The 55,199-nt window shown below is 74.9% G+C and carries 58 protein-coding genes and 1 tRNA gene (2 of these 59 only partly in view); 38 read left to right on the top strand and 21 right to left on the bottom strand.

What is annotated here, in order from left to right; genetic code table 11:
- Both BMY04_RS01345 and BMY04_RS01340 read right to left on the bottom strand, forming a co-directional pair.
- Window positions 1-685: the 5' portion of a glycosyltransferase family 9 protein gene (locus tag BMY04_RS01345; RefSeq protein WP_091177331.1), read on the bottom strand. 248 nt of this gene lie to the left of the window's left edge; only the first 685 of its 933 coding nucleotides appear in the window; it begins with the start codon at window positions 683-685; the stop codon falls past the left edge of the window.
- Window positions 682-1,779 carry a glycosyltransferase family 9 protein gene (locus tag BMY04_RS01340; RefSeq protein WP_198409875.1) on the bottom strand — a complete coding sequence of 366 codons (1,098 nt, stop codon included), beginning with the start codon at window positions 1,777-1,779 and terminating at the stop codon, window positions 682-684. The genes BMY04_RS01345 and BMY04_RS01340 overlap by 4 nt, the downstream gene beginning before the upstream one ends.
- 156 nt (window positions 1,780-1,935) lie before the next feature.
- Here BMY04_RS01340 and BMY04_RS01335 point away from each other — a divergent pair, with 156 nt between their 5' ends.
- The 4 genes from BMY04_RS01335 to BMY04_RS01320 all read left to right on the top strand — a co-directional run bounded on the left by BMY04_RS01335 (window position 1,936) and on the right by BMY04_RS01320 (window position 5,492).
- Window positions 1,936-2,634 carry a DedA family protein gene (locus tag BMY04_RS01335; protein ID WP_091177330.1) on the top strand — a complete coding sequence of 233 codons (699 nt, stop codon included), beginning with the start codon at window positions 1,936-1,938 and terminating at the stop codon, window positions 2,632-2,634.
- Between the two features lie 84 nt (window positions 2,635-2,718).
- Entirely contained in the window at window positions 2,719-3,555 is an 837-nt protein-coding gene (locus BMY04_RS01330; protein WP_091177329.1) for an undecaprenyl-diphosphate phosphatase, read from the top strand.
- 146 nt (window positions 3,556-3,701) lie between these two features.
- Entirely contained in the window at window positions 3,702-5,195 is a 1,494-nt protein-coding gene (gene rfaE2 / locus BMY04_RS01325) for a D-glycero-beta-D-manno-heptose 1-phosphate adenylyltransferase (protein ID WP_091177328.1), read from the top strand.
- Window positions 5,196-5,294: 99 nt separating this feature from the next.
- The gene (locus BMY04_RS01320) at window positions 5,295-5,492 is read left to right on the top strand and encodes a hypothetical protein (RefSeq protein WP_091177327.1); all 198 of its coding nucleotides are present in this window, start codon (window positions 5,295-5,297) and stop codon (window positions 5,490-5,492) included.
- A 22-nt stretch (window positions 5,493-5,514) separates the two neighbouring features.
- Here BMY04_RS01320 and BMY04_RS01315 read toward each other — a convergent pair whose 3' ends face one another.
- Window positions 5,515-6,645 (bottom strand): baeRF2 domain-containing protein, encoded by a 1,131-nt coding sequence (locus BMY04_RS01315; RefSeq protein WP_091177326.1) that lies wholly within the window; start codon window positions 6,643-6,645, stop codon window positions 5,515-5,517.
- 106 nt (window positions 6,646-6,751) lie between these two features.
- Between BMY04_RS01315 and BMY04_RS01310 the strand changes: the two genes are divergently transcribed.
- Window positions 6,752-8,341, top strand: coding sequence for a RecQ family ATP-dependent DNA helicase (locus BMY04_RS01310; protein ID WP_198409874.1), 1,590 nt, complete (start codon window positions 6,752-6,754; stop codon window positions 8,339-8,341).
- A gap of 66 nt (window positions 8,342-8,407) precedes the next feature.
- Here BMY04_RS01310 and BMY04_RS01305 read toward each other — a convergent pair whose 3' ends face one another.
- From BMY04_RS01305 to BMY04_RS01295, 3 genes are all read right to left on the bottom strand, one after another.
- A complete protein-coding gene (locus BMY04_RS01305) occupies window positions 8,408-8,686 on the bottom strand; it encodes a glutaredoxin domain-containing protein (protein ID WP_170853939.1) in 279 nt (92 codons plus the stop codon).
- Window positions 8,687-8,769: 83 nt separating this feature from the next.
- Window positions 8,770-10,203: an aldehyde dehydrogenase family protein gene (locus BMY04_RS01300; protein WP_232506025.1), complete on the bottom strand. Its 1,434-nt coding sequence runs from the start codon at window positions 10,201-10,203 to the stop codon at window positions 8,770-8,772.
- A gap of 329 nt (window positions 10,204-10,532) precedes the next feature.
- Window positions 10,533-11,300, bottom strand: coding sequence for a class I SAM-dependent methyltransferase (locus BMY04_RS01295; protein WP_091177323.1), 768 nt, complete (start codon window positions 11,298-11,300; stop codon window positions 10,533-10,535).
- 475 nt (window positions 11,301-11,775) lie between these two features.
- Between BMY04_RS01295 and ssd the strand changes: the two genes are divergently transcribed.
- From ssd to BMY04_RS01210, 17 genes are all read left to right on the top strand, one after another.
- The gene (ssd, locus tag BMY04_RS01290) at window positions 11,776-12,891 is read left to right on the top strand and encodes a septum site-determining protein Ssd (protein ID WP_170853938.1); all 1,116 of its coding nucleotides are present in this window, start codon (window positions 11,776-11,778) and stop codon (window positions 12,889-12,891) included.
- Window positions 12,888-14,039 (top strand): TadA family conjugal transfer-associated ATPase, encoded by a 1,152-nt coding sequence (locus BMY04_RS01285; RefSeq protein WP_198409873.1) that lies wholly within the window; start codon window positions 12,888-12,890, stop codon window positions 14,037-14,039. Before ssd ends, BMY04_RS01285 begins: the two co-directional genes overlap by 4 nt.
- Entirely contained in the window at window positions 14,036-14,875 is an 840-nt protein-coding gene (locus BMY04_RS01280) for a type II secretion system F family protein (RefSeq protein WP_091177321.1), read from the top strand. Before BMY04_RS01285 ends, BMY04_RS01280 begins: the two co-directional genes overlap by 4 nt.
- Window positions 14,876-14,915: 40 nt before the next feature.
- A complete protein-coding gene (locus tag BMY04_RS01275; RefSeq protein WP_139209700.1) occupies window positions 14,916-15,674 on the top strand; it encodes a type II secretion system F family protein in 759 nt (252 codons plus the stop codon).
- An 803-nt stretch (window positions 15,675-16,477) separates the two neighbouring features.
- The gene (locus tag BMY04_RS01270) at window positions 16,478-16,759 is read left to right on the top strand and encodes a DUF4244 domain-containing protein (RefSeq protein ID WP_091177319.1); all 282 of its coding nucleotides are present in this window, start codon (window positions 16,478-16,480) and stop codon (window positions 16,757-16,759) included.
- Window positions 16,760-16,827: 68 nt separating this feature from the next.
- Window positions 16,828-17,154, top strand: a complete 327-nt coding sequence (locus BMY04_RS01265) for a TadE family type IV pilus minor pilin (RefSeq protein WP_091177318.1) — start codon at window positions 16,828-16,830, stop codon at window positions 17,152-17,154.
- Complete coding sequence (locus BMY04_RS01260) at window positions 17,151-17,540, top strand: Rv3654c family TadE-like protein (RefSeq protein WP_091177317.1); 390 nt, start codon at window positions 17,151-17,153, stop codon at window positions 17,538-17,540. Before BMY04_RS01265 ends, BMY04_RS01260 begins: the two co-directional genes overlap by 4 nt.
- A gap of 350 nt (window positions 17,541-17,890) precedes the next feature.
- Window positions 17,891-20,266, top strand: coding sequence for a sodium-translocating pyrophosphatase (locus tag BMY04_RS01255; protein WP_091177316.1), 2,376 nt, complete (start codon window positions 17,891-17,893; stop codon window positions 20,264-20,266).
- A 104-nt stretch (window positions 20,267-20,370) separates the two neighbouring features.
- On the top strand, window positions 20,371-21,183 hold the full coding sequence (locus BMY04_RS01250) for an AMP-binding protein (protein ID WP_170853937.1): 813 nt from the start codon (window positions 20,371-20,373) through the stop codon (window positions 21,181-21,183).
- Window positions 21,183-22,757 (top strand): DUF7059 domain-containing protein, encoded by a 1,575-nt coding sequence (locus BMY04_RS01245; protein ID WP_091177314.1) that lies wholly within the window; start codon window positions 21,183-21,185, stop codon window positions 22,755-22,757. Before BMY04_RS01250 ends, BMY04_RS01245 begins: the two co-directional genes overlap by 1 nt.
- Before the next feature lie 114 nt (window positions 22,758-22,871).
- Complete coding sequence (topA, locus tag BMY04_RS01240; protein ID WP_091177313.1) at window positions 22,872-25,727, top strand: type I DNA topoisomerase; 2,856 nt, start codon at window positions 22,872-22,874, stop codon at window positions 25,725-25,727.
- On the top strand, window positions 25,727-27,238 hold the full coding sequence (locus BMY04_RS01235; RefSeq protein ID WP_091177312.1) for a CYTH domain-containing protein: 1,512 nt from the start codon (window positions 25,727-25,729) through the stop codon (window positions 27,236-27,238). The genes topA and BMY04_RS01235 overlap by 1 nt, the downstream gene beginning before the upstream one ends.
- A complete protein-coding gene (gene tmk / locus BMY04_RS01230) occupies window positions 27,235-27,876 on the top strand; it encodes a dTMP kinase (RefSeq protein WP_232506024.1) in 642 nt (213 codons plus the stop codon). The genes BMY04_RS01235 and tmk overlap by 4 nt, the downstream gene beginning before the upstream one ends.
- Window positions 27,873-29,060: a DNA polymerase III subunit delta' gene (locus tag BMY04_RS01225; RefSeq protein WP_091177310.1), complete on the top strand. Its 1,188-nt coding sequence runs from the start codon at window positions 27,873-27,875 to the stop codon at window positions 29,058-29,060. The genes tmk and BMY04_RS01225 overlap by 4 nt, the downstream gene beginning before the upstream one ends.
- Window positions 29,061-29,110: 50 nt before the next feature.
- Window positions 29,111-29,521: a BLUF domain-containing protein gene (locus tag BMY04_RS01220; RefSeq protein WP_091177309.1), complete on the top strand. Its 411-nt coding sequence runs from the start codon at window positions 29,111-29,113 to the stop codon at window positions 29,519-29,521.
- A gap of 292 nt (window positions 29,522-29,813) precedes the next feature.
- Window positions 29,814-30,698: a PSP1 domain-containing protein gene (locus tag BMY04_RS01215; RefSeq protein ID WP_091177308.1), complete on the top strand. Its 885-nt coding sequence runs from the start codon at window positions 29,814-29,816 to the stop codon at window positions 30,696-30,698.
- Window positions 30,695-32,302, top strand: coding sequence for an alpha/beta hydrolase (locus BMY04_RS01210; protein WP_091177307.1), 1,608 nt, complete (start codon window positions 30,695-30,697; stop codon window positions 32,300-32,302). Before BMY04_RS01215 ends, BMY04_RS01210 begins: the two co-directional genes overlap by 4 nt.
- Here BMY04_RS01210 and BMY04_RS01205 read toward each other — a convergent pair.
- Window positions 32,299-32,721, bottom strand: coding sequence for a DUF6992 family protein (locus BMY04_RS01205; RefSeq protein ID WP_139209699.1), 423 nt, complete (start codon window positions 32,719-32,721; stop codon window positions 32,299-32,301). The genes BMY04_RS01210 and BMY04_RS01205 overlap by 4 nt on opposite strands.
- A gap of 134 nt (window positions 32,722-32,855) precedes the next feature.
- On the opposite strand from BMY04_RS01205, the gene BMY04_RS01200 reads away from it, so the two are divergent.
- The 3 genes from BMY04_RS01200 (at window position 32,856) to BMY04_RS01190 (ending at window position 34,148) form a co-directional block, all read left to right on the top strand.
- Window positions 32,856-32,931: transfer RNA gene (locus BMY04_RS01200), tRNA-Thr, on the top strand.
- 117 nt (window positions 32,932-33,048) lie between these two features.
- On the top strand, window positions 33,049-33,441 hold the full coding sequence (locus BMY04_RS01195; RefSeq protein ID WP_091177305.1) for an ArsR/SmtB family transcription factor: 393 nt from the start codon (window positions 33,049-33,051) through the stop codon (window positions 33,439-33,441).
- A 65-nt stretch (window positions 33,442-33,506) separates the two neighbouring features.
- Window positions 33,507-34,148: a cation efflux transmembrane domain-containing protein gene (locus BMY04_RS01190; protein ID WP_332452303.1), complete on the top strand. Its 642-nt coding sequence runs from the start codon at window positions 33,507-33,509 to the stop codon at window positions 34,146-34,148.
- A gap of 395 nt (window positions 34,149-34,543) precedes the next feature.
- On the opposite strand, the gene BMY04_RS01185 is transcribed toward BMY04_RS01190, so the two are convergent.
- Window positions 34,544-35,005 carry an NUDIX hydrolase gene (locus BMY04_RS01185; protein ID WP_091177303.1) on the bottom strand — a complete coding sequence of 154 codons (462 nt, stop codon included), beginning with the start codon at window positions 35,003-35,005 and terminating at the stop codon, window positions 34,544-34,546.
- A gap of 161 nt (window positions 35,006-35,166) precedes the next feature.
- Between BMY04_RS01185 and BMY04_RS23655 the strand changes: the two genes are divergently transcribed.
- From BMY04_RS23655 to BMY04_RS01170, 4 genes are all read left to right on the top strand, one after another.
- Window positions 35,167-35,598: a nucleotidyltransferase domain-containing protein gene (locus tag BMY04_RS23655; protein ID WP_408630428.1), complete on the top strand. Its 432-nt coding sequence runs from the start codon at window positions 35,167-35,169 to the stop codon at window positions 35,596-35,598.
- Window positions 35,519-35,860: a hypothetical protein gene (locus tag BMY04_RS01180; RefSeq protein WP_139209698.1), complete on the top strand. Its 342-nt coding sequence runs from the start codon at window positions 35,519-35,521 to the stop codon at window positions 35,858-35,860. The genes BMY04_RS23655 and BMY04_RS01180 overlap by 80 nt, the downstream gene beginning before the upstream one ends.
- A complete protein-coding gene (locus BMY04_RS01175; protein WP_091177301.1) occupies window positions 35,857-36,240 on the top strand; it encodes a pyridoxamine 5'-phosphate oxidase family protein in 384 nt (127 codons plus the stop codon). The genes BMY04_RS01180 and BMY04_RS01175 overlap by 4 nt, the downstream gene beginning before the upstream one ends.
- Before the next feature lie 183 nt (window positions 36,241-36,423).
- Window positions 36,424-36,714 (top strand): hypothetical protein, encoded by a 291-nt coding sequence (locus tag BMY04_RS01170; protein ID WP_091177300.1) that lies wholly within the window; start codon window positions 36,424-36,426, stop codon window positions 36,712-36,714.
- 277 nt (window positions 36,715-36,991) lie between these two features.
- Here BMY04_RS01170 and BMY04_RS23490 read toward each other — a convergent pair whose 3' ends face one another.
- Together BMY04_RS23490 and BMY04_RS23650 are read right to left on the bottom strand one after the other, a co-directional pair.
- Window positions 36,992-37,117: a hypothetical protein gene (locus tag BMY04_RS23490; protein ID WP_269766179.1), complete on the bottom strand. Its 126-nt coding sequence runs from the start codon at window positions 37,115-37,117 to the stop codon at window positions 36,992-36,994.
- Window positions 37,114-37,239 carry an RICIN domain-containing protein gene (locus BMY04_RS23650; protein ID WP_170853985.1) on the bottom strand — a complete coding sequence of 42 codons (126 nt, stop codon included), beginning with the start codon at window positions 37,237-37,239 and terminating at the stop codon, window positions 37,114-37,116. The genes BMY04_RS23490 and BMY04_RS23650 overlap by 4 nt, the downstream gene beginning before the upstream one ends.
- 59 nt (window positions 37,240-37,298) lie before the next feature.
- Here BMY04_RS23650 and BMY04_RS01165 point away from each other — a divergent pair, with 59 nt between their 5' ends.
- Window positions 37,299-38,117: an NAD(P)H-binding protein gene (locus BMY04_RS01165; protein ID WP_170853936.1), complete on the top strand. Its 819-nt coding sequence runs from the start codon at window positions 37,299-37,301 to the stop codon at window positions 38,115-38,117.
- A 59-nt stretch (window positions 38,118-38,176) separates the two neighbouring features.
- On the opposite strand, the gene BMY04_RS01160 is transcribed toward BMY04_RS01165, so the two are convergent.
- Complete coding sequence (locus BMY04_RS01160) at window positions 38,177-38,572, bottom strand: VOC family protein (RefSeq protein ID WP_091177298.1); 396 nt, start codon at window positions 38,570-38,572, stop codon at window positions 38,177-38,179.
- 96 nt (window positions 38,573-38,668) lie between these two features.
- Window positions 38,669-39,220, bottom strand: a complete 552-nt coding sequence (locus BMY04_RS01155; RefSeq protein ID WP_091177297.1) for a TetR/AcrR family transcriptional regulator — start codon at window positions 39,218-39,220, stop codon at window positions 38,669-38,671.
- Window positions 39,221-39,324: 104 nt separating this feature from the next.
- Between BMY04_RS01155 and BMY04_RS01150 the strand changes: the two genes are divergently transcribed.
- From BMY04_RS01150 to BMY04_RS01140, 3 genes are all read left to right on the top strand, one after another.
- Window positions 39,325-39,687: a DUF4267 domain-containing protein gene (locus BMY04_RS01150; protein ID WP_091177296.1), complete on the top strand. Its 363-nt coding sequence runs from the start codon at window positions 39,325-39,327 to the stop codon at window positions 39,685-39,687.
- A gap of 80 nt (window positions 39,688-39,767) precedes the next feature.
- Window positions 39,768-40,247: an ester cyclase gene (locus tag BMY04_RS01145; RefSeq protein ID WP_091177295.1), complete on the top strand. Its 480-nt coding sequence runs from the start codon at window positions 39,768-39,770 to the stop codon at window positions 40,245-40,247.
- A 141-nt stretch (window positions 40,248-40,388) separates the two neighbouring features.
- Entirely contained in the window at window positions 40,389-41,108 is a 720-nt protein-coding gene (locus BMY04_RS01140; protein WP_091177294.1) for a YoaK family protein, read from the top strand.
- 21 nt (window positions 41,109-41,129) lie between these two features.
- Here BMY04_RS01140 and BMY04_RS01135 read toward each other — a convergent pair whose 3' ends face one another.
- Window positions 41,130-41,690 carry a TetR/AcrR family transcriptional regulator gene (locus BMY04_RS01135; protein WP_091177293.1) on the bottom strand — a complete coding sequence of 187 codons (561 nt, stop codon included), beginning with the start codon at window positions 41,688-41,690 and terminating at the stop codon, window positions 41,130-41,132.
- A gap of 77 nt (window positions 41,691-41,767) precedes the next feature.
- Here BMY04_RS01135 and BMY04_RS01130 point away from each other — a divergent pair, with 77 nt between their 5' ends.
- Window positions 41,768-42,646, top strand: a complete 879-nt coding sequence (locus BMY04_RS01130) for an SDR family oxidoreductase (RefSeq protein WP_091177292.1) — start codon at window positions 41,768-41,770, stop codon at window positions 42,644-42,646.
- 127 nt (window positions 42,647-42,773) lie between these two features.
- Here BMY04_RS01130 and BMY04_RS01125 read toward each other — a convergent pair whose 3' ends face one another.
- On the bottom strand, window positions 42,774-43,559 hold the full coding sequence (locus BMY04_RS01125) for an SDR family oxidoreductase (protein WP_232506022.1): 786 nt from the start codon (window positions 43,557-43,559) through the stop codon (window positions 42,774-42,776).
- 54 nt (window positions 43,560-43,613) lie between these two features.
- Here BMY04_RS01125 and BMY04_RS01120 point away from each other — a divergent pair, with 54 nt between their 5' ends.
- A complete protein-coding gene (locus tag BMY04_RS01120; RefSeq protein ID WP_091177291.1) occupies window positions 43,614-44,501 on the top strand; it encodes an alpha/beta fold hydrolase in 888 nt (295 codons plus the stop codon).
- A gap of 33 nt (window positions 44,502-44,534) precedes the next feature.
- Here BMY04_RS01120 and BMY04_RS01115 read toward each other — a convergent pair whose 3' ends face one another.
- Window positions 44,535-45,059 (bottom strand): DUF1990 domain-containing protein, encoded by a 525-nt coding sequence (locus tag BMY04_RS01115; RefSeq protein WP_232506021.1) that lies wholly within the window; start codon window positions 45,057-45,059, stop codon window positions 44,535-44,537.
- The gene (locus BMY04_RS01110) at window positions 45,056-45,709 is read right to left on the bottom strand and encodes a TetR/AcrR family transcriptional regulator (protein ID WP_091177290.1); all 654 of its coding nucleotides are present in this window, start codon (window positions 45,707-45,709) and stop codon (window positions 45,056-45,058) included. The genes BMY04_RS01115 and BMY04_RS01110 overlap by 4 nt, the downstream gene beginning before the upstream one ends.
- 100 nt (window positions 45,710-45,809) lie before the next feature.
- Here BMY04_RS01110 and BMY04_RS01105 point away from each other — a divergent pair, with 100 nt between their 5' ends.
- The 3 genes from BMY04_RS01105 (at window position 45,810) to BMY04_RS01095 (ending at window position 48,597) form a co-directional block, all read left to right on the top strand.
- On the top strand, window positions 45,810-46,967 hold the full coding sequence (locus tag BMY04_RS01105; protein ID WP_091177289.1) for a Gfo/Idh/MocA family protein: 1,158 nt from the start codon (window positions 45,810-45,812) through the stop codon (window positions 46,965-46,967).
- Window positions 46,968-47,024: 57 nt separating this feature from the next.
- Window positions 47,025-47,825 (top strand): sugar phosphate isomerase/epimerase family protein, encoded by an 801-nt coding sequence (locus BMY04_RS01100; protein WP_091177288.1) that lies wholly within the window; start codon window positions 47,025-47,027, stop codon window positions 47,823-47,825.
- Between the two features lie 202 nt (window positions 47,826-48,027).
- Window positions 48,028-48,597 (top strand): hypothetical protein, encoded by a 570-nt coding sequence (locus BMY04_RS01095; RefSeq protein WP_091177287.1) that lies wholly within the window; start codon window positions 48,028-48,030, stop codon window positions 48,595-48,597.
- 259 nt (window positions 48,598-48,856) lie between these two features.
- On the opposite strand, the gene BMY04_RS01090 is transcribed toward BMY04_RS01095, so the two are convergent.
- From BMY04_RS01090 to BMY04_RS01070, 5 genes are all read right to left on the bottom strand, one after another.
- Window positions 48,857-49,969 (bottom strand): alcohol dehydrogenase catalytic domain-containing protein, encoded by a 1,113-nt coding sequence (locus BMY04_RS01090; protein WP_232506020.1) that lies wholly within the window; start codon window positions 49,967-49,969, stop codon window positions 48,857-48,859.
- Between the two features lie 133 nt (window positions 49,970-50,102).
- Entirely contained in the window at window positions 50,103-50,579 is a 477-nt protein-coding gene (locus BMY04_RS01085; RefSeq protein ID WP_198409872.1) for a ribose-5-phosphate isomerase, read from the bottom strand.
- 29 nt (window positions 50,580-50,608) lie between these two features.
- A complete protein-coding gene (locus tag BMY04_RS01080; protein ID WP_091177286.1) occupies window positions 50,609-52,345 on the bottom strand; it encodes a dihydroxyacetone kinase family protein in 1,737 nt (578 codons plus the stop codon).
- A gap of 185 nt (window positions 52,346-52,530) precedes the next feature.
- Window positions 52,531-53,217 (bottom strand): PadR family transcriptional regulator, encoded by a 687-nt coding sequence (locus BMY04_RS01075; RefSeq protein ID WP_198409871.1) that lies wholly within the window; start codon window positions 53,215-53,217, stop codon window positions 52,531-52,533.
- A gap of 576 nt (window positions 53,218-53,793) precedes the next feature.
- Window positions 53,794-55,199, bottom strand: partial view of a glucose-6-phosphate dehydrogenase gene (locus tag BMY04_RS01070; RefSeq protein ID WP_198409870.1) — the 3' portion only. It continues 25 nt past the right edge of the window; 1,406 of the gene's 1,431 nt are visible here — the last part of the coding sequence; its start codon lies off the right edge, out of view; the stop codon is at window positions 53,794-53,796.

Here is a 55,199-nt window from a genome sequence, read left to right as displayed (position 1 = left end):
GCGCGACGAGGGCGGCGAGCGCCCCCAGGTCGGTGCGACCGGCGAGGTTCGCGGCGTCGGGCATCCCGGCGGCCGCGGCGATGCCGGCGGCGCGCTCGCGCTCGGCCGCGGAGCCGGTGAGGACGACGGGCCGGTCGGCGGCCAGCGCCGCCACGACCGCCGCGAACCTCTCGGCCGGCCAGGACCGCGACCCGAACGCGGCCCCGACGTGGACGACGACCGCACCGGGAGCCGGGCTCGGCTCCGCCGGACGGGCGATGGCGACGTCGGCCGGGTCGCCGTCGAGACCGTGGTGGCGGAGCACCTCGATCCAGCGGAACCGCTCGAGCGTGTTGTCGACCCAGGGCGGCCCGTCCCAGCCGGGCGCCGCGTGGCCGATCCGCTCGCGGGGTCGCAGGGCGTCGAGGAGGGCGTGGCTCTGAGGACCGGCGCCGTGGAGGTTCACGGCGAGGTCGACCGGCCCCACGTACGGCAGTGGCTCCAGGCCGGCGACCGGCAGCAGGGCGTCGACCGCGCCGGTCAACCCGACCACCGGGCGCAGCCACTCCGGTGCGGCGAGGACCACGTGGTGCTCGGGCCGCGCCCGCCGCAGGGCGCGCAGCGCGGGGACCGCCACGAGCAGGTCGCCCAGGCCGAGCGCGCGCAGGACGAGCGCGACCGGGCGTGCGTCCGCGGTCCCGCTCACCCGGGCACCGGTGCGGTCTCGAGCAGGTCGAGCACGTCGGCGAGCACCGGTGCCACCGCGACGTCGACCACCCAGGACTCGTCCTCGTGGGCGCAGCGCAGCTCGTCGCCGGAGGCCAGCGGGGCGCCGCAGCGGGGGCAGTGCACCGTCCAGCCCGGGTGCACCCGGTGCCGGCGGCGTCCGACCGGCGCCGCGTTGATCATGTTCGGTCCCCAGAACACCCCGACCGTGGCCGTTCCCACGGCCATGGCGACATGGCGGGGGCCGGAGTCGTTGGCGAGGACGACGTCGCTGTCCTCGAGCAGGTCGACGAGCTGTGCCAGCGGCAGCGCGTCGGCCACGGAGGTGACCAGCGGGCTCGCGCAGACCTCGACGATGCGCGCGGCCGCGGGCAGGTCGCTCGCGTCGCCGACCACGACGACCTCGACCCCGCGCTCCGCCACCGCCCGTGCGACGGCCGCGAACCGGGAGGCCGGCCAGCGCCGCCGCGGGTCGGTCGCGCCCGGGTGCACCACGAGCCGGGGACGGGCGCCGGGCCGGGGGCGACGGTTCGCGCGGCCGCGCAGCCGCGCCTCGAGCTGGACGGCCGGGGCGCCGGCGAGGGCGGCGACCTCGAGCCAGCGCTGCGTCTCGTGCTGGTGGTAGCGGTAGGGGACGACCCGGTCGAGGGCGGGCGCCCCCGGCGCGGCGGTGCCGATCATGTGCCGGGCGCCGAGCCGCAGCAGGAAGGGGTTGGAGTTGCCGCCGCCCCCGTGCGCCTGGACGGCGAGGTCGTAGCGCTGCGCCCGCGCCCGGGCGCAGAAGGCCTCGGTGGCGTCCGCGTCGACCGGGTGCGCCGGGTCGGGCTCGCGGACGCCGGGGTGCACGGGCAGCACCTCCACCGACGTGAACGGGGCGGGCTGCTCGCCGAGCAGGGCGGCGTGGGAGGGCATCCCGAGCAGGGTCACCTCGGCGCCGGGGTAGGCGGCGAGCAGGGACTCGACCGCGGGCAGGACGAACATGAGGTCGCCGATCCCGCGCCCGCGCAGCACGGCGATCCGCCGCACGTCGTCGAATCGGGGCCCGAGGTCGCCGACGAGGACGGAGGACGGCACGGGCAGCGATGCTAGGGCGTCGCGGCGGGGTCGTCGCGCGGGCGATCTGGGTGCAGGCTGAGCGGACCGTGCGCGGCGGCGGCACCGACGCCCGTCCTGCGGCGTTGGTGCAGGGGGTGTGGTCCGGGCTGCCGGGTCGAGCGGGAGGAGGTCGGGATGACGCAGGTAGTGCAGGTGCTCGTCGGGTTGCCGCCGTGGCTCGTGCTCCTCGTCGCGGCCGCGCTGCCGGCCCTCGAGGCGTCGGCCTTCGTCGGGCTCGTCGTGCCGGGGGAGACGGCCGTCTTCGTGGCCGGGGTCGTGGCGCACGGCGGACGGCTGGACCTCGCGGCGGTGATCGCCGCCGCGGCCGTCGGCGCCGTCGTCGGCGACCAGGTCGGCTACCGGCTCGGACGACGCTTCGGCCCGGGCCTCGTCGACCGCCTCCCCGGTCGGCTGCGCCCCCGGGCCGCGTACGTGACCGACCTCGTCGGCCGCCGCGGTCGTTGGGCGGTGCTCCTGGGTCGGTGGACCGCGCTGCTCCGCGCGCTCGTGCCGGGCGTCGCCGGGGCGAGCGCGATGCGTGAGCGGGACTTCACCCTCGCCAACGTCGCCGGCGGGCTCACCTGGGCCGGGGTCGTCGCGAGCCTCGGCTTCGGCGCGGGTGCGGCGTACGCGTCGGTGCTCAAGCAGGTCGACCACGCCAGCGAGCTGGCGCTCGGCGCCGTGGTCGTGGTGGTGGTCGTGGTGGTGCTGGTGCGCCGGGTGCTGCGCCGCCGCGAGGGCAGGACCGGCGGCGTGGACGGGGCGTCGGGTCCGCGGCCGAGGTGTGACCTTGGCCTCGCTCCGGGGTCCCGCCACGGTCGTACGCCGCCGTGAGAAGGTGCGTCCGGGGTCTCTCGTCCCCGCCGCGGGGGCTCACGAGTGGGTCGGGCGCGCCGATCAGCCCTAGGCTCTGCGCCTGTGAACTTCTGGGAAGCCCTGCTGCTCGGCGTCGTCGAGGGGATCACCGAGTTCCTGCCGGTGTCCAGCACCGGCCACCTCACCATCGTGGAGAAGCTGCTCGGGCTGCGCATCGACGACGCGGGCGTCACCGCCTTCACCGCCGTCATCCAGGTCGGCGCGATCATCGCCTCGATCGTCTACTTCCGCGCGGACATCGTCCGCCTCGCGGGGGCGTGGTTCCGCGGGCTGGTGAACGCCGGGGCTCGCCAGGAGCGGGACTGGAAGATGGCCTGGCTGGTCATCGCCGGCTCGATCCCGATCGGCATCGTTGGCCTGCTCCTCAGCGACCTGATCACCGGTCCGCTGCGCAGCCTGTGGTTCGTCGTCGGCGGCCTGCTGGTGTGGAGCGTCGTGATGGTCCTCGCTGAGCGGCTGGGCCGCCAGGACCGCAGCGAGTCCGACCTGACCCTCGTCGACGCCCTCGTGGTCGGCGTGGTCCAGTGCCTCGCCCTCGTGCCCGGCGTCTCCCGTTCCGGCGCGACGATCAGCGCGGGCCTGCTGCGCGGGCTCGACCGCGTCTCGGCCACCCGCCTCGCCTTCTTCCTCGCCATCCCGGCCCTCACCGCGGCCGGCGTGTACGAGGCCGTCGGCAGCGCCGACGACATCGCCACCTCCGTCGGCTGGGGCCCGACGGCCGTCGCCACCGTCGTGAGCTTCGTCGTCGGGTTCGCCTCGATCGCGTGGCTGCTGCGCATCGTGGCCAAGTTCCCGATCACGGTCTTCGTCGGCTACCGCGTGGTCCTCGCCGTGGTCATCGCCGTCCTGCTGCTGACCGGCGTGGTCAGCGCCACCTAGCGCCGACCCGCGCTCGCCGGACCTGCTCGCCGAGCGGGAGCGGCCACGCGCCCGTGGCCCGGGGGGCCGGCGCTCGCGTAGCGTTCGCCCCGAGGTCGTCCCGCCGCCGTGACATAGGTCCTCGTCCGACGGGGTAAGGGGCGCGCATGCGTACAGCAGGGTGGGAGGACGGCGGCCCGGAGCGGCTGCTGGGTCCGGAGCTGCCGTTGGTCCTGCGGGACCAGGCACCCCGGGTCACGGTGGTCGGCGACCCGATCCTCGACGGCTGGTGGCGCGGACGCACCGAACGGATGTCGCGCGAGGCGCCGGCGCCGGTGGTCGAGGTCTTCGAGCGCCGGCACGTGCCCGGCGGCGCCGCGAACACGGCCGTGAACCTGGCCGCCCTCGGCGCCCGCGTCAGCATGGTCGGCGTCGTGGGCGACGACGAGCCCGGCCACCTGCTGCGCAGCCTGCTCGAGGCGGCCGGGGTGGACGTCACCGGCCTGCTCGTCGCGCCCGAGGTGCGCACCACGACCAAGGTCCGCATCGTCGGCGGCGAGCAGATCCTGCTGCGCATCGACGAGGGCGTGGACGAGGTGCCGCCGGAGCACGTGCGCGACCGGGCGGCCCGCGCGGCCACCGGGGTCCTGGCGCGGGCCGACGCGGTCGTCGTCTGCGACTACGGTTCCGGGCCCTCCCCGGCGCTGGTCGAGGTGCTCCAGTCCGAGCGCCCCGCCCTCCTCGTCGTGGACGCCCACGACCCGGCGCCCTGGGCGGTCGTGGCCCCCGACCTCGTCACGCCCAACGCCCGCGAGGCCTTCGGGCTGCTCGACCGCACCCCGCCGCTCGCCGCCCGCGTCGAGGCCGTGACCGACGCCGCCGCCGCGCTCGTGGAACGGACCGGTGCCGCGCAGGTCGTCGTCACGCTCGACGCCGAGGGCGCCGTGCTGCTCGACGCCACGGGGATCCTGCACCGCACCACCGCCCGGCCCGTGCTCGACAAGCAGGCGGCAGGCGCGGGGGACACCTTCGTCGCCGCGCTCACGCTGGCCCGCGCCGGCGGCGTGGAGCTGCCGGCGGCCCTGGAGCTGGCGCAGGCCGCGGCCGACGTGGTCGTCCACCGTTCCGGCACGTCGGTCTGCACCGCCGACGACCTGGCCGACCACCTGGGCCGCACCTCGGAGCGGGTGCTCCCGGCCGCCGAGCTGGCCCTGCGCCTGCAGGCCGAGCGCGCCGCGGGCCGCCGGGTCGTGCTGACCAACGGCTGCTTCGACGTCCTGCACCGCGGCCACACGACCTCGCTGGCCCAGGCGGCCCGGCTCGGCGACCTGCTGGTCGTCGCGGTGAACAGCGACGAGTCGGTGCGCCGGCTCAAGGGGCCCCAGCGCCCGATCAACACCGAGGCCGACCGCGCGGGCGTGCTCGCCGCGCTGAGCTGCGTGGACTACGTGACGGTCTTCGAGACCGACACCCCGATCCCGCTGCTGGAGCTCGTCAAGCCCGACGTCTACGCCAAGGGCGGCGACTACACGCCCGAGATGATGGCCGAGACCCCGGTGGTCCGCGCGTACGGCGGCGAGGTCCGCATCCTCGACTTCGTGCCGGCGCACTCGACGACCGACGTCGTCACGCGGATCCGGAGCATGGCCGCGGAGGGCTGAGCCCCTCAGGCCGATCCGGGCCGGCTCGGCGGCCGGCTCGAGGGCCCGGGCCACCGGACCGGGGCCGCTGCGCACGAGGGCCAGGCGCATCGTGGAGCCATGAGCTCCTCCTCGCGCCGTCCGGCCGTCCTGCTGCCCGCGCTCGCCGGGCACGTCCTCGTCACCGCGCTCGTGTGGCGCGACCTGGCCCGGCGCCCGGCGTCGGGCGTGCGCGGCGGCAAGAACCTCTGGCGGGCGCTGTCGGCGCTGAACACCGGCGGTTCGCTGGCCTACGTGCTGCTCGGCCGCCGGGGCTGACGATTCCCGGCGGCCCGAGGCGTCAGCGCGACGCGGACGGCGCCTCCGGCTCGGCGGTGTTGTCCCAGCGCAGCACCGCGGCCACGGGCTCCCCGCCCAGGGTGCTGCGGCGCGCGGCCCGCACGTCGGCACCGGTCAGCGCCGCCAGCGCGAGCAGGACCTGGTCGGCCGGAACGGCGTCGAGGGTGACGACCGCGCCCAGGTCCAGGCCGGGCTGGTCGGCCGGCGTCACGGACGTCTCCGCCGCCGCCCGCACGTCGATCAGGAGCGTGTCGACCTGCCCCCGGACGAGGGCGTCGAGCACGTCGTGCACGCCGGACGCCGCCCGGGCGCTCTTGCCCTGGGCCTGCTCGCCGAGGCGCTGCTTCAGCTCCTCGAGCGCGTCGAGCGAGGCCGAGACGGCCCGGCCGCGCAGGGCCTGCGTGATCTCGGCGGCGAAGGCCTCCTCGCCGCCGTCGGCGTTGCGCCGCCCGCCCTGCAGCTCGACGACCTCCGCCTCGACGTGCGCCAGCTTGGCCTTGAGCTCGCTGACCGCGTCGGGCTCGCCGCCCACGAGCACGAGCGACGGGCCGACGCGCACCTGCCGCTCGACCTCCTCGGCGACGGCGTCCGCGCTGCGCTTCCACTCCTCCTCGACCGAGTGCTCGTGGCGGCCGTACGACATGCCCCCGCCGCCGGCCTTGTGGAGGAAGTTCGGGTCGCCGCCGGTCGCCTCGGCCTCGTGGTCGGGCGCCGCCGCCGCGTCGGCGTAGGTGGCGACGCTGCCGCCCTCGTGGTCGACGCGGGCGAGCACGAAGGGCGTGACCAGCGTCGCGTCCTCGAGCCAGGGCCCGAGGTCGGGCAGCGCGCCCCAGGACGTCGACGGCTGCGGCCGGCGCCCGCGGACGAGGGCGACGTGGCGGACCCCGCGCTCGCTGGCCACGACCACCCGGGCGACCTCGCCGCCCTCGTGCGTGCTCGCTCCCAGGGCGTCGCGCACGGCCTCGGCCACCGCGGCGGGCGCGCCCGCCGCGACCAGCTCGTCGTGGGCCGCGCGCGCCGTCAGCGCGACGGCGTCGTCCCCGGCCTCGGCGACCCGGCTGACGTCGGCGTACGCGGTCGCGAAGGGGCCCGGGTCGTCGGTGAGCAGCTGCGCGATCTCGGGAAGCCTCATGCGCCCGACGCTACGCGCCGTGTCCGGCGCCGACCGGGGTGGCCCGGACGCGTGCGACAGGGCGGTCTCGGGGTAACGAGCCCGGGTGCCCAGCCAAGGAGGACAGGTGAGCGACAAGATCTCGGACGCCGCGCGGACGGTGTTCGGGCGCGACCGGCTGCGCGCCGGGCAGCGCGAGGCGGTCCAGGCGCTGCTCGACGGGCGTGACGCCCTGCTGGTGCAGCCCACGGGCGCGGGGAAGTCGCTGGCCTACCAGCTCGCCGCCGTGCTCATCGACGGGCCGACGCTCGTCGTCTCCCCGCTGCTCGCGCTGCAGCAGGACCAGGCCGAGCACCTCGAGGCGTACGGCGACCGGACGCGCGCCCGCCGGATCTCCTCGGCCGAGACGCCCAAGCAGCGCGAGGAGGCCCTCGCGGCCGCGCGGGACGGCGAGGTCGAGTTCCTCTTCCTCGCCCCCGAGCAGCTCGCCAACGACGCCGTCCACGCCGCCGTCTCGTCGATGCGGCCGAGCCTCGTCGTCGTCGACGAGGCGCACTGCGTGTCCTCCTGGGGCCACGACTTCCGGCCGGACTACCTGCGCCTCGGCGAGCTCCTCGAGGGCCTCGGCGCCCGCACCATCGCGATGACCGCGACCGCGTCCCTGCCGGTGCGGACCGACATCGTGGACCGGCTGCACCTGACCGACGTCTCGATCATCGTCGGCGGCGCGGCCCGGGAGAACATCGACCTGTCGGTCGAGCGGTGCGTGACCGAGCGTGACCAGGAGGAGCGCGTCGTGGCGGCGGCCGCGGCCCAGGAGGGCAGCGGGATCGTCTACGTCTCCACCCGCAAGGCCGCCGAGCACTACGCGGCGCTCGTCGCGGACGCCGGGCGGACCACCACCTGCTACCACGCGGGGCTGGCGAAGAAGGCCCGCGAGCAGGCGCAGGCCGACTTCATGACCTCCGCGGTCGACGTCGTGGTGGCCACCTCGGCCTTCGGCATGGGCATCGACAAGCCCGACGTGCGCTGGGTGCTGCACGCCCACATCCCCGAGTCGCCGGACGAGTACTACCAGCAGGTCGGCCGGGCCGGGCGCGACGGCGACCCGTCGGCGGGCGTCCTCTACTTCCGGACCGAGGACCTCTCGCTGCGCCGGTTCCAGACGGTGCCCGTGCCCAAGCCGTCGGAGGTGTCGCGGGTGCTGGCCGCCCTCGCCACCCGGCCCGACGCGACCGCGGCGGAGCAGGCCGAGGTGGCCGACGTCAGCCTGCGCAAGCTGCAGCGCATCGCGAACCTCGTGATCGAGGCGGGCGCGGAGGGCGAGACCGTGGGCGTGGACGAGGTCCGCGCCCGCGCCGAGGGCTACCAGACGCTGCAGCGCTCCCGGGTCGAGATGGTCCGCGGCTACGCCGAGACCCGGCGGTGCCGGCGGCAGTTCCTGCTCGCCTACCTCGGCGAGTCGGACACGCCACGCTGCGAGCGCTGCGACAACTGCCGTTCCGGGGCCGCGGCCGCCGAGGAGGCGCAGGACGCCGCGGCGCCGGACTCGCCCTTCCAGCCCGAGGAGCGCGTGAGCCACGCGAGCTTCGGCGAGGGCATGGTCATCAGCGTCGAGGGCGAGGAGGTCGTGGTGCTCTTCGACGACGTCGGCTACAAGACGCTCTCGCTCCCGACCGTCGTCGAGCACGACCTCCTGGAGCCTCTGGACGCCTGAACGCCGCCCCCGTGCAGACCGCTCGGGCGCTCGATCGGGGGAGCCGCCGCTCGGGTGCGCGCCGGGTCAGCGCCGACGGGCCGCCAGCGCCCGGGCCACGACGCGGGGCGACGGGTTGGTGTGCGGCCGACCCCCGATGACGACGGTCGGCACGACCTCGTCGCCGCCGTCGACGCTGCGGACGTACGCCGACGCGTCCGGGTCAGCCCAGACGTCCACCCAGACCGCCTCGCGCGCACGGCTGCCCAGGACCAGGCGCGACCGGGCCGTGAACGGGCAGCCCTTGCGCCAGTACACGACCACGGCCCCGCCCGCCGCGGCCCGGACGGCCTCGGCGTGCGTCACCGATCGAGGTGCGCGTCCGAGCACCCCAGCGGCGTCCCGCCGCTTCCGGCGCCGGTCAAGCGGTCGCGGCGCCGCGGCGCAGGTCAGGCCTGCGTCCGCAGCACCGGCCGGCCGATGTGCACGACCTTGCGGGTGGTCATCTCGTCGAGCAGCTCGGGACCGTAGCCGAAGCCGTGCCCGCTCGCTCCCCGCGGTTCCGCGGCCCCGCCCGGCGCCCCGCCGAAGACGGCGTTCACCTTGACGGTGCCGACGGGCAGCCGGCGGACGGCCTCCGTCGTGTGCTCCAGCGAACCCGTGAGGACCGTCGCGGCCAGCCCGTAGCGCGACGCGACGGCCCGGTCGAGCCCCTCGGTGAAGCTCGCGACGACCTGCACGGGAGCCACGGGTCCGAAGGTCTCCTCGCGGACCAGGTCGGTGTCCGAGGCGACGTCGACGACGACCGTGGCCGGGTAGTGGGCGCCGGGACCGGCCGGGACCTCGCCGCCGACGAGGACCCGGGCGCCCGCCTGCTGCGCCGCGGCGACCTGGCGGTGCACCTCGGCGCGCATCCGCGTGTCGACCAGCGGCGCCATCCCGTCCGCGTTGCGCTGCTCGGCCTCGGCGACCAGCGCCTCGACGAACGCGTCCGCGACGTCGGCGTGGACGTAGATGCGCTCGACGGAGGTGCAGATCTGGCCGCTGTTCGCGTACGCGCCGAGCGCGGCCTGCGCCGCCGCCCAGGCGGGGTCGACGTCGGCGTCGACGAGCAGGGCGTCGTTGCCGCCGTTCTCGAGGATCGTGTGCGCACCCGTCCGCAGCGCCTCGGCCGCGATCGCACGGCCCGTCGCCGTCGAGCCCACGTGCGCGACGACGTCGACACCGGCGGAGCCGACCAGCTGGGCGCCCGTCCGGCCGTCCCCGGTGAGGGTGGTGAGGACGCCCTCCGGGAGCGGGGAGGACCAGATCTCGCCCAGCAGCCGCCCGACGTGGGGGCAGCGCTCGCTGGGCTTGTGCACGACGGTGTTGCCCGTGACCAGGGCGGCGCCGACGAGGCCCGCGGCGACGGCGACCGGGTCGTTCCAGGGGGTGACGGCGGCGACGACGCCGCGCGGCTCGGGTCGGGTGTAGTCGATGGCCACGTCGGCCCCGCGCAGGCTGTGGGTGCGGTGCAGCGGGCCGAGCTCCGCGTACTGGCGCAGCGTCCCGACGGCCGCGTCGACGCCCCCACGTGCGTCGCCCGCCGGCTTGCCGGTCTCGCGCGTGTTCAGGGCCGCGACCTCGTCGGCCCGCGCGGCGAGCGCGTCGGCCATGGCGTGCAGCAGTGCGCCCCGGGCGGCGGGAGCGGTGGCGGCCCAGCCCTCGGCGGCCCGGCGGGCGGCCTGCACGGCGGCGGCGACGTCACCCTCGTCGGCGCTGTGGACGGTGCCGACGGTGCTGCCGTCCTGCGGGTCGACGATCGTGATCGGCCGGGAGCCGTCGGGGTCGCGGCTCTCGGTGAGCGGCGTGCCGGTGGTGCCGGGCTGGTCGATCAGGGTCACGGGTCTGGCCTCCGGGGCGGTGCAGGACTGGTGCTCGGGTGCTGGGCGTGCGGTGACGGCGCCGTCGACGACGCTCCGACCTTCTTACCCGAGGCCGCTGACACGAAGCGAGCCGCGACGGTTCCGTGGACCCCGGTGCTGTGTGAACTGCTTCGGACAGGGTAGAAAGACGGCATGCCAGGACCTCTCGGGGTTCTGGCGCGGAGGGCGACGACGCCCAGACCGGGGTGCCGACTCGGTCTCGGGCGCGTCGCCCTTCGCTGCGCCCCAGCGCGGGTCGGCCCAGGTCGGCGGAGCCGAGCCCTGCGCAGCCGCACGCGACCCGTTCCTCAGACCGCGATCGTCAGCGCCGGGTCCTCGTCGATCGTCAGCCCCGAGTGGTCCACCATCGCGCGCCAGCAGCTCGTGCGGAAGGGCAGCAGCAACGGTTCGGGCGCACGGGCGGAGGAGTCGTAGAGACCGCCGACCTCGGCCAGCACGGCGTCGCGCTCGCTCTGGGGGAGGGCGGCGACGGCCGGGCGCCGGGCGGCCATCGTCACCAGCGCGTCGCGCGTGGTCGGCACCCAGGTGCGGAAGCTCCGCCGCTCGAGCTCGTGGAAGTAGGGGCTCTGCGCGAGCTCGGCGACCGACGCGTCCCCGTACGCGCCCTGCATCGCCGACGGGTCCACCCGCTGCAGGATGCCCATGAGCCGGCGCACCCAGGGGACCGTGTCGTCCCGGGTCTGGTAGAGCACGGCCAGGTGGCCGCCGGGGCGCAGCACGCGGGCGATCTCGGTGACGGCGAGCCCCGGGGCGAAGCGGTGCAGCGTCTGGGCAGCGGTCACGACGTCGAAGTGGCAGGACAGGTAGGGCATCGACTCGACCTGGCCGGCGACGTGCAGACGGGTTCCGAGCCGGGCGGGCAGAGCGGCGACGCGCTCCGGGTCGTGGTCGAGGCAGAAGACCTCGTGGCCGGCCTCGACGAGGGCGGTGGCGAAGGAGCCCCGTCCCGACCCCAGGTCGAGGACCCGGGCCGGCCGTTCGCCGACCATCCAGTCGACGGCCGCCGGCTGCAGGGCGCCCGGCCGGCGCGAACCGGGGACAGGGGCGGCGGGCATGGCGCACACGGTAGTCGCGCCGGACGGCCCGCCGGTCCACCACGGCCGCGTGCCCCGCGACGGGTGCGGCTCGTAGACGGGGGCGTGCGAAGAAGGTGGGGGTGGTCCGGCGCCGTGTGACCAGGCGTGCGTTCTGCAGCGTTGGCCCCGGTCGAGCCGAGGACGCAACTCCCATAGCGATGGGTGATCGCCGCGTGGGTGCGCGACGCCGGACCCGGATCCAGAGTCGTCGTCGGCCCCGGATCTCCTGGACCCCTGTCTACCTTCTCGGGCGCTTCGTGTGAAGTGGCTCACAGGATTCTTCAGGAAACTCACCGGCTTCGGGCGGAGCGGGCGGGCGCCCTGCTGCGCCCGCTCCGAACGCTCACGCTGGGGTGTGCCGGTCGTCCACAGGACGGTTCTCGGGCTCCGCCCGTCGTCCACAGCCCGACCGGTCGACCGGCACGACCGGGGCTCCGCGACGAAGGCTGACGACGTGCCGACCACCCCACCTTCTCGCCCCGCCGCCCGGCCGTCGGGACCGCCCGGCCCCGTCCGCTCCGTGCTCGTCCTGACGGCGGACGCCGTCCTCGCGCGCCACCTGCTCTCGGTCGTCGCCGCCCTCGGGCTGGAGGCGGACGAGGCGTCGACGGACGACCTGCTCCGCAGCGCCTGGCGCGGCGCCGCGGCCGTCCTCGTGGGCGCCGACCAGGCGGCCCGCGTCGCCGGGCTCGTGCTGCCGTCCCGCACCGGCGTGCACGTGGTGGGTCGCGACGACGAGCGGGCGGAGACGTACGCCTGGGCGAGCCGCCTGCACGCGGCCGCCGTCCTGCTGCCCGAGGCGGCCCCCGACCTCGCGGCCGCCCTGGCCGGCCTCGTGTCCGGGGACGACCGCGGGCGGGTGCTCGTGCTGACGGGCGGGTCCGGCGGGGTCGGGACGTCCTCGCTCGCGGCTGCGCTGGCGCTGTCGGCGGCCGCTGACGGCCGGCGCGTGCTGCTCCTCGACGCCGACCCGGTCGGCGGCGGGGTCGACGTGCTCCTAGGGGCCGAGCACCTGGCCGGGTGGCGCTGGAGCCGGTTCGCCTCGGCCCGCGGGCACCTGGGCGACCTGGCGGGGCAGCTGCCCCGCTGCGACGGCGTCGACGTGCTCGCGGTGGACCGCACCGCGCTCGAGTCCGGCGCGCTCGGCGAGGTCCAGCTGGCCGCCGTACTCGACTCGGCCGCGGCGAGCCACGACCTGGTCGTCGTCGACCTGCCCCGGGCGGCGCACCCGGCCCACGACGTGGTGCTGCGGCGTGCGGCGACCGTGCTGCTCGTCGCGCGGGCCGACGTCCGGGGTGTCGCCTCGGCCGACGCCTGCCTGCGCGGGCTGGCTCCGCGCTGCCGCGAGCTCGAGGTCGTCGTCCGCCGGGGACGCGGGCACCGGCTCGACCCCGAGGTCGTCGCCGAGACGCTCGACCTCCCGCTGGCCGGGGTGCTCGAGGAGGACCCGGCCCTGCTGGCCGCCGCCGAGCGCGGCGACCCGCCGGGCCACCCGGCCCGCTCCCCGCTCGCCCGCCTCTGCCGGGAGCTCTGCGACCGGCTGGTGCGCACCGGGGAGCTGGTCGCGTGAGCGCGCTCGAGGACCTCGGACCGATCCGTACGCGGCTGGCCCGCCTCGGCCGTACGCACACGCCGGCCGACGTCGCCGACGCGATGCGGGCGGAGGGCCGGGTGGTCAGCGACAGCGCCGTGATCGACACGCTCGACCTGCTGCACCGCCACAGCGTCGGGGCCGGGCCGCTGGAGGCCCTGCTCGCCGAGCCGGGCGTCACCGACGTGCTGGTCAACGGCGCGGACCAGGTCTTCGTCGACCGCGGCCGGGGGCTCGAGCGGACGGAGGTGCGCTTCGGCTCGGAGGCCGAGGTGCGCCGCCTCGCCCAGCGCCTCGCCGCGTCGGTCGGGCGCCGCCTCGACGACGCGGTGCCCTTCGTGGACGCCCGTCTCGCGGACGGGAGCCGGGTGCACGCCGTACTGGGCACGCTGGCCGACCCGGGCACGTGCATCAGCCTCCGCGTCCCGGCCCGCCGGTCCTTCTCGCTGGCCGACTGCGTCGCGTCCGGCTCGCTGACGCCCGGGGCCGCCGAGCTGCTCACGCGCGTCGTCGAGGCCCGGCTGGCGTTCCTGGTCAGCGGCGGCACCGGCAGCGGCAAGACCACCCTGCTCGCGGCGCTGCTGGCCCTGGTGCCGCCCCGCGAGCGCATCGTGGTCGTCGAGGACTCCCGCGAGCTCGCGCCCGCGCACCCGCACGTCGTGCGCATGGAGGGCCGCCCGGCCAACTCCGAGCTCGCCGGGGCGGTGACGCTGACCGACCTCGTCCGGCAGTCGCTGCGCATGCGACCCGACCGGCTCGTCGTCGGCGAGGTCCGGGGACCCGAGATCGCCGACCTCCTGACCGCCATGAACACGGGCCACGAGGGCGGCTGCGGCACGGTCCACGCCAACTCCTCGGCCGACGTGCCCGCGCGGCTCGAGGCGCTGGCCGCGCTCGGCGGGCTGCCGAGGCTGGCCGTCCACGCGCAGATCGCTTCGGCGCTGCACGCATCCGTCCACATCACCCGCGACGAGCAGGGCCGGCGACGGGTCAGCGAGATCTCGGTGTTCGCCCGGGACGCCGCGAGCGGGCTGACCCGGACGGAGCAGGCCGTCGCGTTCGGCCCGGACGGCCGCACGCGCCTCGGACCGGGCAGCGCCCGCCTCGAGCAGATGCTCGCGCGATGACGACGCCACCCGGCCTGGTGCCCCTCCTCGCCGTCGGGCTCGCCGTCCTGACGGCCGCTCTGGCGGTCCCGGCCGCACCGGACGCCCGCGCCCGGACCCGGTTCCGCGCCGAGGCGGGCGAGCCCGTGCGGGTCTCCGGACGGCGCCGTCTGCGGCGGGTGCTCGCCGTCGTCGCCGTTGCCGGGCTGGTCACCGGCGGCGGCGTCGTCGCCGGGGCGCGCGGCGCGGTCCTCGCCGCGGCGCTCGCCCTGGCCGCCGGGACGGTCGCGCAGGTGGTCGCGCTGCACGCCGCCGACCGTCGCTCTCGCGCCGCGCAGAGCGACGTCGCCCGGGCGTGCGGCGTGCTCGCCTCGTACGTCCGCGTCGGGCAGGTGCCGGCGGACGCGCTCTCGCTCGTCGCGCGTGAGTGCCCGGTGCTCGCCGAGGCGGCCGCGGTCCAGCAGATCGGCGGCGACGTGCCGGAGGCCCTGCGGTCCCGGGCGGGCCGACCCGGCCACGGCGGTCTGGGTGACCTCGCCCGGGCCTGGCAGGTGTCCACCTCGACCGGCGCGCCCATGGCGCCCGCGCTCGAGGAGGTCGCGTCGGGGCTGGCCTCCGACGAGTCCCTTCGGTCGGTCGTGTCGGCGGAGCTCTCGGCGCCACGCTCGACCGGCAAGGTCATGGCGGTCCTGCCCCTGGTCGGCATCGGGCTGGGCTACCTGCTCGGCGGCCGACCCCTGGACTGGCTGGTCGCCGGCCCGCTCGGCTGGGCGTGCCTGCTGGTCGGCCTCGCGCTCGCCGCGGCCGGGGTCCTGTGGATCGAGCGGCTCGCCGGCGCGGCCGCGGCGGGCGCCTGACGTGGGCGTCGACCTGGCGGCGGCGTCACCCTGGGCCTGGGTGGCTGCCGTGTGCGCCGCAGCCACGGTGCTCGCGCTGCTGCCCCCGCCGCGCGACCTCCGCTCGTCCGGGGAGCCCGGGGCGACGGTTCCGGGGGAGCCCGGGCCGGTCATCGCGTGGCTGCGCGGGCGCGAGGACGCGGTGCCGCTCGGGCGACGCCTCGGTCTCGGAGCGGTGCTGGCCGGCGTGGCGGCCCTGCTCGCCGTACGGGTCGGCGCGCCCGTCTGGTTGTCGGTCGGGCTGGCGCCGGTGCTGCTCGTCGCTGCCGTCGTGCTGCTCGGCCGGGTCGAACCGTCGTCCACCCGGCGGCGTCGCCAGACCCTCGTGCTGCAGACGCCGCAGGCGCTGGAGCTCATGGCGTCCTGCCTGGCCGCCGGCCTGCCCGTCCGCAGCGCCTGCGCGGTGGTGTGCGACGCGTTCGACGGCCCGGTGGCGGAGGACCTGGGCCGTGTCCGGGCGGCGACCGACCTCGGGGTCGCTGACGCGGAGGCCTGGCAGGCGCTGGCCGGACACCCCCAGCTCGGTCCCGCCGCGGCCGACCTGGCCCGGTCGGTCGAGTCGGGCACCCTGCTCGTCAGTACGCTCCGCCACCACGCGACCCAGGCGCGCGAGCGGCGTCAGGCCGCCCTCCAGGTCGTGGCCCGCAGCGTCGGCGTCCGCAGCGTGATGCCGCTGATGACGTGCTTCATCCCCGCCTTCCTGCTGCTCGGCGTCGTCCCGACGGTCGCCTCCGCCCTCGCGCGCGCCCTGTCCCTGTGACGCGGGGCGGCTCCGCGTCCGTTCGACGGGCGTGGAGCGCAGGCCAGGTGGCCGAGCGTCGGGCGATCGTGCTCTCGCTGCGCGCCCTGGGGTCGGCGCTGCCACTCGGCCATGACGGCTTCGGCCGGGGCCTCCACGGCGACGATGGCCCTGGCGTAAGGGCCCGCTCTCGTCGAGTGCGCGCGAAGCGGGCCGACACGCCGGCGAGCCGCCGGATCGGCGCGCACTCGACGTGAGGAGGCGGCCAGCCCGGCCGCTCGCAAGGCTTCGCGCGCGTACGGCAGCGTGCCCGCTGCGCCCGGAGGTGGCGCACGGCCCTTCGGGGCGCTTCCGATGCCCGAGGTCACGCGCTGCGGCCACCGGTGCCGCGCGAGGGTGCAGCCCGCCGCAGTCCGCCCCCACGGCGCCAGCCCCTGCTCGCTGGGCCAGAAGTCGCGGGAGACGTGCCTTCTGGTGCCAGGAGCCACGGACCGAGACCAAGCCTTGCCGGGCCGGTTGCCTCGGGAGGGCTCTCGCGGGCGCGGCGCCGTCGTGGTTCTCAGCCGACAGACCTCACCTCCTACCTGGTGGATCGGCTTCGCCACCCGAGCTGGTCGCCCGTGCGCCCACCCGACCGAGCTCCGCGTCGACCGCGGTGCCCTGCAGCAGCCGTGCCGCTTGTCCACAGGACGAGCTCGGTACCGGTCGTCTCCGTGCACAGCCCGTCGCAGGACCGGCGCATCCGGCGGTCCCTGAGAACACTCCGAGTGCGTCCGGGTGGACGCGACATCCCCGCGGGGGTGGGAGACCTGAGGAGGTCCGAGATGGAGCAGGTGCAGGACACGGCGACGCCGGTCGCGGTCGGGGCCGTCGAGCCGTGCGGGCCGGCCCAGGAGGGCGCGGTCGTGCGCTGGGCGGAGGGCGTGCCCGCGCCGCGGCAGCGGCGCGAGCGGGGGATGGTCAGCGCGGAGTGGGCGGTCGGCATCGTCGCGGCGGTCGCGATCGCGGGCGTGCTGCTCGCGGTGGTGACGACGGGCGCCGTGAAGGCTGCCCTCCTGGCCATCGTGCTGAAGGTGCTGAGCACGTTCCTCAAGTTCGCGCACTGAGCGGAGGCCGCACGGTGGTCGGGCTCGGAGGGCCGGGGCCGGCCGGGCGGCGCCCGGGGGAGCGGGGGATGGTGACGGCCGAGCTGGCCGTCGCCACCCTCGCGGCCCTGGTGCTGCTCGGGATGCTGCTCTGGGGGATCTTCCTCGTGGTCGTCGAGCTGCGCTGCGTCGACACCGCGTCGGCCGTGGCCCGGCAGGCCGCTCGTGGGGACGCGAAGGGCGTCCGGCTGGCCAAGGCTGCCGCGCCTCCGGGGGCGACGGTCTCGACGAGCACCCGGGCCGGGGTCGTCACGGTGGAGGTCCACGTACGGGCACGGCCGCTGCTGTCGGGCATGCCCTCCGTGCCGCTCGCCGCACGCGCCCGGGTCGCCCGTGAACCCGGGGGCGACTGGTGAGCCGCCCCCGCGCGCCGGAGGCCTGGGGCACGCGCGGCGAGCGCGGCAGCGGCACCCTGCTCGTCGTCGGCGTGATGGCCGTGGTCGGGGTGGTCGCGGCGGTCGCGATGGTGGCCGCGGCCTACCTCGTGGCCGGGCACCAGGCCCGGGGTGCGGCGGACCTGGCGGCCCTGAGCGGGGCGGCGGCGTACGCCGAGGGTCGCGCGCCCTGCCCGGCGGCGGCCCGGCTGGCGAAGGCCAACGGCGGTCGGCTCGCGAGCTGCGACCGGGTGGGCGACGACGTCGACTACGTGGTCAGCGTGGAGGTCGTCGTCGACGTGGGGGTGCGGGTGCCGGGACTGCCGCGGCACCTCGAGGGCCGGGCGCACGCCGGACCGGTCCGCTGAGCGGGTCGGGCACGAGCTCGGGACCGGCGTCCGAGCGCGGAGCCGGCTGCGGATCAGCGGATGGAGCAAGGAGAGGAGGAGCGACGGGGGAGCAGGTGGGGGAGACGCACGGCGCCGGGTGTTCGGTGGGGGCGCTGGCCGTGAGGGCGGGGCTCGTCGGCAGGGTGGCCGCTGGTTGTCGGTCCCGCACGGGACGGCGTGGGCGCGCACCACGGCGGCAGGAAACCAGTGCGTCCTGTGGTTACACTCCTGGCGTCTGATACCCCGAGGACCTGTGCGACAGGCTGGCCACCGCCGCCACCGCGACGTGCGCCCGTGTCCCCCGCTGATGTTGTACAGGAGGACCCCCGATGCCCGTGACGACGCTGTCCGGCGGCAACCTGACGCTGGTCGCCATCGTCGCCGTGATCGCGGCCGTGGCCCTGGTCATGGCCTTCGTGTTCCGCCGCGAGGTGCTCGCGGCTGGCGACGGCACACCGAACATGCAGGTGATCGCCCGCGGCGTGCAGGAGGGCGCGAGCGCCTTCCTCGGCCGGCAGTTCCGGACCCTCGGGGTCTTCGCGGTCGTGGCGTTCCTGCTGCTGCTGGCGCTGCCCGCCCACACCGACGAGGAGGGCTCCCACTGGGGCCTGCGGATCGCCCGGTCGATCGCCTTCCTCGCGGGTGCGGTGTTCTCCGGCCTGATCGGCTACCTCGGCATGTGGCTCGCGACCCGCGCCAACCTGCGCGTCGCCGCCGCGGCGCGCGCCGGTGCCGAGGGCCGCAGCCCCGCCATGCGGATCGCCTTCCGCACCGGCGCCCACGTCGGCATGGCCACGGTCGGCCTCGGCCTGCTGGGTGCCGCGGTGGTCGTGCTGATCTTCCAGGGCGACGCCCCGGTGATCCTCGAGGGCTTCGGCTTCGGGGCCGCGATGCTCGCCATGTTCATGCGCGTGGGCGGCGGCATCTTCACCAAGGCCGCCGACGTCGGCGCCGACCTCGTCGGCAAGGTCGAGCAGAACATCCCCGAGGACGACCCCCGCAACGCGGCGACCATCGCCGACAACGTGGGCGACAACGTCGGCGACTGCGCGGGCATGGCGGCCGACCTCTTCGAGTCGTACGCGGTGACGCTGGTCGCCTCGCTCATCCTGGGCAAGGCCGCCTTCGGCGAGGCCGGCCTGGTCTTCCCGCTGATCATCCCCGCCATCGGCGTCGTGACCGCCCTCATCGGCATCTTCCTGACCAAGCCGCGCCAGGGCGAGAACGGCCTCGTCACCATCAACCGGTCGTTCTACCTCTCGGCCGTCATCAGCGCGGTCCTGTGCGTGATCGCCAGCCTCGTCTACCTCCCCGGCACGTTCGCCGAGCTCGGGGTCGACGCGAGCGCACCGGTCGGCAGCCCGCGGCTCGTCGCGATCATCTCGGTGATCATCGGCATCGTGCTCGCGGCGGCGATCCTCAAGCTCACCGGCTACTACACCGGCACCGAGGACAAGCCGGTCAAGACCGTCGGTCGCACCTCGCTCACCGGCGCGGCGACCGTCGTGCTCTCCGGCATCTCGCTCGGCCTGGAGTCGGCCGTCTACACCGCCCTCGTGATCGGTGCGGCTGTCTACGGCGCGTTCCTCGTGGGCGGCTCCGGCGTCGTCGGACTCTTCGCCATCGCGCTCGCCGGCTGCGGCCTGCTGACCACGGTCGGCGTCATCGTGGCCATGGACACCTTCGGCCCGGTCTCCGACAACGCGCAGGGCATCGCCGAGATGTCGGGCGACGTCCACGGCGAGGGCGCGCAGATCCTCACCGAGCTCGACGCGGTCGGCAACACGACCAAGGCCATCACCAAGGGCATCGCGATCGCCACCGCCGTCCTGGCGGCGACCGCGCTCTTCGGCTCCTACACCGACTCGATCCGCGGCGTGCTCCTCGAGCGCTACCAGAGCTTCGTCGACGAGTCGGTCGTCTTCTCCCCGCTGACGCTGGTCGGGCTCCTCATCGGTGCGGCCGTCGTCTTCCTCTTCTCCGGCCTCGCCATCAACGCGGTGAGCCGCGCGGCGGGCGCCGTGGTCTACGAGGTGCGGCGCCAGTTCCGCGAGATCCCCGGGATCATGGACGGGACGGGCAAGCCGGAGTACGGCCGCGTGGTCGACATCGTGACCCGCGACTCGCAGCGCGAGCTGGCCACGCCCGGCCTGCTGGCCATCTGCGCGCCGATCGCCGTCGGCTTCGGCCTCGGGGCCCCGGCCCTGGCGGGCTACCTCGCCGGCGCGATCGCCTGCGGCACGCTGATGGCGGTGTTCCTGGCCAACTCCGGTGGCGCCTGGGACAACGCGAAGAAGCTCGTCGAGGACGGGAACCACGGCGGCAAGGGTTCGCCGGCGCACGAGGCCACCGTCATCGGTGACACCGTGGGCGACCCGTTCAAGGACACCGCCGGCCCGGCCATCAACCCGCTGATCAAGGTGATGAACCTCGTCGCCCTGCTCATCGCCCCGGCCGTCGTCGCGATGTCCCCGCTCAGCAGCGACCCGAGCGCCCTGCGCTACCTCATCGCCCTCGCGGCGGCTGCGGTCATCGTCGTGATGCTCGTGATCAGCGCTCGTCGCGGCGACTCCGGCATGACCGACGACGCCGGGTCCTCCGGCACCCCGTCGGTCACCACGGGGACGGCCGGCGGCGCGTCAGCCGTGACGCAGGGGCAGTCGCAGGCCGAGGTCACCACCCCGGCCGAGCGCAACCCCAGCTGAACCTCCACCACCGTGACGGGGCCGCTCCATCGGAGCGGCCCCGTCGTGCGTCCGGGGGCCCGCGTACGCCGCGCCCCCCGACCAGCCCGACCCGAGGAGCGCGCGTGACCCCGACCGACCCGCCCGCCGAGACGCCGCAGGTGGCCCCGGACTGGTTCGCCCGGCCGTCGGGCTCGACGCCCGGCTCCCTCAACCTCGCCTACAACGCCCTGGACCGGCACGTGGTCCGCGGCCTCGCCGACGAGCCGGCCCTGCTGCACCCCTTCGCCGCGGCGGGGGTGCGCTCCTACTACTCCTACGCCGAGCTCCTCGAGCGCGTCGCGCAGCTCGGCGGGGGCCTGCGTGAGCTGGGCGTACGACCCGGGCGTCAGGTCGTCCTCGCCCTGGGCCCGGTGCCCGAGCTGGTGATCGGCCTGCTGGCCTGCGCGCGGGTCGGGGCGGTCGCCGTCCCGGTCATGGAGGAGGCGCCCGGGGCCGTCCGCCGGCTCGGCCACGACCCCGCCGTCGACCGCCCCGCCGTCGTCGTGGTGGACGCGGCCCGCAAGGCGGCGGTCGCCGCGGTGCTCGCCGAGGCCGGCCGGTCGGCCGACTACCAGGTCGTGCTCCGGCCCGAGGCCGGCACGCTCGACGCCTCGCTCGGCGACATCGACCTGGCCGCCGTAATGAAGCCGGGTTCGTTCGAGCCGGCCGCGGCCGAGGTGCTCCCGGCCGACAGCCCGCTGCTGCTCCGCCTGACCGACGACGGCCCCGCCGCCACGTACGACCACGCCTGGACCCTCGACCTCGTCGCGCAGGCGCTCGGGGCCGGCTGGGCGCCCGGGACGTACGTGCACCCGGCCGACGACCCCACCGACGCGACGCCGTACGGCGCCCTGCTGGGTCCGCTGCTGGTCGGCGCGGCCGTCGAGCTCCGCTGATGCCGCCGGAGGGTGCAGGCGCGCAGCCCCGGCGGCTGCTGACGCCCGGGCAGTGCGCCGAGCTGACCGGCGTCTTCGTGCGGCACCGCTACGAGGTCGACGCCGTCGTCGAGGCGGTCGGCGAGCGGGCGCACGCCGCCCTCGGGCGCAACGCGACCGTCCCGGCGCGGCTGGCCCTGACCGGCCGCGACGACCCGCTCGCCACGCTGACCCGGCTCTGGCTGCTGCAGGACACGGTGGGCCGCGCCGACCTCGACCGGGCGCTGCCCGGCCTGGTCCCCGTGCTCGCGGACGCCGGGATCGTCGCCGCCGACGGCAGCGGCGTGCGGGCGCTGGTCGACCTGCGTCCCTACGCCTCCGACGACGGCGACACCGGCCACGACGCCTGGATCGCCTCCGACCTGACGCCCGGCCTGGACACCCGCGTCACGCCGATGCGGCCCGACTTCGTGCTCGGCGTCTCCTCCGCCTCCTCGAGCCTGGCCCAGCTCACCGTGCGCCGGCCGGTGGACCGGGCGCTCGACCTCGGCACCGGGTGCGGCGTGCAGAGCCTGCACCTGGCGCGGCACGCCCGGACGGTCGTCGCCACCGACCTCAACCCGCGCGCCCTCGTCCTCGCCCGGCTCACCGCCGACCTCAACGGCCTCGACGTCGACCTGCGTCACGGCGACCTCTACGCGCCGGTGGCGGGGGAGCAGTTCGACCTGGTCGTCACGAACCCGCCGTACGTGCTGTCCCCGCCGACCGGCGAGCGCCTGACCTACCGCGAGGGCACCCGGACCTCGGACGGGCTCGTCGAGGCGGTCGTCCGGCAGGGGGTCGAGCACCTGGCGGCGGGCGGGGTGCTCGAGGTCCTCGCGAACTGGGCCCACGTGCGCGGGCAGGACTGGCGCGACCGGGTCGCGGGCTGGGTGCCCGACGGCCTCGACCTGCACGTGGTCGAGCGCGAGGTGCTCGACCCGTACGCCTACGTCGAGCTCTGGCTCGCCGACGCCGGCCTGACCGGGGCACGCGACTACGCCGAGCGGTACGCCGCCTGGTGCGCCTACTTCGACGACCTCGGGATCGAGGGCGTGGGCATGGGCTGGGTCGTCGCGCGACGGCCCGCGGCCGGCGGGACCGCGCACCGCACGCTCGAGGAGTGGCCCTACGCCGTCGAGCAGCCGGTGGCCCCGGCGCTGGCCCACGAGCTCGACGTGGTCGAGCGCTGGCGCGACCGCGGTGCCGACGAGGTCCTGGGCACCGCCTGGCGCCTGGCTCCTGACGTCGCCGAGGAGACGGTCGGCGAGCCCGGCGCGGCCGACCCCTCCTCGATCGTGCTGCGCCAGCAGCGGGGCCTGCGCCGCGCGGTCGCCCTGGGCACCGCCGAGGCGGGGGTGCTCGGGGCCTGCGACGGCGACCTGCCGCTGGGCACGCTCGTCGACACCGTCGCGGGCCTCCTCGACGTCGACGGCGACGACCTCGCGCGCGAGCTCGTCGAGAGGGTCCGGACGCTCGCCGTCGACGGGGTGCTGCTCGAGGCCGGGCCGCCCGGGGACGTCGGCGGCGCCGTGGGTGGGTCGTCGGAGCGCTGAGCGAGCACGACCGCTCGCGGAATGGTCCGCAGGCGCGGGTCGTTGCGGGCGGTGGGGGTAGAGGCGGGCCGTAGAGTGTGCCCCGCCCACGCCCCGACGGCGTGCGAGCACCAGATGGAGGAACAGGTGGCGAAGGCTGCAACAGGTCGAGGCAAGACGGGCGGAGGCGGTCGCCGCCTCGTGATCGTCGAGTCCCCGACCAAGGTCGCGAGCATCGCGAGCTACCTCGGCGACGGTTACATCGTCGAGTCGAGCCGCGGGCACGTGCGCGACCTGCCGACCGGCGCCGCGGAGGTCCCCGCCAAGTACAAGGGCGAGAAGTGGGCCCGTACGGGTGTCGACGTCGACCACGACTTCGAGCCGCTCTACGTGGTCAACCCCGACAAGAAGTCGACGATGCGCTCGCTGAAGGACGCGCTGGCGCAGGCCGACGAGCTCCTGCTGGCCACCGACGACGACCGCGAGGGCGAGGCGATCGCCTGGCACCTGCTGCAGGAGCTGAAGCCGAAGGTCCCGGCGCGGCGGATGGTGTTCCGCGAGATCACGCCCAAGGCGATCCAGGACGCGGTGGCCAATCCGCGCGACCTCGACACCGACCTGGTCGACGCCCAGGAGACCCGCCGCATCCTCGACCGCCTCTACGGCTACGAGGTCTCGCCGGTGCTGTGGAAGAAGGTCATGCCGCGGCTGTCGGCGGGCCGCGTCCAGTCCGTGGCGACCCGGCTGGTCGTGGAGCGCGAACGTGAGCGGATCGCCTTCCGCACCGCGTCGTACTGGGACCTCGACGCCGTCCTCGACGCCGGCGACGGCGCCGAGCCGCCGCTGTTCCCGGCGCGGCTGACCCGCGTCGGCGAGCGCCGGGTGGCGCAGGGGCGCGACTTCGACAGCCACGGCCAGCTGGTGAGCCGGCCCAACGAGACGCTGGTCCACCTCGACGAGGCGCAGACCCGCGCGCTGGCGTCGTCGCTGGAGACCGCACCGTTCCGCGTGGCCGGCGTGGACTCCAAGCCGTACACGCGCAAGCCGTACGCGCCGTTCCGCACGACGACGCTGCAGCAGGAGGCGGGCCGCAAGCTCGGCTTCACCGCGCAGCGCACGATGTCGGTAGCGCAGGACCTCTACGAGGCCGGCTACATCACCTACATGCGTACCGACTCCTCGGTTCTGTCCGACACCGCGATCTCCGCGGCGCGGGCGCAGGTGACGCAGCTCTTCGGCAGCGACTACCTGCCCAGCGCTCCGCGGGTCTACGCCTCCAAGGTCAAGAACGCGCAGGAGGCCCACGAGGCCGTCCGCCCAGCGGGCGACACGTTCCGGACGCCGGCGCAGACCGGCCTGCGCGGCGACCAGTTCCGGCTGTACGAGCTGATCTGGATGCGCACGATCGCCTCGCAGATGAAGGACGCGGAGGGGTTCTCGACCACCGTCCGCATCGAAGCCACGCCCGGCGACGGAGAGCCGTGCACCTTCGTGGCCTCGGGTCGCACGATCACCTTCCACGGCTTCCTCAAGGCCTACGTGGAGTCGACCGACGAGCCCGGCGCGACCGGTGACGACGCGCAGGCCAGGCTGCCGCAGCTGCGCGAGGACCAGGCGCTGCGCCCGGACTCGCTGACCCCGGCCGGTCACGAGACCCGCCCGCCGGCCCGCTACACCGAGCCGTCGCTGGTCGCCAAGCTCGAGGAGCTCGAGATCGGGCGGCCGTCGACGTACGCGTCGATCATCCGCACGATCACGAGCCGCGACTACGTGTTCAAGAAGGGCTCGGCCCTGGTGCCGACCTGGCTGGCGTTCGCGGTGACGCGGCTGCTGGAGGAGCACTTCCCGGGGCTGGTGGACTACAAGTTCACCGCGCAGATGGAGGACACCCTCGACGAGATCGCCAGCGGCAACGCCGAGCGCGTCGCGGTCCTGACCGACTTCTACTTCGGCAGCGGCGGCAAGCCCGACGGCGACCCCGCCGCGGTCTCCGCTACCGGCCCCGAGAGTCGTCCCGACGCGGCGGTGGAGGTCTCCGGTGGCCACGAGGGTCTGCAGCAGCTCGTCTCCGAGCTGGGCGACATCGACGCCCGCCGGCTGTCGACGTTCCCGGTCGGCGACCTCGGCTCGGACGTGGTCGTGCGCGTGGGTCGCTACGGCACCTACGTCGAGGACTCCGAGGGCCGTCGGGCGAACGTCGACGAGGAGCTGCCGCCGGACGAGCTGACGCTCGAGCTGGCGCGCGAGCTGCTGAGCAAGCCGATGGGGGAGGAGCGCGAGCTCGGCACCGACCCCGAGACGCACCGCACCGTGGTGGCCAAGCAGGGCCGCTTCGGTCCGTACGTGACCGAGGTCCTCCCCGAGGACGCGCCCAAGAACGCGAAGCCGCGCACGGGCTCGCTCTTCGCGTCGATGACGGTCGACACCGTGACCCTGGACGACGCGCTCAAGCTGATGAGCCTGCCGCGGGTGGTCGGCGCGGGTGCGGACGGCGAGGAGATCACCGCGCAGAACGGCCGCTACGGGCCCTACCTGAAGAAGGGCACGGACTCGCGCTCGCTGACCAGCGAGGACGAGATCTTCGACATCACCCTCGAGCAGGCCGAGGCGATCTACGCCCAGCCCAAGCAGCGCGGGCGGGCGGCGGCCAAGCCGCCGCTGGCCGAGCTGGGTCCCGACCCGGCGTCGGGCAAGCCGATGGTGGTCAAGGAGGGCCGCTTCGGCGCCTACGTGACCGACGGCGAGTTCAACGCGACCCTGCGCCGTGACGACGAGGTGGCGACGCTGACCGCCGAGCGGGCCGCCGAGCTGCTCGCGGAGAAGCGGGCCAAGGGGCCGGCGCCGAAGAAGACCACGCGCCGCGCACCCGCCAAGAAGTCCGCGGCCAAGACGACGACGGCCAAGACGACGGCCAAGAAGGCCCCGGCGAAGAAGGCCGCGGCCAAGAAGACGGCCTCGCCGCGCGCGGCGGCCTCCTCCTCCGCGGGCTGATGGCCAAGGCCGGCGCGAAGAAGGGCGGCCCGGACGGCAGAGCCGGCAAGGGCGCCAAGGCCGCGAAGGGCCGGCCCGAACGCGCCCGTCGGCGCGAGCGGGACCGCGCCGACGTCGAGACCGAGGAGCTCCTGCCGGAGCCGCCGACCGTGCCGGGCCGCCCGCCCGGTCAGCGGCTGTACGACGTCCCGTTCAGCTCGCCCGAGCCGAGGCTGGTCAACCGCGACGTCGGGCTGCACAACGTCGTCGCGCGCGCCGGGCACAACGCGGCGTACACGATCGACGTCACCCTGCTCGACGCCCCCGACCACCGGCTGAGCCGCTCGGGGGTGCTCCTGGCGCACCGCGTGCTCGACGGCCGGGGGGAGTGGTTCCTCACGGCGCCGGACTGGCAGCCCCTGCTGCCCAAGGACCACATCGAGCCGATGGGGGACGCGGACCTGCCCGAGGACCTCGCGGCGCTCGTCCGGCCGCTGCGCCGGCGCGCCACGCTCGGCCCGGTCGCCGCGCTGCACTGCGACCGCCGCGAGTTCGCGCTGCGCGACGACGCGGGCACCACGCTCGCCCTGCTGCGCGACGACAAGGTGACCGTGCGCCGGGGCGGGCTGACCACCGCGCGCTACCGCGAGGTCATGGTGACCCCGGTGGGTCGCGGCCTGAGCGCCGACCAGCGCTCGTCGGTCGACCGCGCCTTCTCCCTCGTCGGCGCCAACCGGGTCACGCGCTTCCCGCGCCTCGTCGCCCGCCTCGGGGCGCCCGCGACCGGTCCCTCCGACATCCCGGACGTGCAGGCCCTGGACGCCGCCATGCCGTTCCGCCGGTTCGTCGCAGCCGTCGTCGGCAACCGGCTGCGCGAGGTCGTGCGCAGCGACCTGGCGCTGCGCGGCGGCGACGCCTACGCGCTCGACCGGCTGGTCGCGGAGGCCCGGGCGCTGCGCGGCGAGCTCGCGGGGCTGGCCCCCACGCTCGACGCGGCGTGGGAGGAGGACCTGCACGACGACCTGGACTGGCTCGTCGGTGCGGCGACCGGCGCGGCGGTGCTCCGCACCGAGCGCTACCTGTCCGTCCTCGAGCGCCTCGTCTCCGCCGCCCGCTCGCCCCAGCTCGTCGTCGACGGGTCGGAGCCCGCGGGCGCGCTCCTCGCCGGGGTCCTCGAGGCCGAGACGCGCCACCTCCGCGAGGTCGCCGACCCGCTGCGTGCCGACGCCCCGGACACCGCGTGGCAGGAGGTGCGTGCGGTGGCCGGACGGCTGCGCGGGCTGGCGGCCACGGCGTCGGCCGTGCTTCCCGAGCAGTCGGCGGCCGCGCTGGCCCTGGTCCGCAAGCCGGGCCGGGTGCTCGACGCCGTCCGTGTGGGCGAGGTCCCGCCGCCGCCCGACGTGAGCGCCATGACCCCGGCGGAGGCCTTCGCCGCCGGTCGCGACCACGAGCGGGCCCGTCAGCGTGACCAGGCCGCCCGGCAGCACTTCGTCGAGCGCTGGGCCAAGACCGTGCGGCGGCTCGCGTCGTGAGCCCGCGCGGCGCCTTCGTCGTGTTCGAGGGCGGCGACGGTGTCGGGAAGTCGACCCAGGTCGCGCTGCTCGCCGAGCGCCTCGAGGCCGCGGGACGCGAGGTGGTCACCACCTTCGAGCCCGGAGGCACCCCGCTCGGCGCGGTGCTGCGCGGCCTGCTCCTGCACGGCGAGGGCGGCGAGGTCGGCCCGCGGACCGAGGCCCTGCTCTACGCCGCGGACAAGGCCGAGCACCTCCACCAGGTCGTCCGGCCCGCCCTGGGGCGCGGCGCCGTCGTGGTGTGCGACCGCTACGTCGACTCGATGGTCGCCTACCAGGGCGCGGGTCGCGTCCTCGACGGCGACGAGGTCGAGCGGGTGGCGCGCTGGGCGACCGGCGACCTCCGGCCCGACCTGACCGTGCTGCTCGACCTCGACCCGGAGGCCGGGCTCGGCACGCTCACCGACCCTGACCGCCTGGAGTCGGCCGGCCTCGACTTCCACACCCGGGCCCGGGCCTCGTTCCTCGCGCTCGCCGGGCGCGACCCGGACCGCTACCTCGTGCTGCCCGCCCGGCGTCCGCGTGACGAGCTCGCCGGAACGGTCGCCGCCCGCGTGGAGGCCCTGCTGTCGGAACGACCTGGCAGCCTGGCCCCGTGAGCGGGGCGACGCAGGAGCGAGAGGGCACCGCGTACGGCGTGTGGGGCGACCTCGTCGGGCAGGACGAGGCGGTCCGTACGCTGCGGCGGGCCGCGCGCGGCGAGGACCACGCGATGAGCCACGCCTGGCTGGTGGTCGGGCCCCCCGGGTCGGGCCGGTCGAATGCGGCCCGCGCGTTCGCCGCAGCCCTACAGTGCGAGCGTCCGGGCGGCGTCGAGGCGGGCTGCGGGACCTGCTCCGGCTGCCGCACCGCGCTGAGCGGGGCGCACCCCGACGTCACGCTCGTCCGCACCGAGCAGCTGTCGATCGGGGTGGACGAGGTCCGTGACCTGGTCCGGCGGGCGGCGATGAGCCCGACCCTTCGCCACAAGCAGGTCATCGTCGTCGAGGACGCCGACCGCGTGACGGAGCGGGGGGCGGACGCGCTGCTCAAGAGCGTGGAGGAGCCGGCGCCGGGGACGGTGTGGGTGCTGTGCGCGCCGACGCCGGACGACGTCGTGGTCACGATCCGCTCGCGCTGCCGCCTGCTGTCGCTCGCCACCCCGACCACCGACGCGGTCGCCCGGCTGCTGGTCGCCCGCGACGGAGTCGAGCCCGCGCTCGCCGCCGAGGCAGCCCGGGCCGCGCAGGGCCACGTCGGGCGGGCGCGGGTGCTCGCCCGCGACGAGACCGCCCGCCAGCGCCGCCGCGAGATCCTGCTGGTCCCGTTCGGTCTCAGCAGCCTGTCGGCCTGCCTCGGTGCGGCCGCCCGGCTGGTGGAGATGTGCTCGGCCGAGGCGACCGCGGCCACGGAGGGGGTCGACGCGCGCGAGCGGGCCGCCCTCGAGGAGGCGCTCGGCTTCGGAACCCGGGGTGCGCGGCCCCGGCAGGCCAACGCCGCGGTCAAGGAGCTCGACGAGCAGCAGCGCGCCCGGGCCAAGCGGTTCCAGCGCGACGCCATCGACCGCGCCCTCACCGAGCTCACCACGTTCTACCGCGACCTGCTCAGCCTGCAGACCCGGTCGGGCGCCGCGTTGGTCAACGAGGAGCTGGCCCCCCGCCTCGCGACGCTCGCGCGACGGTCGACCCCGGAGTCGACGCTGCGCCGCATCGACGCCCTGCTCGCCTGCCGGACCGCGCTGGAGGGCAACGTGGCGCCCCTCCTGGCGCTGGAATCCACGATGATCGCCCTCGTGGAGCCCTGAACACCCGGATTTTCCTGCTAGCAGGGTGAGGATCTCTTACTCTTCTGCGCGTGCTTTTCTCGCTGGTCTACACGAGCCGGGCGACGTCGCCGATGACGCGCGACGCCCTGGTCGAGCTCCTGCAGTCGAGTCGCGCGCACAACAGCGCTGCCCGGCTCACCGGTCTCCTGCTCTACCGTGACGGAACCTTCGTCCAGCTGCTGGAGGGCCAGCGCGCCCGCGTGGAGGCGCTCTACGCGTCCATCCAGGAGGACCCGCGCCACCACCACGTGACGACGGTCTCGACCGGTGACCAGCTCGAGCGCCAGTTCCCCGGCTGGAGCATGGGCTTCAACGACCTCGACGCCGAGCCGGTCGACCTGCCCGGCTACAGCGACGTGCTCGACCGGCACGACGACCCGACCCACGCGGAGGCCGGCTTCGTGCGCGAGCTGCTGGAGCTGTTCGACACCCGCCGCTAGCCGTTCCCGAGACGGTCGGACCACACCCCGACCCGTCCGGCGACCCGTTGCGCTGTGAGGCGGTTCACTCCGGGAACGTCGGGGCGCGCCCCGTACCGGCCCCGCGGTGCAAGCGCTTGCGGCATGATCTCCGTGACGTCCCTGGCGCGGGTGGGCCGCCTGCCCCCCAGCTCGCCCACCCGAGGAAGCCCGGCAGACCCGCATCTGCCGGGCTTCCGCATCTCCGGCCGCGGCCACGGTCGGACCTGCGGGTCGCCAGCGCCGGTTCGCACGCCCTCGTACGCTGGCGCCCATGCCCCGGGTCATGGCGGTGTCCTTCGAACGCTACGGACGCCTGCACTACCTCGACCCCGGCGAGCAGACGTACGCCGTCGGGGACCGCGTGCTGGTGCCCACCGAGGCCGGGCCCGAGGTCGCCGAGTGCGTCTGGGCGCCCGAGTGGGTGAGCGACGACGACGGCTTCGTGGGTCTGCCGCTCTGCGCGGGCCGGGCCGGCGAGGCCGACCTGGAGCGGGACGCGGACCACCGCCGCCGTCGGGCGGAGGCCAAGCTCGTGGCCCGCCGGCTCATCAAGCGGCACGGCCTGGCGATGAAGATCGTCGGCATCGACTACCTCGATCCCGCGACCGCGCCCGAGCAGCTGGTGGTCGTCTACTTCACCGCCCCGCACCGGGTCGACTTCCGCGCGCTGGTCGGCGAGCTCGCCCGCAGCCTGGACTCGCGGGTCGACCTGCGCCAGGTGGGCTCCCGCGACGCCGCCCGGCTCACCGGCGGTATCGGCAGCTGCGGGCGCGACCTGTGCTGCGCCACCTTCCTCAAGGACTTCGAGCCGGTCACGCTGCGGATGGCCAAGGCCCAGGACCTGCCGCCGAACCCGCTCAAGATCTCAGGGGCCTGCGGGCGCCTGCTCTGCTGCCTCAAGTACGAGCACCCGCTCTACGCCGAGTTCGCCCGCGAGGCGCCGGCCGTCGGCGCGCGCGTCGAGGTGGACGGCGAGGAGGGCACCGTGGTGGCGCACCAGGTGCCGGCGGACGCGGTGCTGGTGCGGATGAAGGACAGCGGCGCCGTCAGCCGTTGCAGCCGGGCGAGCGTCTGCGGCTCGCGTCAGGCGTACGAGGGTCGGGGCACGACGGGACGGCGCGGACGCACGCAGCGCGCGGACGACCCCACCGCGTGAGGCCGCCCGGACGCCCGACGGTCGCCGCGCTGCTCGCGCTCCTGCTCGTCGGGCTGCTGGCCGGCTGCAGCGGGCTCCTCCCGCTGCCGCTGCCCCGGTCGTCCCCCGGCGCCGGCACGACGCCGGCGTCCTCGAGCCCGGCGCCGTCCGGGGTGAACCCGACCCCGCCGGACGGACGGCCCCTCGAGCCGGTGCCCGCCGTCCTGCCGCAGGGGATCGTCGACCCGCCGGCGGGGTCCGGCGTCGCCCGCTACACGGCGCAGCGTCTCGCCTGGAACCCCTGCACCCAGCGCGTGGAGTGCGCGACGGTGGCCGCCCCGCTCGACTGGTCCGCACCCGACGGTCGCGCGCTCACCCTCGTCATGGGGCGCATCAAGGCCACCGCGTCGCCGCGGCTCGGGACGCTGTTCATCAACCCGGGCGGCCCGGGTGGCTCCGGGCTGAACCTGCTCGCGGGCTTCCCGACCCAGGGCCTCGAGCACTACGACCTGGCCAGCTGGGACCCGCGCGGCGTCGGGCGCTCCACGCCGGTGCGGTGCGGGACCGACGCCCAGCTGGACGCGCTGTTCTCCCTCGACGTCTCGCCCGACGACGCCCAGGAGAGCTCGCGGCTGAACAGCGCCGTCGAGGACTTCGGTCGGACCTGCCTCGCCGGGTCGGGCGTGCTCCTCGAGCACATCGCGACCGCCGACACCGTCCGCGACCTCGACCTGCTGCGCGGGCTGGTCGGCGACGCCCGGCTCAGCTACCTCGGCTTCTCCTACGGCACGCAGATCGGTGCGCAGTACGCCGACACGTTCCCCGAGCACACCGGCGCGATGGTGCTCGACGGAGCGGTCGACCTCGGCGACGACTCCGACGTCAACCAGCTGCAGGGCTTCGAGCGGGCGCTCGGCCACTTCGGCTCCTGGTGCGCCGCGCAGCGCTGCGGGCTCGGCGACGACCGCCCGGCCGTCCTGGCGAGCATCAAGGACCTGCTGACCCGGCTCGACGCCCAGCCGCTGCCGGGCAGCGGGGGCCGCGAGCTCACCCAGCAGCTCGGCCTGTCGGGGGTGCTCACCCCGCTCTACGACGGGACCGACGGCTGGCCGCGGCTCGCCGAGGCCCTGCAGCAGGCGCGACGCGGCCAGGGCGCCGGGCTGCTCGCGCTGGCCGACGCGGGCAACGAGCGCTCGCGCGACGGGCGCTACGGCTCGATCGCGACCGCCTTCCCCGCCATCCGCTGCCTCGACAGCCAGGACGTGAGCGTCGCCGACGCCGACCGGACCGCGACGAAGCTCGTGGCCAAGGCCCCCGTGCTCGGCCCGTTCGCGGGGGCCGACGTCTTCTGCCCCCTGTGGCCCGTCGCCCCCACGGCCAAGGTGCGGACGCTGCACCGCGTCGGCGACCGGCCGGTGGTCGTGGTCGGGACGACCGGCGACCCCGCCACCCCGTACGAGTACGCCGTCGACATGGCCCGCCAGCTCGACTCGGCCGTCCTCGTCACGCACGAGGGGGAGGGCCACACCGCGTACGGCTCGAGCGCCTGCGTGCGCCGGCTGGTGCAGGCCTACTTCGACGACGGGACCGTGCCCGCGAAGGGCGCCCGCTGCGGTTCCGGCTAGCCGCGCAGCGCCTGCACCGTGTCGTGCACGCAGAGGAAGGCGCCCTGCACGACGATGCCCGCCCCGGCGCCCGCCCGCGCGGGTCGGTCACGGCCCGCCCGCCACAGCCAGACGCCGCCGGCGACGTAGAGGGCGTCGGCGGCGGCGTTCGCCAGCAGCACCCGCCGCAGGACGCGGCGCTCCCGCTGCAGGACCGTCGGGGCGTACGGGTTGCCGGAGCGGCGCATCCGGCGCTTGCGCAGGGCGCCCGCGACCACCACCACGCCGACGTCGACCGCGGCCCAGCCGACCTGCTGCCGCCCGAAGGCCCGCCAGAAGTCGTCGCCGCGGGCTGCGAGGGGCGCTCCGACGGCGGTGCTGACGACGCTCCAGGCGATCGTCGCGCGGGCGAGCGAGACCTGCCGTTGCCAGGGGTCCATCACCGCATCAGATCACGGCGGCACGCCGATCGGCCGGGCTCGTGTCCCAGGGGCCGCTTCCGCTTCGACGCCGCGCCGTCCGTTGGGTACAGTAGGCCGTCGTTCGTGAGGCGCTCGTCGCCCGCGGACCGCACGCCGCCTTAGCTCAGTTGGTAGAGCGACGCTCTCGTAAAGCGTAGGTCGTCGGTTCGAATCCGACAGGTGGCTCCAGAGCGTCCGGCCTGGTCATCGGCAGTTTCGGGCGAGACGTCGAGAGCAGCGGGAGCTGCCCAAGGTCCTCCTGGCGCCGTGTGGGCCTGAATACATGAAGGCGTGTATCGTCCGACCGTGCTGATCTCGTCGCCGACCGACGCGCTGGCTCGGTTCGGCCACGCCTTGTCCGACCCGACTCGCGCGCGGGTGCTGCTGACGCTGCGCGACGGCCCGGCCTATCCCGCCGATCTCGCCGACCGGATCGGGGTCTCGCGTCAGGCGATGTCGAACCATCTGGGCTGCCTGCGCGGCTGCGGCCTGGTCGTGGCCAGGCCTGACGGGCGCCGGACCCGCTACGAGCTGACGGACGCGCGACTCGGTCACGCGCTCGATGATCTGCTCGACGTCGTCCTGGTGGTCGATCCGGCCTGCTGCGGCGGCGAGGACGCCGACGGCGCCACCGCGTCGTCAGCGGATGGGGTGATGGTGTCGACGGCGTCGGCTCCGACGGAGGGTGTGCGGGTGTGACACTGCTGGCTCTTGGTCCGTCGCCGGCCCGCAGGGCAGTTCTCGGTCGGCGCATCCGGTGGTTCGTGACCGCGACGATCAGCTACAACGTGATCGAGGCCGTCGTCGCGATCACGGCGGGCAGCCACGCCTCCTCGAGCGCGTTGATCGGCTTCGGTCTCGACTCCGTCATCGAGGTGGCCTCGGCCGCTGCCGTCGCCTGGCAGTTCGCCGGACGGGACCCGGAGGCCAGGGAGAAGACCGCGTTGCGCATCATCGCGTTCTCCTTCTTCGGCCTCGCCGCCTTCGTCACCGTCGACGCCCTCCGGTCCCTGCTCGGCGCCGGGGGGGCCCAGCACTCCACCGTCGGGTTGGTCCTCGCCGCGGTCAGCCTCGCCGTGATGCCGCTGCTGTCGTACGGCCAGCGCCGGACCGGTCGCGAGCTGGGTTCCCTGTCGGCGGTCGCCGACTCCAAGCAGACGTTGCTCTGCACGTACCTCTCCGCGGTCCTGCTCGTCGGCCTCGCCCTGAACAGCCTCCTCGGCTGGTCCTGGGCGGATCCCGTCGCGGCTCTGGTCATCGCCGCGGTCGCGATCCGCGAGGGCGTGGAGGCCTGGCGTGGAGACGCTTGCTGCAGCCCCGACGCCGCCCTGCGCAGCAGCGGGAGAACCACCCCGACCGCCTGCGGGTGCGGGGCGAGCTGTACCGACGCCTGCTGCTCGGACTGAACCCGCCCTTCCCGCTGAACGGTCAGCAGGCGTGCTCCGCCCGGCGGTCGGCTGACGTCGCCGCGACGTGCGCCAGACTCGAGCGGTGATCGCGTCGCCCGTCGACCCACGGGATCAGACCGCCGAGGGTCGACGATCCCGCCTACCGCGCCTACTTCTGGGACAGCCCCGGAGCCTGCGACGAACGGGAGCTCACCGGGGCGGACCTCGACGAGGTGCTGGACTGGGTGCGGGCCGACAGCGGTGGCCGGCCGCACAGCCTGTGGGCGGTGGTGCGAAGCGGCGAGGACGTCGAACTCATCCGGCTGCGAGGCGTCGATCCGCCGGCCGACCCGAGCACCTGGCCGACCTGGGCCGAGGAAGCAAGGGTCTGACCGACGTCGGTGGAGGGTCCGCTACGGCGATTCGTCAGGGTCGTCGAGGCGGGTGAGCACGTCGGCAAGATCGGACGGAAAGACGACCTCGGTCGTGGTCCGCAGCTCGTCGATCGACCACCAGCGTTGGGCGGTGAAGACGCGCTGCTCGAGCTCGTTCCATCCCGCATCGGTCAGGACATCGCTGTCGACCTCGCAGAGGTAGTACTCCTCGGTCTGCTGGAGCCACTCGCCGTCGAACTCGAAGTCGGCCTCGCGTCGCAGCACGACCGGTCCCAGATCGGTGGGGAGGACCAGCCCGGCCTCTTCGAACGCCTCGCGACGCGCCGCTTCCGCGGGCGACTCCGCGAGCTCGCAGCCACCGCCGACGGTGAACCACCATTCACCTGCGTCGGGTCGGCCGGGGTCGCCACCACGGATCAGCAGCACCCGGGCCCGGTGGATCGGCAGCACCCGACCGGTTCGACGCGTCACCGTGTCCATCGAGCCATTGTGGTCGTACGGCGGTCGAGCGCGACGTGTGAGACGCGGGCCGCTCCCGAAGTCGGCCCGTCAGCCGGTCAGCGTACGACGACGGGCGGACCTTCGGCGGGCGCGAGGCTTCTTGCCTACCCGGTCGAGCCGGTCGTGCAAGGCTGCGCGCCATGTTCACCGAGGAGGAGCGCGAGGCGCTGCGTACCCGGCTGATCGGGTTCGCTCGCGAGGATGCTCGGGTTGTCGCTGCAGCCTCGCTGGGATCGGCAGCGCGTGGAGAGCTGGACCGGTGGTCCGACGTCGACCTCGCGCTACGTCTTGCTCCCGGGGTCGAGGTGGACGAGGTGGTCGAGGCGTGGACCGAGCTGGTCGCGCAGTCGGACCCCGTTGTTCTGGCCGCATGTCCAGCCCCTCGCCGGCGGTTCCCCTGTCGATGTGCTCTTCGGCGAGTTCCCGCGCAATCCCGTCGTCGCCGCAGTGGGCGAGCTCGATCGGTCGCGCTCAGCCGTTCGGATGGGATGGTTGTACGCGTTGCACCTGCGCTCGGCCCTCGGGCGCGGTCGGTGGTGGCAGGCGTTGTGGATGCTGCAGTCGGTCCGTGACGTCGTCGTCGGGCTCTACTGCCAGCGACTCGATCTGCCCCAGGCTGAAGGGCGCGGGGTCGACCGGCTGCCGGCCGACCTGCTCGACGGGCTGGTGCGGACCCACCCGAGCAGGGTCGAGCTCGAGCCGCTGTCGGCGTGCTTCGAGGTCGTGGCGCGTCTGCTTCTCGACGAGGCTGAGCGCCACGGCGTTCAGGTGTCGGCCGACCTCGCGGGCGTCCTGGGCGAGCTGACCCGTCGCGAGCAGGACCCGGTGTCGTGACGGCGTTTCCGGGACCTGATCTGGCGCGTCTTCGTCGAGAGCGTGTCGCATGGTTCGTCTGCGTGGGTCCTGACGGGTCGCCGCACGTGACTCCGGTGTGGTTCGTCTTCGCCGAAGGCACCTGGTGGGTCGCGACGGCGCGCCGCAACGTCAAGGTCCGCAACCTCCAGCTCGAGGACCAGGTGTCGCTGGCCCTGCCAGACCCGGATCGACCAGTGGTCGCGCAGGGTCGGGCCCGCATCCACTGGTCGGAGTTCCCTGCTGCGGTGTCGCAAGCCTTCGCTGCCAAGTACGACGACTGGGACATCGCGTCGGAGGAGCCCGACGGGCCACGGGTGCTCATCGAGGTCGAGACCAGCCGGTGGCTGTTCGCCGGCTAGCGCCGACGGTTCTCGCCGACGGCGATGCCGTCTGACCGGAGAACGGCGTAGGGGAGCGACGTGCTCCATGCCGCCCTCGAGCTCCGGATGTACCCGACACTGGAGTCATGTCCAGACCCGCGCCGGCTCAGGTGTGCCGAGCGCAGCGGACCAGGCGCCACCAGCAGGAGCGTCCGGTGCCTGATGGTGTTCCCAGCGGCGGCGCTGCTGTCTCTCGTGGCGGAACTCGTCCACCTGGGTGTGCCCTACTGCACGGGACCGGACGCGTGGACGGGTACGGCCCTCGTCGGGCAGATCGGTTCTTCGCTGGCCGTGCTGGCCTGGAACGCCTCCGTCCCTGCAGCACTCGTCGCTCTTGTCATGCTCACGGCGAAGCGCCTGCCTCGAGGTATGTCCGCGGCCGTGATGACGTGCGTGCTCTTCAGCGCAGCGGTTGTCGCCGCGATGATCGTGCTGGCGACGGACGACAGCTGACCGGCGTCCTGCTGCTCCTCTTCCTGCCGCTCTGGCTCCTCCTCGCGCTGATCCCGTTCATCGGGCTGACGTGGTTGCTCCACCGGCTGCGAGGGCGACGCACTGCACCGGCGCCGGTCGCTCGCTGATGCGCGCCCACCTGCTCTTCACGAGGGACCAGCAGAGGATGGCCGTGGGAGCGGTCTCCACAGCAGCACCAGTCGCACGAGGCGACGTGGCGCGCGACGCGTCAACTCCCTCTACGACGAATCGCCCAGGTCGTCGAGCGGGGACTTCCTCAGGGGAGCTGCCCGAGGGCGTCGGCGAGCAGGTCCACGCAGACGTCGAGCGTCGTCGCCGCAGAAGAGGTGCCCAGGCCTTCGCCGGACGGAGTCGACAGCCGCCGCTGACGGTGACGGCTCATGCGCCGGGAACGTCCCACCGCTGGGCGTCCGTCCAGTTGCAGCTGTAGAGCTGGAGCTGGACCCGGGACACCTCCTTGCCACGGGGGATGTCGAGGCACAGCCCTGACTGTCCGTGGAACAGGGTGCTCGGCCGGGGCGCTCACGAAGGACCACCAGCCTCTACCGCTGCCGACCCTCGTCATGGGTGCCCGCGGGAGCGTCGGCAGGTTCGTCCTCAGCGGTCTGCTGGAGCGGGGCGTGCCCGTCCGGGTGTCAGCCCGCCAGCCCCGACCCGGTCAGCTCGCCCCCGGGCTCGACGTCGTCCAGGCCGACCTCACCGACCGAGCCAGCCTCGGGCCGGCGTTCGAGGGCATGGGTCAGCTGTTCCTCCACGCGAACCACGAGGGTGTCGACGGCGTCATCGAGACGGCCAGGTCTGCGGGTGTCTCCCGGATCGTCCTGATGTCGTCGGGCAGCGTCATCCACCCGAGCTCGGCCGGCAACGCGATCACCGAGGAGCACCGCGAGGTCGAGAACGCCTTCGCCGGCTCGGGGCTCGAGGTGGTCCCGATCCGACCGCTCGTGCTCGCGACGAACGCACTCGCCTGGGCCGGCCCGATCAAGGCCGCCCGCTCGGTCGCGCTGTACCAGCCGGACGCGCTGACCGCGCCCGTCCACGAGCGCGACGTCGCCGCGGTGGCCGTCGCCGCCCTCACCGGGAACGACTCGGCGACGGTGAGCGAGCTGTTGACCGGTCCGGAGCGGATCACCCAGCGGCACCAGGTGCGGGCCATCGCGGCCGCCATCGGCGAGGACGTCACCGTCGCCGAGCTGCCGCGCGACCAGGCGTCGGCACGCTTCGCGCGGTTCATGCCACCGGCGGAGGCCGAGGCGGTGCTGCAGTTCCTCGACGACGCGGCCGCCGGCAGCTCGCCGGCCACCGACACCGTGCGCCGGGTCCTCGGGCGGCCGGCCACCGCGTTCGACGTCTGGGCGGTCGAGCACGCGGACGAGTTCTGAGCGCCGGGACTCCTGCCGCGTCGGCGAGGCGGTCACCGGGGGCGCGGAGTCGCCTGCGGTCATCCGGCCGGCGCGGGCGCCAGCAGCTCGACCCGGTTGCCGTGCCCGTCTGCGGTGTGGCAGCGCTCGTTGCCGGGGAAGCTGTGGCGCTGGGTCCAGTCGGCCACGAAGCCGAGCCGGGCCAGCCGGTCGGCGACCGCCTCCAGCTCGGCGACGCTGTCGAGCTGCAGCGCCGGGTGCGCCTTGAGCGCCGGCGTGAAGGGTTCCTCCACCCCGACGTGCACCTCCGCCAGGACCGTCTCGTCGGCGGCGAAGGAGCGGAACCAGACGCCGCCCTTCGCCTTCAGGTCCTCGGGCTTCTCGACCTCGGTCATCCCGAGGCCCTCGGCGTAGAAGCGGCGGGCGTCGTCCTCGCCGCCGCGAGGACCGGCGACCTGCACGTGGTGGAGCCTCATCGTTCCTCCTGCGACGGATCGGTCCCGAGGAACGTACGGCCCCGGTCGTCCAGGCGGACGGTGGCCTCGAGGACCGCTCCGGCGGCCACGTGCCGCTCAGGTCGCCGTCGACCGGCGTTCCGTGATCATCGTGCCCGCGCGCTCCAGGCGGGCCTCGGCCCGGACCGCCGGCAGGCGCCGGCTGATCTCGAGGGCGGCGAGCCCGTGCAGGGTGGCCCAGACGACCTCGGCCTCGACCTCGTCGCGATCGGCCACGGCGGCCTGGACGGCAGCGAAGGCACGGCGGAGCGGTTCGGGGCCGTCGCCGGTCCCGAAGGCCATGCCGGTCGGCATGGAGAACATCGCGTCGTACACGCGTGGGTTGCTCCGGGCGAAGTCGAGGTAGGCGCGCATCCGGGCGCGCGGCTCGGCCTCGACGGCCTCCAGGGCGTCCGCGATCGCGCTGAACCCGGCCAGGGCCACGGCGTCGAGCAGCGCCTGCCGGCCCGCGGGGAAGGCGGAGTAGAGGACAGGCTGGGTCACGCCGAGCTCGGCGGCGAGCCGCCGCATGGTGACCGCCTCCCACCCCTCGGCCTCCGCCACCCTCCGCGCGGCGCCCGTGATCCGGTCCCGCCGCAGGTCGAGGTCCGGAGCGGGTCGAGGAGCCACGACCCGCAACCTAGCAGAAGTACGTAACGACGCTAGCGAACCGACGACATCGTGTGCTAGCGTCGTTACACAACGTTGTTAGACAACCTTGGAAGGTTCCCCAGATGTCCATCGCCGCACTCGTCGTCGCCATCGCCGGCTGCCTCTTCATCCTCTTCATCGGCGCCCGTTTCCTCATCGCGCCCGCGGTCGCCACCGCCGGCTTCGGCGTCCCGCAGGACCGGCCCCGCGCCTTCACCAGCACCAAGGGCGTCCGCGACATCACCTCCGGCATCGTGCCCCTGGTGGTCCTCGCCGCCGGCGGACCGCACGTGTTCGGCTGGGCGCTCCTGGCCGCCACGATCACCCCGGTCGGCGACGCGATCATCGTCGTCACCAACGGCGGCACCCTCCGGCACGCGCTCAGCGTCCACGCCTCGACCGCGCTCGTCCTCGTCGTCGCCGGCCTCGTCCTCGCCCTGGGCTGACCAGCCGCTCGCTCCTTCCGCCCCGCACCACACCCACCGCGCTGCCCCGCCCCGCACCCACCGAGCGGAAGGACACGACCATGAGCACGCCCGACCAGCAGGCCGACCCGACCACCGCCACCACGGACGACGCGACCGTCGCCGCGGTCGTCCGCCGCTTCTACGAGCCCTTCCGCACCGGCGACACCAGCGCGTACGACGAGGTCCTCGCGCCCGAGTGGATCGACGTCCCCCTCGCCCCCGGGCAGGAGCAGGGACCCGGCGGGATGGCCGGCCAGATCGCCGCGTTCCGCCACGCCATGCCCGACTACGCCGTCACCCACGAGGACGTCATCGTCCAGGGCGACAAGGTCGCCGTCCGCAACACCGTCAGCGGCACCCACCAGGGCGCGTTCGTGGGCGTCCAGCCCACCGGCCGGCGCATCGAGATGCGCACCATGGACGTCCACCAGGTCCGCGACGGCAAGATCGTCGCCACCTGGCACCTCGAGGACTTCGCCGGCCTGATGGCCCAGCTCGACGCGCCCGCCGACGCGCCCACGCACCGCGCCTGGAGCTGAGCGGCGCCGGCTCCGGCCGGCGGCCGGATCCAACCCTGATCTGCTCCTGCCGGCCACCGAGGAGCCGGCGCCCACGGCCCGTGGCCCTCGTCGTAGGTTCCTGGGGCAGAGGGTTCGCTCAGGACGAGGAGGGTCGCACCGGTGCCTGGGTCGACGTCGCGACCGACGCTCGCGAGCTGGACGGGGCACCCTCGCCACGGACCGCTCCCCGCGATCCTGCTGCTGCTCACGCTGGGCACCGGGCTGGTCGACGCGATCAGCATCCTGCGGCTCGGGCGGGTCTTCGTGGCGAACATGACGGGCAACGTCGTCTTCATCGGGTTCGCCCTCGCCGGGGCCCCGGGCTTCTCGCTCCTCGGCTCGGTCGTCGCCCTGGTGACGTTCCTGCTGGGTGCTGCGGTGGGAGGGTTCCTCATCGGCCGCTTCGCCGGCCACCGGGGGCGGCTCCTGCGCAACGCGCTGCTCGCGCAGCTCCTGCTGTTCCTGGTCGCGCTGGGCATCACCCCCGACCTGGCGGACCTCGCGGTGCAGCTGGCCGTGCTGGGGGTGGCGGCGTTCCCCCTCGGCGTCCAGAACTCGGTGGTGCGCCACCTCGCCGTGCCGGACATGACCACGACCGTCCTCACCATGACCCTGACCGGCATCGGCGCCGACCTCCGCCGGGGTGACCTCGCCACGGCGGCCCGACGCGTCGTCGCCGTCGTGAGCATGCTGGTCGGCGCCCTGGTCGGCGCCCTCCTGGTCCTCGGCGAGGGTGTGCCGGCAGCCCTCGTGGCGGTGGTCGCCGTCACGGCGGCGGCGCTGGTCGCCGCAGCGGCCGCGAGCAGGGGCGAGCCCGACTGGGCGGTTCCGCGAGCCTGAGGTCGCGCCCGACCGGAGGGGTCAGGCTCCGGTGGTGGCGGCCTGCACCGCGGCGTACGTCTCGTCGAACAGCTCCGTGAGCGGGCGGTCCTCCTCGAGCCAGCGGGTGAAGCCGACCCGGAACACGAGCACCCCGACCTCGGCGGCGAGCGTGGCGGTCGCCTCGTCGACGCCGCGCACCCGGAGGGCACCCCGGAGCGCGTCGGTCAGCGTCGCCAGCTTCATCAGCTCGCGCTCGAGCAGCACGGGGTTGTCCGCGAGCACGGCCTGGCGACGGCCGGCGTGCGCGCGGCGGTCCGCGAAGAACGCCGCGCTCGCCCCGAGCCCGGCCCGGACGGCCTCCTGCGGCGAGGCCTCGGGCGGGGCATCTTCGACGGCCTCGACCATGGCCTGGGCCAGCGCCACGGACCCGTCGAAGAGGACCTCGCGCTTATCGCTGAAGTGGCGGAAGAAGGTGCGCTCGGTGAGCCCGGCGGCCGCGGCGATGTCGGCGACGGTCGTGGCGTCGTAGCCGCGCTCCTCGAACAGCGCCAACCCGGCCTGCGTGAGCCGGCTCCGTGCGTCCGGCTGCCAGCGACCCATGAGGCGATCCTAGGCGACGACAGCTACTGACATCACGGTGCTACGCTCATGTCAGTCACTGACATCGAGGAGGAACCATGCACGTCTTCGTCACCGGCGGGTCCGGCTTCATCGGCTCGGCGGTCGTCCCCGAGCTGCTCGGCGCGGGGCACACCGTGGTGGGCCTCGCGCGCTCTGACGCTTCGGCCGAACGGCTGGCCGCCGCCGGCGCGGACGTCCTGCGCGGCGAGCTGGCCGACCTCGACGTGCTCCGGCGCGGGGCGAGCGAGGCCGACGGGACCATCCACCTCGGCTTCGTCCACGACTTCGCGAACTTCGCCGCCGCCGGCGTCACCGACGCGACCGCGATCACCGCGATGGCCGAGGCGCTGGAGGGCACGGGCAAGGCCCTCGTCACCGCGTCGGGCGTCCTCGGGCTGCCCGCGGGCCGGGTCGTCACCGAGCGCGACGAACCCGCCCAGGCGCACCGGGCCACCGCCCTCGCCTTCGCCGGGCGCGGGGTGCGGGCGTCCGCCGTACGGCTGGCGCCCACGGTGCACGGGGCCGGTGACCACGGGTTCGTGCCCGCGCTGATCGGCATCGCGCAGCGGCAGGGCGTCTCCGCGACGATCGGGGACGGGCGCAACACCTGGCCGGCCGTCCACCGCTCCGACGCCGCCCGGTTGTTCCGGCTGGCCGTCGAGTCGGCGCCCGCGGGATCGACGCTGCACGCGACCGCGGAGGAGGGCGTCGAGACGCGCGCGATCGCCGAGGCCATCGGCCGCCACCTCGGCCTGCCCGTCACCGCCGTCGAGCCCGGCGCGGCGGCGGAGGAGCACTTCGGCTGGATGGCGCGGATGTTCGCGATGGACGTCCGTGCGTCGCACGCCCTGACCAGCGAGCTGCTCGGCTGGGAGCCGACCGGGCCGGGCCTCCTGCAGGACCTGGACGAGGCCTACTTCACCCCGCAGGCCTGAGGGCGGTCTGCCCGACGTCTGCTCGACCTTCTCGAGCCTGCGCGCCTTGCGAAGCGCGCAGACTTGGCAAGATCGAGCAGACGCCACCCGGTGAGCGGCAAGTGGCTGGCGGACGGAGGGCGGGGGCTCAGACGACGACCGTCATCCCGCCGTCGACGAACACCGTCTGCCCGTCGACGAAGTCGGAGGCGGGGGACGCGAGCCAGACCGCGGGTCCGACGAGGTCGGCGGTCGTGCCCCAGCGCCGGGCCGGGGTGCGGCCGACGACCCACTGGGTGAACTGCTCGTCGTCGACGAGCGCCTGGGTCATCTCCGTCGCCAGGTAGCCGGGCGCGAGCGCGTTGACGTGCACGCCCGAGCCGGCCCACTCGGCGGCCATCGCGCGGGTCAGCGTGCGCAGCCCGCCCTTGGCCGCCGTGTACGGGGCGATGCCGGGCCGCGCGAGGTCGGACTGCACCGACGCGACGTTGATGATCTTGCCGCGCCCCCTGCTGATCATGCTCCGCGCGACGGCACGGCCGACGAGGAAGGCGCTGGTCAGGTCGGTCTCGACGACCCGGCGCCAGTCGGCGACGTCGAGGTCGACCAGCGGCACGCGGTGCTGCACGCCGGCGTTGTTGACCAGCACCCCGACCGGGCCCACCTCGGCCTCCACCGCGGCGACGGCGCGCTCGACCTGGTCGGCGTCGGTGACGTCGAACCCGTACGCGTGCACCCGGCCTTCCCCGAGCTCGGCGGCCAGCTCGTCGCGGGTCCGCGCCAGCCGCTCGGGGTCGCGACCGTTGAGGACGACCGTCGCCCCCGCCCCGGCCAGCCCCTCGGCGAGCGCGCGCCCGATGCCGCGGCTGGAGCCGGTCACGAGCACGACCGTCCCGGTCAGGTCGAACAGGGCGGGGACGTCGGGCACGGGCACCGGCCCATCCCACCACCGGGGCCCTCGGGCCCGGTGCGCGGCTACGCTCCGCGCGTGCCCACGCTCACCACCGCCGCGCTCGAGCTCGCGTACGCCGACGAGGGCCCGCGCGACGGCGACCCGGTGCTCCTGCTGCACGGGTGGCCGGACGCCGCCCGCGGTTGGGCGCCGGTGGCGCGCCGGCTGACCGACGTGGGGCACCGGGTGCTGCTGCCCGACTGGCGGGGCACCGGGGGCACCCGCTTCCGGTCGGCGGAGACGGTGCGCGACGCCACGGCGTACGCGCTCGCGGCCGACGTGCTCGACCTCGCCGACGGCCTCGGGCTCGATCGGTTCGCGGTCGTCGGGCACGACTGGGGTGCACGGGTCGCGTACGTGCTCGCCGCGCTCGTGCCCGAGCGGCTGAGCAGCATCGCCGGGCTCGCGCTGGCGTACCAGCCGCGCGGCGAGTTCCGCTTCCCGTCGTGGGCCCAGGCGCAGAACTTCTGGTACCAGTGGCTGATGTACGTCGACGCGGGCGCGCAGGCCGTGCGGGAGGACCCCGTCGGCTTCGCGCGCCGGCAGTGGGAGACGTGGAGCCCGCCGGGCTGGTGGGACGAGGCCGAGCTCGAGGCGACGGCGGACGCCGCGTTCCGGCACCCGGACTGGCCGGCCACGACGCTCAACGGCTACCTCTCGCGCTTCCTCGCCGACGAGCCGGTCGACCCCCGCCACGACGACCTGCGCCGCCGGGTCGCGCAGGTCGACCACCTGACGGTGCCGACGCTGATGGTGCAGGGCGCCGCGGACACGTGCGACCCGCCGTCGGAGTCCGAGGGGCTCGAGGACCACTTCGACGCCTACCGGCGCGTCGTGCTCGACGGCGTCGGGCACTTCCCGCAGCGGGAGGCGCCGGACGCCGTGGCCGACCTCGTGCTGGCGCACCTCGCCGCCCACCGCTGAGCCGGGACGCCGGGCGCGGCCGTCGCCAGCGGGTCAGTGCGGCGCGGTGAGGGCGGCGAGGTAGCGCTCCGTCATCCGCTGCTGCAGGCCGCGTCCCACGGGTCCGGCCAGCCGGGTGAACCAGCGCCCCGGCACGGAGAACGCCCGAATGCGCGCCTCGACGACGTCACCCACCAGCGTCACCTCGAAGCGCTCCTCGCCTCGCTCCGGGTGGCCCTCGAGCGTCCCGTACGCGAAGCCGACCCGCTCCGCCTCGCGGGTCAGGGCGACGACCTCGACCGGGGCGCGGACGAGGACCGGCCCGACGCCGAGGGTGAGCACCGCCCGGGCGCCGAGCGCGACGTCGCCCGCGGCCGTGACGCGGACGCCGGCCCGACGCTGAACCTCCCAGGCCAGCAGCCGTGCGGTCGCGACGTCGAACCACGCGCGTCCCTGGCCGACGGTCCGGCGGACGTCGAGATGGTGGTACCCCGGTGGCAGGGGATCGGCCGTGGCCCCGACCTCGGGGTAGGTGAGCCGCAGCGCTCCCAGCGACCGGAGGTCCCGCGCGCGGCTCACGGCGCCCAGCGGCTCAGCGTCTGAGCGAGCAGCCGGTCGAAGAGCTCGAGGAGGTCGACCGCCGGGTCGAGCAGCCACTGCAGCTCGATGCCGTCCATCGCGGCGACGAACAGCCGGGCCTCCTGCCGTAGCTGGGCGTCGCCCATGGCCGCGACCTCCCCGTCCGCGACCGCCTCCCGCAGGTGCACGACGTGCTCGGCGACGACCGCGGCGTAGCGCTGCTGGACGAAGGGCCGGGCCGGGTGGTCGGGGCTCGTGGCCTCGGCCGTGAGCGTGAGGAACAGCTCGATCAGGCCGGGGTGGTCGGCGTTGAAGAGCATGGCCTCGCGCATGCTGCGGATCCAGTCGAGCCCGCGCAGCCCGTCGATCCCGGCCGGGCGGCTCTCGCGGGCCCACTCCTCCAGCACCGCGGCGAGCAGGCCCTCCTTGGTGCCGAAGTACTGCACCAGGGAGGCCGAGGAGACCCCGACGCGCTCGCCGATGGTGCGCAGCGAGGCACCGTGGTAGCCGCGCTCGGCGAACACCTGCGTCGCCGAGCGGACGATGGCCGAGCGGCGCTCGACCCCCTTGCGGTACGGGCCTCGCCCGGGGCGCACGACGCCCTGCTGCTCCACCCGTCCGTCCGAGGTCGTACCCGGTCCGACCGTCACCGCTCACCCCCTCGACCCCGCGTTGCATGAAAAATTAGCAGGTGGTTAGTATTCGTGGGAAGCGACGGCCAGGGCGGCCGTGCAGCGGACGAGGAGAACGATGGCTTCCAGCGGTCCCGTCGGCGTCGGGTTCATCGGCACCGGCATGATCAGCACGACCTACCTGGAGAACCTGACCCGGTTCCCGGACGTGAAGGTGGTCGCCCTCGGCGACCTCAACACCGAGGTCGCGCGCGCCCAGGCCGAACGGTTCGGGATCCCGACCTGGGGCAGCCCCGACGAGGTGCTGGCGCACCCCGAGGTGGAGCTCGTCGTCAACCTGACCCTGCCCGCGTTCCACGCCGAGGTGGCGAGCCGCGCGGTCGCCGCCGGCAAGCACGTCTGGTCGGAGAAGCCGATCAGCACCGACCGCGAGAGCGGGCGCGAGCTGCTGGCGCAGGCCGCGGCGGCGGGCGTCCTCGTCGGCTGCGCGCCCGACACCGTCCTCGGCCCGGGCGTCCAGAGCGCCCGCCGGGCGATCGCCCGCGGCGACATCGGCGAGCCCCTGTCGGCCCAGACCGTCATGCAGTACGCGGGGCCGGACATCTTCCACCCGAACCCCGACTTCTACTTCGCCCCCGGCGGCGGCCCAGTCCTGGACATGGGCCCGTACTACCTGACCACCCTGGTGCAGGTCTTCGGCTCGGTGGGCAGCATCGCCGCCTTCGGCGGCATCGGGCGCGGCCAGCGCTCCGTGCAGGTGGGCCCGCGCACGGGTCAGACCTTCGACGTCACGGTCCCGACCTTCGTGTCGGCCATCGCCTCCTACGTCGACGGCGGCGTCAGCCAGAGCCTCTTCAGCTTCGAGTCCCCGCTCAAGCGCCAGGGGGTCGTGGAGATCACCGGGACGGAGGGCACGCTCGTCGTCCCGGACCCGAACCGCTTCACCGGCGAGGTCCGGATCGCCCGCGGTCCGGTGCTCGGCAACGCCACCACCCCCGAGGAGGTGCGCGAGGTCAACTCGGCCCCGCAGACCTGGGAGGACGTCGAGGTCAAGGGCGTGTACGCCGAGCGCGGGCTCGGGGTCCTCGACCTCGCCCGTGCCGCCCGGACGGGCGGCCGCCCGCTCGCGTCCGGCGACCTCGCGTACCACGTGCTCGACACGCTCCTCGCGATCGAGGACTCCGTCCGCGAGGGCCGGGTCGTCGACGTCGAGAGCCGGGTCGACCGCGTGCCGCTGGTGGCCGACGACTTCGACCCCTTCGCCTCGACCCTCTGACCCGTACGGGCCACACCCCCACCGCAGCGACTCCCCAACGCAGGACGGAGCACCACCATGCCCAAGCCCGAGATCTCGGTGCAGCTGTACTCGATCCACCACGAGCTCGACCAGGACCTCGACGGTTCGCTGGCCAAGCTCGCGGAGACCGGCCTGACGACGGTCGAGGCCTTCGACTTCGTCCGCCGCGCGGACGCGCTCAAGGCGTCGTTCGAGCGCTACGGCCTCCGCTCGCCGACCGCGCACGCGGTCCTCGTCGAGCAGACGGCGAACACGCCCGACGGGCTGCTCACCCGCCCGCCGGCCGAGGAGGTCTTCGCCGCGGCCAAGACCCTCGGCGTCGAGGTCGTCATCGACCCGCACGTCCCGCTGGCCAAGTGGCAGACGCGCGAGGACGTGCAGCGCACGGCCGAGCGGCTGAACGAGGTCTCGGCCCAGGCCGCGGAGCAGGGCCTGCGCGTCGGCTACCACAACCACGACCACGAGCTCTCCTCGAAGATCGACGGCCGGTCGGCGCTCGAGGTGTTCGCGGGCCTGCTCGACGAGTCGGTGCTGCTCGAGGTCGACCTCTACTGGGCCACCGCCGGCGGCGTCGACCCGGTCCGGCTGCTGCAGGGTCTCGGGGACCGCGTGGTCGCCGTGCACGTCAAGGACGGGCCCATGCGCGAGGGCATCACCTCGCGGCAGCTGCCGAAGGACCAGGCCCCGGCCGGCACCGGCGACGTGCCGCTCGCGGAGGCGCTCAAGGCGGCGAGCAGCGCGCAGTACGCCGTCATCGAGTACGACCACTACGAGGGCGACACGTTCGAGGGCATCCGCCAGAGCTACGCCTGGCTGAAGGGCCAGCTCGAGGGCTGAGCACGCAGACCGGCGCCGGGCACCGGCGGCCGCGTCGAGCACCGAGGGGGGACGCTCGACGGCCGGCGGTGCCCGGTGCTGCTGCGTCCGGGGCCGGGAGCGGGCCGCGTCAGGCCCGCTCGTCGGTGGTGCCCGATCGCCCGGAAGGCCCGCAGGGCTGGGGCCGGTCACCTACGCTGACGCCCGAGACGGAGGTGCGTACGTGGTGATCGTGGTCAGGGCCGGGCTGCTGGTGGCGGGTGCCGCCGCGCTGCTGGCGACCGCATGCTCGGCGACCCCGGAGCCCGCGCAGACCCCCGGACCGACCGTGACGTTCGAGTCGCCGACCCCGTCGGAGACCGCGTCCGCCGGCGCCTGCCCGGACGGGTCCTACCGCGTGACCGGCCTCGAGGGCCGCGGCGAGGCGGCCGCCATCGGCAAGGGCACCGGCGGCGACATCGACGCCGACTTCACCGACGGGACGTTCACCATCAGCTCCGACGGCGCCCAGCCCGTCACGGTGGACATCGGCCCGACGAACGCGCAGCTGCGCTTCGACGGCACGATCAGCGGCACGTACGCGGGGGAGCCCTCGGCGCTGCGCCTGACCACGAAGAGCGCCGACGGCGACGTGAGCATCAAAGGCTTCGGCTTCACCCGGACCCGCTCGGCCAGCGAGCTCGCCGGCCAGCTGCTCGGCAAGGGCGTCACCGCCCAGGTCACCTGCGACGACGCCGCCGGCACCGCCGCCGTCACCCTCCCCAACGCGAGCCTGACGCTCAAGAAGTCGTAGCCGCGTACCTCCTGCCTCCGCGTCGATCCGGGACTGCCGGTCGACCCCTGAGCCCGGAGCGAGCCGGGCCGAGGGGGCGAGCACGCCACATCCAGCCATCGCCGATGGGCGAGGCTCGCCGGCGGCACTTGTCCCCGGTTGCGGGTGCTCTTCTCGCCCTGCCGGTGCGGCAGAGCCCCTGCATCTCACGCTGTCGTGAGATGCAGGGCCCCGGTACGTGCCGAACCGAAGCGGAGGCAGAGGTCAGCGGGTCAGCGGGTCAGGGGATCAGGCTGACCTTGATCGACTCCTTGCCGCTGCCGACGAGGTCGAGGCCGTGCTGGAAGTCGGCGAGCGGGAGCTGGTGGGTGCAGATCTGGTCCAGGGGGAGCGCGCCCGACTCGATCAGCCGGATCGCCGCACCCCAGGTGTGGGGGCCGAGGTGGGCGCCCAGGACGTTCAGCTCCTTGTCGTCGCTGATGATCGTCCAGTCGACGCTGGCCTCCGCGCCGAAGACGCTGTACTCGACGTAGCGACCCATCTTGCGCAGCAGGTTCAGGCCCTGGCCGACCGCGGACGGGTGCCCGCTGCCCTCGAGGTAGACGTCGGCGCCCCAGCCGTCGGTGAGCTCCAGGACCCTGGCCACGGCGTCCTCCGAGGCGATGTTGATCGTCACGTCGGCGCCGGTGGCCCGCGCGATGCCGAGCTTGGTGTCGTCCATGTCCAGGCCGACGACGAGCTTGGGGTTCTTCGCCTTGGCGCCGGCGATCATGCCCAGGCCGATCGGTCCGCAGCCCGCGACGACGACGACGTCGTCGAAGGTCAGCTGGGCCCGCTCGACCGCGTGCAGCGCGCACGACAGCGGCTCGGCGAAGGCCGCGTGGGCCGGCGGCAGGTCGGCGCTGATCTTGTGGACGAGCGAGCCGGCCGGGAAGATCATGTACGACGCCATCGCGCCCGGGGTGGCGTGCCGGAAGCCGAAGATGTCGTGGGTCGCGCACATGTGGTACGCCCCGTCGAGGCAGTAGCGGCACGTCCAGTCCGGGACGATCTGCTCGGCGACGACCCGGTCGCCCGGCGACACGCCCCACTTGGCGGCCGCCGCGTCGTCGACCTGGACGATCCGCCCGACGAACTCGTGACCGGGGATCACGGGGGTCTCGACGTACGCCGTGCGGTGCTCGTCGCCCCAGAACTTGACCGCGCCGTGGTAACACTTCAGGTCGCTCGCGCAGATGCCGACGGCCTCGACCTGGACGAGGGCCTCGCCCGGGCCCGGCTGGGGGACCGGCACCTCCTCCATCCGGTAGTCCTCCGGCCCGTGGCAGACGACGGCCTGCATCGTCTCGGGGAGCGCGCTGCTCGTCGTGGTCTGGGTGGCCTCGGACGTCATCGGGCGGACCTCTCTGGTGGGGTGGTGCGCGGGCAGGCGGGAGCCGGACCGGGCGCGGGAAGACGGCTCCACGCTAACCACCGCCCGGCGCGCGGCCGCAGGGACCCGCGTCCGCACCGACCGGGCGGTCGCCTCAGTCGGTCAGGCTGTCCTCGTAGTCGACGATCTCGTCCACGTTGGCCTTCGAGTGGCTGGACGGGTCGAAGGCGTACCCGAGCCACTCCCGCGCGAGCCGACGGGCGAGCTGCAGGCCGATGACGCGCTCGCCCAGGGTGAGGATCTGGCAGTCGTTGGACAGGATCGAGCGCTCGACGCTGAACGAGTCGTGCGCGACCGTCGCGCGGATGCCCTTGACCTTGTTGGCGGAGATCGCCACACCGATGCCGGTGCCGCAGACGAGGATCGCCCGGTCCGCCTCGCCCTTCATGATCTTGGTCGCCGCGGCGATCGCGACCGACGGGTAGGTGCCGGCGGTGGGGTCGGACTCGTTGACGCCGAGGTCCTCGACGCTGGCCACGCGCGGGTCCTCGCGCGCGTCGGCCAGCAGCGCGTCCTTGTAGCGGTAGCCGGCGCTGTCGCCGCCGAGCAGGAGACGGATGCCCTCGGGCACGTGATCGACCTTCTTCCTCAGGTGGTGGTTCAGGAGCGGACGGGGGCGTCGGCGAGGACGTCCCCGACCGCGGTGACGATGAGCGCGAGGGAGACCGCGCCCGGGTCCGGGGTACCCACGCTGCGCTCGGCCAGCGGGCGCGCCCGACCGACTCTCGGCCGGAGCGCGGCGGTCTCGCGGGCGGCCTCGGTCGCGGTGCGCGCCGCGGCCGGCCAGGCGGTGCCCACCGGCTCGCCCGCGTCGACCGCGCCGACCAGGGCGTCGACGAAGGGGAAGAGGGCGTCGAGCATCGTCTTGTCGCCCAGGTCGGCGCCGCTGAACTCCTTGAGCTGGTCGGCGGCGCTGCGGACGGCGTGCGCGAGGGCGTCGCCCGTGACGGCGTCGGTGTTGCCGAGCTGCTGACCCGTGCGGTCGAGCAGCAGGCCCCAGAGGATCCCGCTGGTGCCGCCGGCCTTGTCGCCGAAGGCCGAGCCGGCCGCGGCGAGGACGCTCTGCACCCCGCCGCCCTGGGCCGCGGTGGCGTCGGCGGCCTCGGTGGCCGCCAGGGCGCCGCGCGACATCCCGATGCCGTGGTCGCCGTCGGCGGCGACGGCGTCCAGGCGGCCCAGCTCGTCCTTGTGCTCCTCGACCGTCGCGCTGAGCGCGGCCAGTGCCCGGCGGGCCACCTCGGCCGCGGCCCGCGACTCCTCGGTGGCCTCCGCGACGGTGGTCCGGGCCGACTCGCTGCTCACCTGGCGGTGCGTCGTGAAGCGGGTGCTCGTCGCCGGGGTGCCGCGGCGGAACGCCGGGGTGTCGGCGGGCGCGGTCCAGAAGGTCTCGAGCTCGTCGTCCAGCCACGTCACCGAGAGCGAGCAGCCCGCCATGTCGAGGCTGGTGACGAGCTCGCCGACCTCGGGGCGTACGAGGCGGACGCCGGCCTGCTCGAGCAGCGGGGCGACGAGCCCGAAGAGGACGAAGAGCTCGTCGTACTTGGTCGCGCCCAGACCGTTCACGAGGACCGCCGCGCGTCCGTCGGCGTCGGCGGGCCGTTCGGCGAGGACGGTCTCGACGAGCTTGGCGGCGAGGTCGGGTGCCGGCATCCACGCGTCGGAGGTGATGCCCGGCTCGCCGTGGATGCCGAGCCCGAAGTCCATCCGGCCGCGCTCGACGTGGAAGAGCGGTTCCCCGGCGCCGGGCATCGTGCAGCCGTCGAAGGCGACGCCGAAGGAGAAGGTGGCCGCGTTCGCGGCGCGCATCACCCGCTCGACCCCGTCGAGGTCGAGGCCGGCCTCGGAGGCCGCGCCGGCGATCTTGTAGACGGTGAAGGTCCCGGCGATGCCGCGCCGGTCGCCCTGCTCGGCCGGCGGCGCCGAGGCGATGTCGTCGGTGACGTAGACGATGCGGGTGTCGATCCCCTCGGCGCGGAGGCGGTCGGCCGCGACGCCGAAGTTCAGCCGGTCGCCGGCGTAGTTCCCGAAGCCCATGACCACGCCGGCGCCGCCGTCCGCCGCGCGGCAGACGCGGTAGACCTGCTCGGCCGAGGGGGAGGAGAAGAGTCCGCCGAGGACGGCCGCGTCGGCGAAGCCGGTGCCGATCACCCCGTTGTACGAGGGGTAGTGGCCGGCGCCGCCGCCGATGACGAGGCCCACCTTGCCCTCGAGCGGCCCACCGGCCCGGACGAAGCCGGACGCGTCGGGCACCCGCTGGACGTGGTCGGGGTAGGCCAGCGCGAACCCGGCCAGGACGTCGTCCTTGAAGGCGGCGGGGTCGTCGTAGACGTGGGTCACGGGCGTCTCCTCTGACGTCGGCGGGCGGGGCGGGAGGCGTACGGGGTGCTCACGACCCCGGTCCGGCACGCGCTCCAGGCACCATCGTGCAGGCGGTCCTCCGGCGCCCGTGCGGCACCCCGACGCCAGAGGGGGTGGCCGGCGGACCGACCACCCCCTCGGGGACGTGCACCGAGCGGTTCAGCTCACTCGGCGAGGATGCCGTACAGCTCGCGGCGGAGCTGGTCGACCTTCTCCTTGGCGCGGGCCTGCTGGTCGGCGTTCGCGCCGCGGAACTGCTGCAGGCTGCCCATCAGCTTGCGGGCGGCGTCGCGCAGGTCCGAGCCGGCCCCGCCCTCGCGGGCGTTGTCGAGCGCGGCGTCGATCGACTCGCGGTTCTCGGCCACGTGGGCCGTGCCCTCCTCGGTCAGGGAGTACGCGCCACGCGGGCCGTCCTCCTTGGTGACGAGGCCCTCGTCGACGAGCTGGGCCAGCGTCGGGTAGACCGAGCCGGGGCTCGGCTTCCAGGCGCCGTCGGTCTTGTCGGCGATGGCCTTGATGAGGCCGTAGCCGTTGGACGGGCCCTCGGCGAGGAGGCCGAGGATCGCGCTGCGGACGTCGCCGCGGCGGGCGCGGGGGCCGCCGGGGCCGAAGCCGCGACCCGGGCCGAAGCCGCGGTGGCCGCCGCCGAAGCCACGACCGGGGCCGAAGCCCGGGCCGCCGTCGCGGTCGCCCTCACGGCCGAAGCCCGGACCGAAGCCGGGGCCGAAGCCGGGGCCACCGTCACGACCGGGGCCGAAGCCCTCGGCGCCGGCCGCGGCCATGGCGGCCATCCGACGGAAGGCCTTGGGCGGGATGAAGCCCTGCGGGGCTGCGTTGAAGTGGTGTCGCATGGTGTCTCCTGGACTGTCTGGTCGCCGTCCTCGTGGCGGCGTCACCGATATATCGCCGATAGTCTAGAAGATATTCCGAGTGTTCTTCAAGGGGTTGTCCTCGGGACGTCGGGGAGTGCAGGGGAAGGGGCGGCCGCCCGCGGTCCAGGCGCGAGGCGGCACCGTCCTCCACGACGCGCACCTCGCAGGCTGCGCGCGGCAGCAGAGGGTGCGCGAGGCCGTACCCGCCCGACCGGCCGAGCCGGGCGCAGGGGCGCTGCTGCCGGTCGTTCTGCGCAGAAGGAAGCGCCAGCTGGCTCCGAAGGGCCCCTACGCAGCCCGACAGCTCAGCTGGCGCTTCCTTTTGCGCGGACCGGCTGCAGCAGGACGGGGTTCGGCCGTGCGGCTCCCTGGGGCGCGGGGACGCCGAGCCGGGGTCAGCCCGCACGCGCGCGCCGGTACCCGCAGAGAGCTGGTGCTTCCCGCAGCGCATCTGTCGCGGGAACCACCGGCTTTTCACGTGAACGTGAAAAACCTGAGGCCAGTGGGACCTGGCTGGCGAGGGGCGGGCGGGGTCCGCGGAACGCGAGGCCCGGCTCAGACGGGCCAGCCCTCCGGGCCCTGGGTGCCGGCGGCGTACGTCTCCATGGGCGTCTCGTCGGCGGCCCAGGCCTTCAGCACGGAGTCGACGATGCGCCAGCACTCGACGGCCGTGTCGCCGCGGACGGCGAGCAGGGGGTCGCCGTCGAGGACGCCGGCGAGGACCTCGCCGTACGCGGGCAGGCGGCCGGGGCTGAGCTCGGTGTCGAGGGTCACGTGGTCGATGCCCATCGGGTCGTCCTCGCCGTTGACGTTGAGGTCGAGCGCGATGGCGTCGGGGCCCATGACCAGCCGCAGCCGGTCGGGCTCGCAGGTGCCGGTCAGCCCGGTGGGGAGGTGCGGCACCGGCTTGAAGGTGACGACGACCTCCTTGCGCTGGGTCCCGACCGACTTGCCCGAGCGCAGCCGGAAGGGCACGCCGGCCCAGCGCCAGTTGTCGATCTCCAGCGTCACCTCGGCCAGGGTCTCCGTGTTCCGTGCCGGGTCGACGCCGGGCTCGTGCACGTAGTCGGGCACCTCCCGACCGCCGATGGAGCCGGCGCTGTAGCGGGCGCGGCGGGACGCCAAGGCGGCGTCCCCGCCCCAGACGCGGGTGGCGCGCAGCACCTCGGCCTTGGACTCGCGCAGGTCGAACGCCGAGACCGACCCGACGGGGTCCATCGCCACGAGGGCCATCACCTGCAGCAGGTGGCTCTGGATCATGTCGACCAGCGCGCCGGCCTTGTCGTAGTAGCCGGCGCGACCCTCGAGCGTCAGCGGCTCGTCGAAGACGATGTCCACGCTGGCGACGTGCCCGGCGTTCCAGACGGGCTCGAAGATGCGGTTGGCGAAGCGCACGCCCAGCAGGTTCAGCACGGTGGCCCGCCCGAGGAAGTGGTCGACGCGGAACGTGCGGTCCTCGGGCACCAGGCCGGCGAGGCGGGCGTTGAGCGCCTTCGCGCTGGCCTCGTCGGTGCCGAACGGCTTCTCCAGCACGAGCACGGTGCCCTCGGGGAGCTCGACGTCGACGAGCGCGTCGCACGCCTTGGCGGTGACGGCCGGCGGCAGCGCGAAGTACAGCGCGGGGGCCGCCTCGCCCGCCTGCACGAGCCGGCGCAGGTCGTCGGCCTTCGTCACGTCCGCGCGCTGGTACGAGGTCGTCGCGAGCAGCGCGTCGATCGTCTCGCGCGACACGTCGCCCTTGGTGAGCGAGTCCTCGAGCCGGTCGTGCCAGGCCGCCGCGTCCCAGTCCTCGGCCCCGGCGCCGACGAGCACCAGGTCGCGGCGCTGCGGTTCCGCGTCGAGCAGCTTGCCGAGCGCGGGCATCAGGAGGCGGTGGGCGAGGTCGCCGCTCGCGCCGAGCAGGACGAGCGTGCGGATCGGGGTGTCCGGCAGCGGGGCGCCGTGGACCGACATGGCCTGGT

Origin of the sequence: Microlunatus flavus (genome assembly GCF_900110855.1) — a bacterium.
GTDB lineage: Bacteria > Actinomycetota > Actinomycetes > Propionibacteriales > Propionibacteriaceae > Microlunatus > Microlunatus flavus.
This window is presented reverse-complemented; position numbering and strand designations above follow the sequence as displayed.

What these genes read in the sequence shown, in the direction of transcription:
- BMY04_RS01315 (WP_091177326.1), bottom strand. Translation starts at nt 6,645, where the DNA reads ATGAGGCTTCCCGAGATCGCGCAGCTGCTCACCGACGACCCGGGCCCC.
- BMY04_RS01075 (WP_198409871.1), bottom strand. Translation starts at nt 53,217, where the DNA reads ATGCGACACCACTTCAACGCAGCCCCGCAGGGCTTCATCCCGCCCAAG.
- BMY04_RS01130 (WP_091177292.1), top strand. Translation starts at nt 41,768, where the DNA reads ATGCACGTCTTCGTCACCGGCGGGTCCGGCTTCATCGGCTCGGCGGTC.
- BMY04_RS01185 (WP_091177303.1), bottom strand. Translation starts at nt 35,005, where the DNA reads ATGGACACGGTGACGCGTCGAACCGGTCGGGTGCTGCCGATCCACCGG.
- BMY04_RS01160 (WP_091177298.1), bottom strand. Translation starts at nt 38,572, where the DNA reads ATGAGGCTCCACCACGTGCAGGTCGCCGGTCCTCGCGGCGGCGAGGAC.
- BMY04_RS01265 (WP_091177318.1), top strand. Translation starts at nt 16,828, where the DNA reads ATGGTGACGGCCGAGCTGGCCGTCGCCACCCTCGCGGCCCTGGTGCTG.
- topA (WP_091177313.1), top strand. Translation starts at nt 22,872, where the DNA reads ATGGAGGAACAGGTGGCGAAGGCTGCAACAGGTCGAGGCAAGACGGGC.
- BMY04_RS01145 (WP_091177295.1), top strand. Translation starts at nt 39,768, where the DNA reads ATGAGCACGCCCGACCAGCAGGCCGACCCGACCACCGCCACCACGGAC.
- BMY04_RS01090 (WP_232506020.1), bottom strand. Translation starts at nt 49,969, where the DNA reads ATGACGTCCGAGGCCACCCAGACCACGACGAGCAGCGCGCTCCCCGAG.
- BMY04_RS01255 (WP_091177316.1), top strand. Translation starts at nt 17,891, where the DNA reads ATGCCCGTGACGACGCTGTCCGGCGGCAACCTGACGCTGGTCGCCATC.
- BMY04_RS01280 (WP_091177321.1), top strand. Translation starts at nt 14,036, where the DNA reads ATGACGACGCCACCCGGCCTGGTGCCCCTCCTCGCCGTCGGGCTCGCC.
- BMY04_RS01245 (WP_091177314.1), top strand. Translation starts at nt 21,183, where the DNA reads ATGCCGCCGGAGGGTGCAGGCGCGCAGCCCCGGCGGCTGCTGACGCCC.
- BMY04_RS01100 (WP_091177288.1), top strand. Translation starts at nt 47,025, where the DNA reads ATGCCCAAGCCCGAGATCTCGGTGCAGCTGTACTCGATCCACCACGAG.
- BMY04_RS01105 (WP_091177289.1), top strand. Translation starts at nt 45,810, where the DNA reads ATGGCTTCCAGCGGTCCCGTCGGCGTCGGGTTCATCGGCACCGGCATG.
- BMY04_RS01335 (WP_091177330.1), top strand. Translation starts at nt 1,936, where the DNA reads ATGACGCAGGTAGTGCAGGTGCTCGTCGGGTTGCCGCCGTGGCTCGTG.
- BMY04_RS01235 (WP_091177312.1), top strand. Translation starts at nt 25,727, where the DNA reads ATGGCCAAGGCCGGCGCGAAGAAGGGCGGCCCGGACGGCAGAGCCGGC.
- BMY04_RS01170 (WP_091177300.1), top strand. Translation starts at nt 36,424, where the DNA reads ATGGTGTTCCCAGCGGCGGCGCTGCTGTCTCTCGTGGCGGAACTCGTC.
- BMY04_RS23655 (WP_408630428.1), top strand. Translation starts at nt 35,167, where the DNA reads ATGTTCACCGAGGAGGAGCGCGAGGCGCTGCGTACCCGGCTGATCGGG.
- BMY04_RS01320 (WP_091177327.1), top strand. Translation starts at nt 5,295, where the DNA reads ATGAGCTCCTCCTCGCGCCGTCCGGCCGTCCTGCTGCCCGCGCTCGCC.
- BMY04_RS23490 (WP_269766179.1), bottom strand. Translation starts at nt 37,117, where the DNA reads ATGAGCCGTCACCGTCAGCGGCGGCTGTCGACTCCGTCCGGCGAAGGC.
- BMY04_RS01150 (WP_091177296.1), top strand. Translation starts at nt 39,325, where the DNA reads ATGTCCATCGCCGCACTCGTCGTCGCCATCGCCGGCTGCCTCTTCATC.
- rfaE2 (WP_091177328.1), top strand. Translation starts at nt 3,702, where the DNA reads ATGCGTACAGCAGGGTGGGAGGACGGCGGCCCGGAGCGGCTGCTGGGT.
- BMY04_RS01135 (WP_091177293.1), bottom strand. Translation starts at nt 41,690, where the DNA reads ATGGGTCGCTGGCAGCCGGACGCACGGAGCCGGCTCACGCAGGCCGGG.
- BMY04_RS01270 (WP_091177319.1), top strand. Translation starts at nt 16,478, where the DNA reads ATGGAGCAGGTGCAGGACACGGCGACGCCGGTCGCGGTCGGGGCCGTC.
- BMY04_RS01215 (WP_091177308.1), top strand. Translation starts at nt 29,814, where the DNA reads ATGCCCCGGGTCATGGCGGTGTCCTTCGAACGCTACGGACGCCTGCAC.
- BMY04_RS01165 (WP_170853936.1), top strand. Translation starts at nt 37,299, where the DNA reads ATGGGTGCCCGCGGGAGCGTCGGCAGGTTCGTCCTCAGCGGTCTGCTG.
- BMY04_RS01295 (WP_091177323.1), bottom strand. Translation starts at nt 11,300, where the DNA reads ATGCCCGCCGCCCCTGTCCCCGGTTCGCGCCGGCCGGGCGCCCTGCAG.
- BMY04_RS01205 (WP_139209699.1), bottom strand. Translation starts at nt 32,721, where the DNA reads ATGGACCCCTGGCAACGGCAGGTCTCGCTCGCCCGCGCGACGATCGCC.